General features: G+C 62.5%; 60 protein-coding genes, 2 tRNA genes and 1 pseudogene (1 of these 63 running past the window's edge). 43 read left to right on the forward strand and 20 right to left on the reverse strand.

All coding sequences use genetic code 11. The annotated features are described in order from the left end of the window. The 11 genes and pseudogenes from CJZ78_RS14395 to CJZ78_RS05940 form a co-directional block, all read left to right on the forward strand. Positions 1 to 196, forward strand: a pseudogene (locus CJZ78_RS14395) (IS3 family transposase); the annotation flags it as partial. Positions 197 to 527: 331 nt separating this feature from the next. Further along, a complete protein-coding gene (locus tag CJZ78_RS05900) occupies positions 528 to 1046 on the forward strand; it encodes a phycocyanin subunit beta (protein WP_094559988.1) in 519 nt (172 codons plus the stop codon). Positions 1047 to 1088: 42 nt separating this feature from the next. After that, entirely contained in the window at positions 1089 to 1577 is a 489-nt protein-coding gene (gene cpcA / locus CJZ78_RS05905; protein ID WP_094559989.1) for a phycocyanin subunit alpha, read from the forward strand. A gap of 197 nt (positions 1578 to 1774) precedes the next feature. Further along, the gene (locus CJZ78_RS13690) at positions 1775 to 2191 is read left to right on the forward strand and encodes a hypothetical protein (RefSeq protein ID WP_158217042.1); all 417 of its coding nucleotides are present in this window, start codon (positions 1775 to 1777) and stop codon (positions 2189 to 2191) included. A 26-nt stretch (positions 2192 to 2217) separates the two neighbouring features. Next, positions 2218 to 2784, forward strand: coding sequence for a hypothetical protein (locus CJZ78_RS05910; protein WP_158217043.1), 567 nt, complete (start codon positions 2218 to 2220; stop codon positions 2782 to 2784). A 56-nt stretch (positions 2785 to 2840) separates the two neighbouring features. Then, positions 2841 to 3572 (forward strand): pentapeptide repeat-containing protein, encoded by a 732-nt coding sequence (locus CJZ78_RS05915; RefSeq protein WP_094559991.1) that lies wholly within the window; start codon positions 2841 to 2843, stop codon positions 3570 to 3572. A 116-nt stretch (positions 3573 to 3688) separates the two neighbouring features. After that, positions 3689 to 4573 (forward strand): phycobilisome linker polypeptide, encoded by an 885-nt coding sequence (locus CJZ78_RS05920; protein ID WP_094559992.1) that lies wholly within the window; start codon positions 3689 to 3691, stop codon positions 4571 to 4573. A gap of 64 nt (positions 4574 to 4637) precedes the next feature. Further along, positions 4638 to 6338 (forward strand): phycobilisome rod-core linker polypeptide, encoded by a 1701-nt coding sequence (locus CJZ78_RS05925; RefSeq protein ID WP_233128539.1) that lies wholly within the window; start codon positions 4638 to 4640, stop codon positions 6336 to 6338. 66 nt (positions 6339 to 6404) lie between these two features. Then, a complete protein-coding gene (locus CJZ78_RS05930) occupies positions 6405 to 7145 on the forward strand; it encodes a phycobilisome rod-core linker polypeptide (protein WP_094559993.1) in 741 nt (246 codons plus the stop codon). Between the two features lie 279 nt (positions 7146 to 7424). Further along, positions 7425 to 7967 carry a phycobiliprotein lyase gene (locus tag CJZ78_RS05935; RefSeq protein WP_094560106.1) on the forward strand — a complete coding sequence of 181 codons (543 nt, stop codon included), beginning with the start codon at positions 7425 to 7427 and terminating at the stop codon, positions 7965 to 7967. A gap of 8 nt (positions 7968 to 7975) precedes the next feature. Beyond that, complete coding sequence (locus tag CJZ78_RS05940; protein ID WP_094559994.1) at positions 7976 to 8605, forward strand: chromophore lyase CpcT/CpeT; 630 nt, start codon at positions 7976 to 7978, stop codon at positions 8603 to 8605. A gap of 303 nt (positions 8606 to 8908) precedes the next feature. Here the strand turns inward: CJZ78_RS05940 and CJZ78_RS13695 are convergent, their stop codons facing one another. Together CJZ78_RS13695 and CJZ78_RS05950 are read right to left on the reverse strand one after the other, a co-directional pair. Beyond that, the gene (locus tag CJZ78_RS13695) at positions 8909 to 10270 is read right to left on the reverse strand and encodes a HEAT repeat domain-containing protein (RefSeq protein ID WP_143592859.1); all 1362 of its coding nucleotides are present in this window, start codon (positions 10268 to 10270) and stop codon (positions 8909 to 8911) included. A 414-nt stretch (positions 10271 to 10684) separates the two neighbouring features. Beyond that, a complete protein-coding gene (locus tag CJZ78_RS05950) occupies positions 10685 to 11113 on the reverse strand; it encodes a DUF2656 family protein (protein WP_094559995.1) in 429 nt (142 codons plus the stop codon). A gap of 72 nt (positions 11114 to 11185) precedes the next feature. On the opposite strand from CJZ78_RS05950, the gene CJZ78_RS05955 reads away from it, so the two are divergent. After that, positions 11186 to 12076, forward strand: coding sequence for a HEAT repeat domain-containing protein (locus CJZ78_RS05955; RefSeq protein WP_094559996.1), 891 nt, complete (start codon positions 11186 to 11188; stop codon positions 12074 to 12076). A gap of 19 nt (positions 12077 to 12095) precedes the next feature. Here CJZ78_RS05955 and CJZ78_RS05960 read toward each other — a convergent pair whose 3' ends face one another. The 3 genes from CJZ78_RS05960 to cpeB all read right to left on the reverse strand — a co-directional run bounded on the left by CJZ78_RS05960 (position 12096) and on the right by cpeB (position 13929). Next, on the reverse strand, positions 12096 to 12740 hold the full coding sequence (locus tag CJZ78_RS05960) for a HEAT repeat domain-containing protein (RefSeq protein WP_233128540.1): 645 nt from the start codon (positions 12738 to 12740) through the stop codon (positions 12096 to 12098). 73 nt (positions 12741 to 12813) lie between these two features. Continuing rightward, positions 12814 to 13308, reverse strand: a complete 495-nt coding sequence (cpeA, locus tag CJZ78_RS05965; RefSeq protein WP_094559998.1) for a class 1 C-phycoerythrin subunit alpha — start codon at positions 13306 to 13308, stop codon at positions 12814 to 12816. Between the two features lie 60 nt (positions 13309 to 13368). Then, the gene (gene cpeB / locus CJZ78_RS05970; protein ID WP_094559999.1) at positions 13369 to 13929 is read right to left on the reverse strand and encodes a class 1 C-phycoerythrin subunit beta; all 561 of its coding nucleotides are present in this window, start codon (positions 13927 to 13929) and stop codon (positions 13369 to 13371) included. Between the two features lie 415 nt (positions 13930 to 14344). On the opposite strand from cpeB, the gene CJZ78_RS05975 reads away from it, so the two are divergent. The 5 genes from CJZ78_RS05975 (at position 14345) to CJZ78_RS05995 (ending at position 17191) form a co-directional block, all read left to right on the forward strand. After that, positions 14345 to 14698, forward strand: a complete 354-nt coding sequence (locus tag CJZ78_RS05975; RefSeq protein WP_094560000.1) for a hypothetical protein — start codon at positions 14345 to 14347, stop codon at positions 14696 to 14698. Between the two features lie 100 nt (positions 14699 to 14798). Next, a complete protein-coding gene (locus CJZ78_RS05980) occupies positions 14799 to 15053 on the forward strand; it encodes a hypothetical protein (protein WP_094560001.1) in 255 nt (84 codons plus the stop codon). A gap of 49 nt (positions 15054 to 15102) precedes the next feature. Next, positions 15103 to 15672, forward strand: a complete 570-nt coding sequence (locus CJZ78_RS05985; protein WP_094560002.1) for a phycobiliprotein lyase — start codon at positions 15103 to 15105, stop codon at positions 15670 to 15672. A gap of 26 nt (positions 15673 to 15698) precedes the next feature. Then, a complete protein-coding gene (locus tag CJZ78_RS05990; RefSeq protein WP_094560003.1) occupies positions 15699 to 16406 on the forward strand; it encodes a 15,16-dihydrobiliverdin:ferredoxin oxidoreductase in 708 nt (235 codons plus the stop codon). Then, positions 16403 to 17191, forward strand: coding sequence for a phycoerythrobilin:ferredoxin oxidoreductase (locus CJZ78_RS05995; protein ID WP_094560004.1), 789 nt, complete (start codon positions 16403 to 16405; stop codon positions 17189 to 17191). Before CJZ78_RS05990 ends, CJZ78_RS05995 begins: the two co-directional genes overlap by 4 nt. Before the next feature lie 11 nt (positions 17192 to 17202). On the opposite strand, the gene hemH is transcribed toward CJZ78_RS05995, so the two are convergent. After that, on the reverse strand, positions 17203 to 18378 hold the full coding sequence (gene hemH, locus CJZ78_RS06000; protein ID WP_094560108.1) for a ferrochelatase: 1176 nt from the start codon (positions 18376 to 18378) through the stop codon (positions 17203 to 17205). Between the two features lie 293 nt (positions 18379 to 18671). Here hemH and CJZ78_RS13700 point away from each other — a divergent pair, with 293 nt between their 5' ends. Next, positions 18672 to 19448, forward strand: coding sequence for a hypothetical protein (locus tag CJZ78_RS13700; protein WP_143592860.1), 777 nt, complete (start codon positions 18672 to 18674; stop codon positions 19446 to 19448). On the opposite strand, the gene CJZ78_RS06005 is transcribed toward CJZ78_RS13700, so the two are convergent. After that, positions 19427 to 20344 carry an NAD-dependent epimerase/dehydratase family protein gene (locus tag CJZ78_RS06005; protein ID WP_143592861.1) on the reverse strand — a complete coding sequence of 306 codons (918 nt, stop codon included), beginning with the start codon at positions 20342 to 20344 and terminating at the stop codon, positions 19427 to 19429. The two genes, CJZ78_RS13700 and CJZ78_RS06005, sit on opposite strands and share 22 nt — an antisense overlap. A gap of 207 nt (positions 20345 to 20551) precedes the next feature. Here CJZ78_RS06005 and CJZ78_RS14040 point away from each other — a divergent pair, with 207 nt between their 5' ends. Continuing rightward, the gene (locus tag CJZ78_RS14040; RefSeq protein ID WP_158217044.1) at positions 20552 to 20719 is read left to right on the forward strand and encodes a hypothetical protein; all 168 of its coding nucleotides are present in this window, start codon (positions 20552 to 20554) and stop codon (positions 20717 to 20719) included. Between the two features lie 27 nt (positions 20720 to 20746). Here CJZ78_RS14040 and CJZ78_RS06010 read toward each other — a convergent pair whose 3' ends face one another. Beyond that, on the reverse strand, positions 20747 to 21460 hold the full coding sequence (locus CJZ78_RS06010; RefSeq protein ID WP_094560006.1) for a heme oxygenase (biliverdin-producing): 714 nt from the start codon (positions 21458 to 21460) through the stop codon (positions 20747 to 20749). Between the two features lie 246 nt (positions 21461 to 21706). On the opposite strand from CJZ78_RS06010, the gene CJZ78_RS06015 reads away from it, so the two are divergent. From CJZ78_RS06015 to CJZ78_RS06025, 3 genes are read left to right on the forward strand one after another with little or no spacing between them, the layout of a single operon-like run. After that, positions 21707 to 22534, forward strand: a complete 828-nt coding sequence (locus tag CJZ78_RS06015; RefSeq protein WP_094560007.1) for a HEAT repeat domain-containing protein — start codon at positions 21707 to 21709, stop codon at positions 22532 to 22534. Continuing rightward, positions 22531 to 23175 carry a HEAT repeat domain-containing protein gene (locus CJZ78_RS06020; protein WP_094560008.1) on the forward strand — a complete coding sequence of 215 codons (645 nt, stop codon included), beginning with the start codon at positions 22531 to 22533 and terminating at the stop codon, positions 23173 to 23175. Before CJZ78_RS06015 ends, CJZ78_RS06020 begins: the two co-directional genes overlap by 4 nt. Further along, the gene (locus CJZ78_RS06025; protein ID WP_094560009.1) at positions 23172 to 23663 is read left to right on the forward strand and encodes a low molecular weight protein-tyrosine-phosphatase; all 492 of its coding nucleotides are present in this window, start codon (positions 23172 to 23174) and stop codon (positions 23661 to 23663) included. The genes CJZ78_RS06020 and CJZ78_RS06025 overlap by 4 nt, the downstream gene beginning before the upstream one ends. On the opposite strand, the gene CJZ78_RS06030 is transcribed toward CJZ78_RS06025, so the two are convergent. Beyond that, positions 23660 to 25246, reverse strand: coding sequence for a bifunctional pantoate--beta-alanine ligase/(d)CMP kinase (locus CJZ78_RS06030; protein WP_094560010.1), 1587 nt, complete (start codon positions 25244 to 25246; stop codon positions 23660 to 23662). The two genes, CJZ78_RS06025 and CJZ78_RS06030, sit on opposite strands and share 4 nt — an antisense overlap. Before the next feature lie 48 nt (positions 25247 to 25294). Further along, positions 25295 to 25846 carry a septal ring lytic transglycosylase RlpA family protein gene (locus tag CJZ78_RS06035; RefSeq protein WP_094560011.1) on the reverse strand — a complete coding sequence of 184 codons (552 nt, stop codon included), beginning with the start codon at positions 25844 to 25846 and terminating at the stop codon, positions 25295 to 25297. A gap of 436 nt (positions 25847 to 26282) precedes the next feature. Here CJZ78_RS06035 and purM point away from each other — a divergent pair, with 436 nt between their 5' ends. Then, a complete protein-coding gene (gene purM, locus CJZ78_RS06040; RefSeq protein WP_094560109.1) occupies positions 26283 to 27323 on the forward strand; it encodes a phosphoribosylformylglycinamidine cyclo-ligase in 1041 nt (346 codons plus the stop codon). A 291-nt stretch (positions 27324 to 27614) separates the two neighbouring features. After that, on the forward strand, positions 27615 to 28235 hold the full coding sequence (locus CJZ78_RS06045) for a hypothetical protein (protein WP_094560110.1): 621 nt from the start codon (positions 27615 to 27617) through the stop codon (positions 28233 to 28235). Here CJZ78_RS06045 and CJZ78_RS06050 read toward each other — a convergent pair. Then, positions 28232 to 29227, reverse strand: a complete 996-nt coding sequence (locus tag CJZ78_RS06050; RefSeq protein WP_094560012.1) for an aldo/keto reductase — start codon at positions 29225 to 29227, stop codon at positions 28232 to 28234. The genes CJZ78_RS06045 and CJZ78_RS06050 overlap by 4 nt on opposite strands. A 33-nt stretch (positions 29228 to 29260) precedes the next feature. Here CJZ78_RS06050 and CJZ78_RS14045 point away from each other — a divergent pair, with 33 nt between their 5' ends. Both CJZ78_RS14045 and CJZ78_RS06055 read left to right on the forward strand, forming a co-directional pair. Then, entirely contained in the window at positions 29261 to 29428 is a 168-nt protein-coding gene (locus tag CJZ78_RS14045) for a hypothetical protein (protein WP_158217045.1), read from the forward strand. A gap of 16 nt (positions 29429 to 29444) precedes the next feature. After that, on the forward strand, positions 29445 to 29966 hold the full coding sequence (locus CJZ78_RS06055; protein ID WP_094560013.1) for a hypothetical protein: 522 nt from the start codon (positions 29445 to 29447) through the stop codon (positions 29964 to 29966). Between the two features lie 330 nt (positions 29967 to 30296). Here CJZ78_RS06055 and CJZ78_RS14655 read toward each other — a convergent pair whose 3' ends face one another. Beyond that, a complete protein-coding gene (locus CJZ78_RS14655; protein WP_254987910.1) occupies positions 30297 to 30428 on the reverse strand; it encodes a hypothetical protein in 132 nt (43 codons plus the stop codon). Positions 30429 to 30543: 115 nt separating this feature from the next. After that, positions 30544 to 30614 (reverse strand) — tRNA-Cys (locus tag CJZ78_RS06060). A 44-nt stretch (positions 30615 to 30658) separates the two neighbouring features. On the opposite strand from CJZ78_RS06060, the gene CJZ78_RS06065 reads away from it, so the two are divergent. After that, the gene (locus CJZ78_RS06065) at positions 30659 to 31909 is read left to right on the forward strand and encodes a lipid-A-disaccharide synthase-related protein (protein ID WP_094560014.1); all 1251 of its coding nucleotides are present in this window, start codon (positions 30659 to 30661) and stop codon (positions 31907 to 31909) included. Positions 31910 to 31937: 28 nt separating this feature from the next. Beyond that, the gene (locus tag CJZ78_RS06070; RefSeq protein ID WP_094560015.1) at positions 31938 to 32195 is read left to right on the forward strand and encodes a hypothetical protein; all 258 of its coding nucleotides are present in this window, start codon (positions 31938 to 31940) and stop codon (positions 32193 to 32195) included. Positions 32196 to 32229: 34 nt separating this feature from the next. Here the strand turns inward: CJZ78_RS06070 and CJZ78_RS06075 are convergent, their stop codons facing one another. Beyond that, complete coding sequence (locus CJZ78_RS06075) at positions 32230 to 32907, reverse strand: ribonuclease D (protein WP_094560016.1); 678 nt, start codon at positions 32905 to 32907, stop codon at positions 32230 to 32232. Positions 32908 to 32975: 68 nt separating this feature from the next. Between CJZ78_RS06075 and CJZ78_RS06080 the strand changes: the two genes are divergently transcribed. Both CJZ78_RS06080 and CJZ78_RS06085 read left to right on the forward strand, forming a co-directional pair. Beyond that, positions 32976 to 33527, forward strand: a complete 552-nt coding sequence (locus CJZ78_RS06080; protein WP_094560017.1) for a cofactor assembly of complex C subunit B — start codon at positions 32976 to 32978, stop codon at positions 33525 to 33527. A gap of 19 nt (positions 33528 to 33546) precedes the next feature. Next, positions 33547 to 34371, forward strand: a complete 825-nt coding sequence (locus CJZ78_RS06085) for a dehydrogenase (RefSeq protein ID WP_094560018.1) — start codon at positions 33547 to 33549, stop codon at positions 34369 to 34371. Here CJZ78_RS06085 and hemF read toward each other — a convergent pair. Next, positions 34298 to 35365: an oxygen-dependent coproporphyrinogen oxidase gene (hemF, locus tag CJZ78_RS06090; RefSeq protein ID WP_094560019.1), complete on the reverse strand. Its 1068-nt coding sequence runs from the start codon at positions 35363 to 35365 to the stop codon at positions 34298 to 34300. The genes CJZ78_RS06085 and hemF overlap by 74 nt on opposite strands. A gap of 160 nt (positions 35366 to 35525) precedes the next feature. On the opposite strand from hemF, the gene CJZ78_RS06095 reads away from it, so the two are divergent. The 8 genes from CJZ78_RS06095 (at position 35526) to CJZ78_RS06130 (ending at position 46079) form a co-directional block, all read left to right on the forward strand. Beyond that, positions 35526 to 36617, forward strand: a complete 1092-nt coding sequence (locus CJZ78_RS06095) for an Mrp/NBP35 family ATP-binding protein (RefSeq protein WP_094560020.1) — start codon at positions 35526 to 35528, stop codon at positions 36615 to 36617. Between the two features lie 5 nt (positions 36618 to 36622). Further along, positions 36623 to 37900, forward strand: a complete 1278-nt coding sequence (gene rodA / locus CJZ78_RS06100; RefSeq protein WP_094560021.1) for a rod shape-determining protein RodA — start codon at positions 36623 to 36625, stop codon at positions 37898 to 37900. Further along, the gene (locus CJZ78_RS06105) at positions 37894 to 39264 is read left to right on the forward strand and encodes a histidine kinase dimerization/phospho-acceptor domain-containing protein (RefSeq protein WP_198953854.1); all 1371 of its coding nucleotides are present in this window, start codon (positions 37894 to 37896) and stop codon (positions 39262 to 39264) included. Before rodA ends, CJZ78_RS06105 begins: the two co-directional genes overlap by 7 nt. Positions 39265 to 39370: 106 nt before the next feature. Then, positions 39371 to 39802 (forward strand): photosystem I reaction center subunit II PsaD, encoded by a 432-nt coding sequence (locus tag CJZ78_RS06110; protein ID WP_094560023.1) that lies wholly within the window; start codon positions 39371 to 39373, stop codon positions 39800 to 39802. Between the two features lie 64 nt (positions 39803 to 39866). Beyond that, a complete protein-coding gene (locus CJZ78_RS06115; RefSeq protein WP_094560024.1) occupies positions 39867 to 41420 on the forward strand; it encodes an anthranilate synthase component I family protein in 1554 nt (517 codons plus the stop codon). Then, a complete protein-coding gene (gene gshA, locus CJZ78_RS06120; RefSeq protein ID WP_094560025.1) occupies positions 41417 to 42607 on the forward strand; it encodes a glutamate--cysteine ligase in 1191 nt (396 codons plus the stop codon). The genes CJZ78_RS06115 and gshA overlap by 4 nt, the downstream gene beginning before the upstream one ends. Next, complete coding sequence (gene ppc, locus CJZ78_RS06125) at positions 42604 to 45600, forward strand: phosphoenolpyruvate carboxylase (protein WP_094560026.1); 2997 nt, start codon at positions 42604 to 42606, stop codon at positions 45598 to 45600. The genes gshA and ppc overlap by 4 nt, the downstream gene beginning before the upstream one ends. Positions 45601 to 45620: 20 nt before the next feature. Beyond that, the gene (locus CJZ78_RS06130; protein ID WP_094560027.1) at positions 45621 to 46079 is read left to right on the forward strand and encodes a GNAT family acetyltransferase; all 459 of its coding nucleotides are present in this window, start codon (positions 45621 to 45623) and stop codon (positions 46077 to 46079) included. A gap of 7 nt (positions 46080 to 46086) precedes the next feature. Here CJZ78_RS06130 and CJZ78_RS06135 read toward each other — a convergent pair. After that, positions 46087 to 46160: transfer RNA gene (locus CJZ78_RS06135), tRNA-Arg, on the reverse strand. A 49-nt stretch (positions 46161 to 46209) separates the two neighbouring features. Here CJZ78_RS06135 and recF point away from each other — a divergent pair. Together recF and speD are read left to right on the forward strand one after the other, a co-directional pair. Next, entirely contained in the window at positions 46210 to 47337 is a 1128-nt protein-coding gene (gene recF, locus CJZ78_RS06140) for a DNA replication/repair protein RecF (protein ID WP_094560028.1), read from the forward strand. A 53-nt stretch (positions 47338 to 47390) separates the two neighbouring features. Beyond that, on the forward strand, positions 47391 to 47897 hold the full coding sequence (speD, locus tag CJZ78_RS06145) for an adenosylmethionine decarboxylase (protein ID WP_094560029.1): 507 nt from the start codon (positions 47391 to 47393) through the stop codon (positions 47895 to 47897). Here the strand turns inward: speD and larE are convergent. After that, positions 47875 to 48762, reverse strand: coding sequence for an ATP-dependent sacrificial sulfur transferase LarE (larE, locus tag CJZ78_RS06150; protein ID WP_094560030.1), 888 nt, complete (start codon positions 48760 to 48762; stop codon positions 47875 to 47877). The two genes, speD and larE, sit on opposite strands and share 23 nt — an antisense overlap. Before the next feature lie 63 nt (positions 48763 to 48825). Between larE and CJZ78_RS06155 the strand changes: the two genes are divergently transcribed. Then, positions 48826 to 49974, forward strand: a complete 1149-nt coding sequence (locus CJZ78_RS06155) for a cob(I)yrinic acid a,c-diamide adenosyltransferase (RefSeq protein ID WP_094560031.1) — start codon at positions 48826 to 48828, stop codon at positions 49972 to 49974. A 9-nt stretch (positions 49975 to 49983) separates the two neighbouring features. On the opposite strand, the gene moeB is transcribed toward CJZ78_RS06155, so the two are convergent. Next, entirely contained in the window at positions 49984 to 51156 is a 1173-nt protein-coding gene (moeB, locus tag CJZ78_RS06160; RefSeq protein ID WP_094560111.1) for a molybdopterin-synthase adenylyltransferase MoeB, read from the reverse strand. Between the two features lie 11 nt (positions 51157 to 51167). After that, positions 51168 to 51635: a M67 family metallopeptidase gene (locus tag CJZ78_RS06165; protein ID WP_233128541.1), complete on the reverse strand. Its 468-nt coding sequence runs from the start codon at positions 51633 to 51635 to the stop codon at positions 51168 to 51170. Between the two features lie 48 nt (positions 51636 to 51683). On the opposite strand from CJZ78_RS06165, the gene CJZ78_RS06170 reads away from it, so the two are divergent. Next, positions 51684 to 52082, forward strand: coding sequence for a CAAD domain-containing protein (locus CJZ78_RS06170; protein WP_369802029.1), 399 nt, complete (start codon positions 51684 to 51686; stop codon positions 52080 to 52082). Here CJZ78_RS06170 and CJZ78_RS06175 read toward each other — a convergent pair. Further along, positions 52079 to 52984 carry a fructosamine kinase family protein gene (locus tag CJZ78_RS06175; protein ID WP_233128542.1) on the reverse strand — a complete coding sequence of 302 codons (906 nt, stop codon included), beginning with the start codon at positions 52982 to 52984 and terminating at the stop codon, positions 52079 to 52081. The genes CJZ78_RS06170 and CJZ78_RS06175 overlap by 4 nt on opposite strands. Before the next feature lie 37 nt (positions 52985 to 53021). Here CJZ78_RS06175 and crtD point away from each other — a divergent pair, with 37 nt between their 5' ends. After that, on the forward strand, positions 53022 to 53525 hold the beginning of the coding sequence (gene crtD / locus CJZ78_RS06180) for a C-3',4' desaturase CrtD (protein WP_094560034.1). It continues 1011 nt past the right edge of the window; 504 of the gene's 1515 nt are visible here — the first part of the coding sequence; it begins with the start codon at positions 53022 to 53024; the stop codon falls past the right edge of the window.

The following is a 53525-nucleotide window of genomic DNA, read 5'->3' on the forward strand; positions in this document are numbered from 1 at the left end:
GCCCCATCAGCGCCACAACGGTGAGGCTGTGGAGATCTGCCGCCACCGTGCTGTCGTCTACGAACAAGCACGCCAACGGCATCCCCGCCGGTGGTCACGATCGACGCGTTGCTGGCGTCAGCCGGAAGAGGTCTGGATCAACCCACCGCCACCAGAAATCGAGCCAGATCCAGCTACGTTGATGTTGGTTGCCTGAATGGCAGCAGAGGCGTCATCTTTTCTGGCAGCTACCGGCTGTGGATAGCCAAGCTTTTTGAGAACCACACCACCAACAGCATTGTCGAGCTAAAAATGAGGCACCTGCCATGGCCACCTGCAACGAGAAGAGCCCTCCAGGCCTTGGGGCAGTGACCGTTTGTTAAGGGAGCAGTAGGCAGGCAGGCATCTTGATGAGAATGGGCGCACCAAGTTGAAACAGCCAGGCTGCTGCTCTCTGCCCACAAGAGGCACTGCGCTCGCCTGGGCCCTGACCAGCCTGGAACCCCTATCCACCCTTCCGACTATTCGTCGCGACTAGGAGCCTCCCAATGTTCGACGCCTTCACCAAGGTTGTAGCCCAGGCTGATGCCCGTGGCGAATTCATCAACGCCGGTCAAATCGACGCGCTTGCAGCGATGGTTTCCGAGAGCAACAAGCGGATGGATGCTGTGAACCGCATCACCTCCAATGCATCCAAGATCGTCACCAATGCGGCCCGCGATCTTTTTGAAGCTCAGCCGGCGCTAACAGCTCCTGGGGGGAACGCCTACACCAGCCGCCGCATGGCTGCGTGCCTACGCGATATGGACATCATCCTCCGTTACATCACCTACGCCATTTTCAACGGCGATGCATCCGTGCTGGAAGACCGCTGCCTCAACGGCCTGCGGGAGACCTACCTGGCCCTCGGCGTTCCTGGCGCTTCGGTTGCTGAAGGTGTTCGCAAGATGAAAGACGCCGCCATTGCAATTGCCAACGACCGTAACGGCATCACCCAGGGAGATTGCTCAGCTCTAATCAGCGAAATCGGGACCTACTTCGACCGCGCTGCAGCAGCCGTCGGCTGATCAGCTCACTAAAAAGCCAAACCAACTTATTTCCCCTTTCCAATGAAGACTCCCCTTACCGAAGCCGTCGCAACCGCTGATTCCCAGGGACGGTTCCTCTCAAACACTGAGCTCAACTCAGCTTTTGGTCGCTTTGACCGCGCCAAAAATGCTCTCGCAGCTGCTAAGGGCCTAACAGCCAACGCAGACAACTTGGTCAACGGCGCTGCCCAGGCCGTTTACAACAAGTTCCCCTACACCACCCAGATGCAGGGTGCAAACTATGCCGCTGATGCCCGTGGTAAGGCTAAGTGCTCCCGCGACATCGGCTACTACCTCCGCATGGTCACCTACTGCCTCGTGGCTGGTGGCACCGGACCCATGGATGAGTACCTGATTGCCGGTATTGATGAAATCAATCGCGCTTTTGAGCTCTCCCCCTCCTGGTATGTTGAAGCTCTTAGCTACATCAAAGCCAACCATGGCCTTACAGGCGAAGCAGCAACAGAAGCAAACAATTACCTCGATTACGCAATCAACGCGCTTGTTTGATCAGGCTTCCTGCTAAAAGTGATTAATAGCCTCCCCTAAGCAGGGGGGGCTATTTTTATTTAAAAAATAAAAGAAATAAAGAGTTGCGCACAGAATCAGCATCAAGGCAATAGGCGTGTTGCATTAAGCGCGCGCTAAGATTGGAGAAAGACTCTAGACAGCCCGCTAAAACAATCCTACTGCCAAAACAAAACACCATGTCACCCAATGAAACTTTTAGCATTAAAGACCTAATAAACCAAGCTGGAGGAGAACAGGAGATTCAGTACGGTACCGACGAGGCTCGCTTGCGCATAGACCTAAGAATTGACGACATTGGGATTTGGAAGGCCTATCACAAGAAACATGCTGGCAACCAAAATCTTTTACTTGCCTGCGAAAGGAACAGCGGAAAACTGTCAGACACTAATCTGACCTGGGTTGTCGGAGCAGCAATCCGTTCAGCCGTGGCTGAAGGAACGTCCGGAGCAAGGGATCTACTTAAAAACCTCGGTGTGTCAGAAGAGCTAGTGGATCTGGCATCTGAACACTGTCCAGAACTTGGCGGGACAGCAGTCTGGGCATTCCATTTGGAACGACATGGCTGGCTAACCGCTACTCCTGTAGAATGGTGAAACTGACTAGGGAAGCTCAACAGAAAATGGAGATCAGCCAACTTGCCAAGGATGCAAAAGTATGCGGCATAAGCAATCGCAACAGCATCCCCGAAGCGGCAAGGGTGTTGATAGCTAAAGCCGATACTTCAAAACGGTTCCTCAGCGCAGAGGAATCAAAAGCAATATGTAACTATTGCAATACTTCAGAGGATGCCATTGGGCTACTAGTAGCGGGGTCAAACCAGGTAATTGATGAAGCAAGGCGAGATTTACTAACCCAACAACCACAGCTCACAATGCCTGGCGGAGGACTATTCCCGGAGCCACGAGCAGAAGCCTGCTGGCACGATTGCCAACAGTTTTTGCGGGTGATAATTTATGGGGTTGCATGCGATTGCACAGATATAGCAGACATAGAGGGCATGATTGCATTGCGTCATTTATACAAGAAAATGGAAATACCTATCACTGCGATGATGTATGTCCTAGCTCGGATGCGTGCACTAACCACACGAGTCCTAGAAACTTCAGGGCATGCTCATGAGGCAACCTGCCTCAACAAAGCTTTTGATAACCTGACCAACGCTCTGCTACCAACCGAGCAAAGCTAGCGCTAGCACGGAACGTAAATGTGTCTAATTACTAGAAAATCAAATCCTGCCTGAAAATGTACCAAAAGCATCAAGCATTTTTGTTACCGGAAGATCCAAGCCAATGGAGTGCTCCTGAGAAATGCGAACCAACTGCGACGCAGCATCAACACGTAGACGCGCGCGGTGCAAGCTGGAACAAACGTGTTCTACAACCACTTGACCTGCGTCAGGCAAACCTTTGTCGAATGGATATAAGGGGAACAGACCTCAGCGCCTGCCTACTAGAAGGATGCAATTTAACACTTGCTCGATATGACAAAAAGACTCGTGTACCCGCTGGCTTTGATCTTGAAAAGTCAGGAGCGGTAGGCCCTGGTGCAGCTCTTAATGGGGCTTTTTTGAATGGTGCAGATCTCAGGGGTATGGACCTACGTAGCACCAACTTCATGGGTGCGTACCTAAGCGGATGTGACCTCAGTGGTGCAGTATTAGACGGAGCACGCTTTGTAGGAGCAGACTTAAGATTTGCAAAAATGCAAGGTAGTCGTTGCATAGGCGCACGCTTTAACGGTAGTCAGTTGCAACAGGCAGACTTTAGAGCCGCTAATTTGGCAGATGCAATCCTAGATGAGGCTGAAAGTATCAAGGGCGCTGACTTCAGTCAAGCCACGGGTTTGAACAAGATGCAGCTAGCCAACCTCCTAACTCGCTCTCATATCGAACTTGATTGCTGGAACCCACTCACTAGGCAAGCGACTCGGACGACACTGGAGTCGCTGCTGGAATCGACAACAAAACCCGCATAGGGTACTCGCAGTGGCAGACAAAGCGAAGCGGTTAAAGCAACATCTTGAGATTCGTGAAGTCGAAGTAGAGGGTTGTGAGGGATCAGAGATAATGGCCAGGTATCGCCAAGAAAGTCATGCCGTTTGGTCCAGCCTCGATCCTGGGTGTGGAGAGCTTCTCCCAAGAGTGCGAAGCACCACGTGAGCTAGTGCCAAGAGACGACGACCAAGCGAAGGAGTCAGTAATCCGGGCTGTCTACAGACAGGTTCTTGGAAATGCCTACGTGATGGAGAGCGAACGACAAATTGTTGCAGAATCGCAGTTCAAGCTAGGGGAAATCAGCGTTAGAGAACTGGTAAGACGTATCGCAAAAAGCGATCTTTATAGCACGCGCTTTTTTGACTCATGCGCGCGCTACCGCTATATCGAACTAGCTTTTCGCCACCTACTCGGACGTGCTCCAGCAGATTTTGAAGAAATGCGGGGGCATGCCGAAAGACTAGATACAAGTGGTTACGAAGCAGACATCGACAGCTTCTTAGATTCTGACGAATATCAGAACAACTTTGGTGAGTGGACAGTGCCATATCAACGTGGGTGGAAAACAGAATCCTGTGCAACGCTTCAAGAGTTCACCTGGTCATTCCAGTTGCTACGTGGCAACAGCAGCAGCAGCCTAAAAGGCAACTTGGCTGGAATCAGGAGCCGTCTTGGCGGTGCTGCCTATCAGAACCGCCCCCTTCCTGTGGTGGCTCCCTCATCACAAGATACCCAAGGCTGGAGCTACCGCCCAGCTGCCAACCTGACAGATCCCGTTACACGGATTGGTGTACTCGCAGGCGAAACAGGCAAAGTCTATCGGGTAGAAGTCACCGGCTATCGGGCCAATAACGTGCGACCCACATCACGCTATAGGAAAGCAAACAGGGTATTCTTCGTTCCCTTCAATAAGCTTTCAGAGCAATATCAACTTATCCACCGCGAGGGGGGCAAGATCGCAAGCATCACACCATTAGACTGATCCATTGCTCCAACTAGCTCTGTTTGACAATAGAGCTTCCGATTCAGCAGTCAAAATTAGTTGGATGCCGAAAGACATCCAAGCAATTATATTCCAAAAAGCAAAGCAAGTCTTTTACCTGCCACCCCCACTTCTCCCCCACCCGCCCGTGACAGCAAATCAAAGCAATTCACTTGATTTCGGAGCCACTCAGCTACTTGAGGCACCAGCAAGGTTTTCTCGACAAAGGACTGATGCCGTAGAAACTGCCACAAGCGATGATCAATTTCGCAACCAGCAGCTACTAAATACACCATCAGCATTCACCGCAAACGACAATGCTGCTTTTCACAACGCAGTAAGAGCTGCATACCGGCAGGTATTCGGCAATGTTCAGCCGATGGAAAGCGAGCGCCTGCTGAGCGCCGAATCAAAATTACGCAATGGGGACATAAACGTACGCGAGTTCGTACGCAGATTGGCCCAATCCGATTTTTATCGCTCGCGCTTCTTTGATGCTGTGTCTCCGCATCGAGCAGTTGAGCTTAATTTCAAGCATCTGCTGGGCCGCCCCCCCCAGAATCAAACAGAGGTGGCTAGCCATGTGGCATTAATCGCCACAAGTGGCTTCACAGAAGAAATCAATAGCTATCTTGATTCCGATGAGTATCTAAAGTCCTTTGGCGAGGAAACAGTTCCATACCAAACAAGTTGGAACTCACCAGTAGGCCAGCCTCAAGCAGCGTTCAACAGGATCGCAGCACTTGAGCAGAATTTCGCTGGCAGCGACACAGCCGTAGGAACCAAAAGTCAACTGCTAGGCAATCTAGTTAGCGGCTACAGGCTCTCAATAAGAGTGCCTGCACAGGTTTACCGATCTGCTTCCCTTAGTCAAACGGGAGGAACAGCGGCTGGTTCGGGCGGTATGTTAGTGCCTGTCAAGCGGAACAGTGCCGATGGAGGCGACTCGACACCTATGCGTGGTGATCTATACGTTGGCTTTGGGCTTGGCCAGCGCCAGCAGGAAGTATTCGAGCGCTGCAACGGTGATTCAGCAGATCAGATTACTGCGCTGATCCGCTCGGTATACCGCCAAGTGCTGGGCAATCCCCATGTAATGGACAGCGAACGCAACTTAACAGCAGAAAGCCAGTTTGCTGAGGGAAGGCTCAGCACTCGCGAATTCATAAGAGCTATTGGACTTTCTTCAGACTATCGCCGGCGCTTCTTCGAAACAAATGCTCCCTACCGTTTTGTTGAGCTGAATTTCAAACATATTTTGGGGCGTGCACCCGCATCTCAGGCCGAGATGAGTGAGCATCTACAAAGGCTAGCCATTCACGGCTATGAAGCAGAAATCAACAGCTACGTTGATAGCGAAGAGTATCAGAACACCTTCGGCGAAAATACTGTTCCATATCTGCGTGTAGCCACGGAAAACGGTCGCGAACAGGTTTCCTTTAATCGGCACATAGCCCTAGTGCAAGGCTATGCAGCCAGTGACACCATTCAATGTGCCTCAAGCCTGCAGAATTCAGTAGCAACAAGATCTACCCCTACAAACTGGACAAATACAACCGTACGGATTAACAGGCTTGGTGCAGCCTCTGGATCAGCTGATCCCACATCCAAGCGCTTCCGTATTGTCGTCAATGCCCAGCCAGCAGGCGGCCGCCAACGCAACCCGAACGCCAGTTACGTAGTAAGCGGCAATGACATTACCAGCCAACTAGGCTACATCCATAGACGCGGTGGTCGGATCATTTCTGTGACCGAAATCACCTAGAAAACACTGGATCATTTATTCGGGACAACTGCTGTTTCTAAACTACCCCCTACCATCCTAAAAACCATGCAAATGGAAACTCTTGACAGGCCCAATTCGGGTTTACGCCAATCAGAAGCCCAAGCCCAGCTGAAAGCCGCCTACCGCCAGGTATTTGGCAATGCACACCTCTTTGACGAAGAGCTCTCAGTCTCTGCAGAGAGTTTGTTCATCAACGGCGACCTCACTGTGCAGGGGCTGATCAATGCTCTAGCCCTGTCCGACAGCTATCGGCGTCTCTTTTTTGATGCAAATGGTCCCTATCGGTTTGTTGAACTCAACTTCAAGCATCTCTTAGGCCGCGCCCCACGAAATCAGGCTGAACTGAGCAAGCATGTTCAGCTCCTGGCCGCAGAAGGCTACGAAGCAGAAATCAACAGCTATATATACGGAGCCGAGTATCTAGAGGTCTTTGGCTTTGATACAGTTCCTTATGACAGGGGAGTGGAAAGCCAGAAAGGTGAATCCAATCTTACGTACAACAGAACACGTGCATTAACATCGGGCTTTGCAACTTTTGACGGTGACGAACAATCACAATTATTAGTGAGCCTGGCGACCACTTCGCCCCCCGGAGGCAGTCAAAAAACACCCGGGCCAGGTGGTCGCAACAACCAGCGCTACGCTATTCGCTGGACAAGTGCTAATCCTGTTGGCCTAAATCGAAGCGTAACGCAAACGACAACAGTTCCCTTCAGCTCGCTATCATCAGCGATCCAATCAATTCATCGACGTAGGGGTCGTATCGTGTCAGTACGAGAGTCCTAATTTAAATGAAATTGGAAGCGGCTCAAGGCTGCATTTAGTATATAATGCTGCAACAATTGAGCCGCCTCCCAAAAGCATCAGCAACAAGCACCCTGGCTACAAACCATTGATTTAATGGACAATCACCATCTCAAAGCAGAGTGCTCCCGGAATGATCAGAGCACTACAAAGACACGGCCTGCGATCAACATGATGATCGATACATGGGTACACATGGTTCAGGCAGGTCGTCTGCCATCTGCACGGACAACTCACAGAAACAAGGCCTGAGCAGCGTTGATGCAGCTGGAATCTTTTGTAGCTCGTAGCCTAGGCCGCTGGCGATCAATGAGAAGCGGTCATTCTCTTGCTTTTCAGCAATTTGAGGATCTTCGCAGTTCAGTATTGATTGAACCAGTTGGACTCCAAGATCCGTTGGTTCTTCAGTTAATTAGAGAGTGCAAAATACACGACGCCGACCCCCTTCTGCCATTCCGAATGGAATGGAAAGCAGAAAGTGACTGGGAGCCAGAGGGGCCCAGTGAAGTATCAGCAGGATCATGCATCCTCGTTCCAATCCCACTTGATAATCAAAAAGGAATCTTACTGCGAAGTGCTGGATATGCAGAGGCGGAGCAAGCAGTATCAAACTATGCCTTTTTAGAAGATGATACTTTTATACTCACTACGCAATATGGTCAATCGATTGCAGAGGAAAGAATCTGGTTCGTATCTGAGAATGTTCGCTGCCGCTCATCAGTGCTGCGAACCTCGGCCGGCTCAGGAATACTGCAAACATCCTTCGCATCTGAAATCAGACGGTTAGATTCCTTCAGCCAATAGAGTTCACGATGATAGGTATTACCCTAAAATTCGCTAAAATTCTAGCTGGGCACTACAGTAATTTCTCCCAGGCACAGCAAGACCCCGTAAATTTCGCCCATATCAATATCTATTTTCGCCCGCTGCCTTGGGAAGTATTTCAGGGCCCTGGCTTTTACTCCGAGCAAAGCTATGGGCATGATCCTTGGCGACCTTATAGGCAAGGCGTACATCGACTGATTTCAACCGAGAAGGTGCAGATTGTTGAGAATTTTGGATTCGACCAACCAATTCGCTTAGCTGGAGCAGGCTTCACGCCTAAACTGCTTAAGCTTATTCATATTGATCGCCTTAAACAGCGCTGCGGTTGCGCGATGCATTTCCAAGAGACGACACCGGGTTGCTTCAGCGGAAAGGTAGAGCCTGGGAATAAATGCCTAGTGCCACGCGACGGGCAGCCTACCTATCTAGTGAGTGAGGTGTTGGTTGATCATGAAAACTGGATTAGTAGAGATCAGGGTTTTGATCCAGCTACTAATACCTTGCAATGGGGCTCAGAACATGGGCCACTACGTTTTGAACGCGTGGCTAGCTTTGAGAATGAGGTGACAGCTGAGTGGGCACGTCTAATTAAACATAAGGGAGAAGAACCTAAATAAGTTGGATAAAACTGAAACACTGCAAACTGACGGAGAAGCTATCCGCCAATTCCGTAGCTGGATTCGCTCGCAGCACCTGGTTTGCCAAGGCCAAGACTTTATTTTTGAAACAATCGATCATAGTCAGCTTGAGCGTTTTGAAGCCTGCCTAAATATGATTGGTGGGCAAGTGCGGTCTGTAAGAGCAATTGGAAACTGGCCCATGGGGCCCCGTCGAACATTCAAGATCCTGAGAGCTGACGCAGCTGTGCCGAGGCCCAAAGGCCTGGAAATCCAACGCTACTGGGCTGAGCGTGGCTCCTTTCAGACCCGGTTTTCTGAAATAAGCAGTTGACGCCTACGATCTACTAAAACATCAGGATCCTGCACGGCAAAAGCATTCTGTAAAAGCTGAATTATTTCATGGTTATTCCCAACATCAATTGAATCAAGACCTATCAATGCCGCATAACGTAGCTCCCAGCTTGGCGTGAAATCGGAGGACAAGAGCTGCCGCACACTTTTGCACCATATATCAGGGAAATGCTTATTCAAAGCCAAGCAAGCAGCCGGTCTTGATTTGCCGAATTGTGGGCGCTTGCTATTCATAGCTTCCAGCAGCAATGCCTCAATCTCAGAAGTAGCAGCGCAAGGCCAGATTTCCACACTACCAAGAAGCTGAATGAAGAAGTAATGAGCGCCGTAGTCATTAAAAGCATCCTCCTGCCATCGCTTCCAGAAAACAGGCCAGAGCTCCTCTGCTGGCCTATGCTTCAATGTGGACAATGCTAGGTAGCAACGGCTAAAGTCAGTACCAAAAAACTCATCAAATAAAAATAATATGGTGGGTTCAGCGTCGTAGCAGTGCGCCAAGACCAAATCCTCTGGCTGATCCAACATCAGCGAATCTAAACAAGTAAGCAGGTCAAGGCCTGCATATGCTTTTTCTTGGCCCGGCCAGAGTGTCCGCAGAGCGCGCAACCTGAACACAGGGGACACGGGCGCCTTGAGGATCGAAGGCAGTAGATATGTAGCTCGACAGTCAATTAAATCCTGAATCGCCGACTGCCGGTCCATTTGATTAGGCAGGGTCAGGTGGTCTTCCAACTCTTGAAGGCGACCGCTATCACCACTGAGCTGTGCAACCCCGGACAAAGCAGCGCCGCGAACCCCTGGATTCGCATCATCTTGCAGCGATTGAAGTACGGGCAAGGCCCCATGCACTTCTAACCCAACAAGAGCCTGGATAAGAACCCTGCGGCTCTGGCCTGGATCATTAAGTAACAGCAGCATCGCCTGATGGAGTTCAACATCCTGGCAATTGAGCTGAAGAAGGGCCCAGGCGGCATTTTCAATGAGATAGTGATCGTTACTCCTTAGGCAACGCCCAATACTGGGTATGGCCCGTTGAACCCCAAGCCTGCCCAAAACTTCGACCGCTTTTCGGCGCGCAAGATTAACCGCCTGTTCGCCCGAAGAATTATCAATGAGCCGCAATAATGCCTCCTCCGTTTTATCGCCGGGGAAATTCACGAGATGGGCGGCCGCCATGTAGTAGTCGCTGGCAGAATCAAGCGAGTCAAGAGATTGTTCAAGAATCGCTAGCGCATCATGATGGCTGAGCCCGGGATGAATATTGTCATAACTGTTGCTGGAGCTTGCCAAAATACTGTCCTCAAAAGTCAAAGGGGGCGAAGCTGTGTAGCTCAACATTGGCCTGATCCCAACTCTGATGGCCGGCAGGGCAAGCGCGCTGAAAGTTTAAGAATTATGTGTCTTGACGCAACCCGGCCCGGTCACGTTCAATATGAAACCATCTAAAATAGACGCTCGATGGGACCCCATCAATGTGGTGCACTTCTGGTTGTTACAAGCATCAATTCTGAAACTCCCCAGAGAGTTGCTCAGAAGCTGCTAGTTCCGCGCCATATGCTGAGCCATGCCATGCAGCAACTACACCAGAACGGAATCCCTGTTACGAAGGTGGAACCGCTTGAGGCTTCCAACTCGGCTTCCGCAGTGGTGACCAAATTGGCTGCCGACCCAGGCGAATCACCCAAAGCTGGACGGCAATCCCCTCGCCGCCGCAAATAGCCCAGCTCAGCCCTGAAGCTCGAACACGCCATCAGGAGCACGCCCCTGTTTGAGCAATTCCCAGTTAATCGACTGAAGAAAAGCGGCGGTGTTCAGAGTCTCCACCACATCGACCCCCCAGTCGCCCCTCTGCAGCAACGCTCCAGAGGCTCCTTGATCGTCCTTACGACCACCCAAGGCCAAAAGCTGGCACGCATCATCTGTAGCGCCTGTAGAGCAGCGCAGCTGACGCCAGGCTTGGAGCATGGCCTTGGCCAGATCAATGGGCAGCAGATCCGCTTCCACCTGAACCAACCAGTGGGGGTGGCTCAGTGCCTGAACATGGAAATCGGTGGATAGGTGCGCGACAAGCCCCGCCGCCAGATCGGCGGAATTGAGGGCTTTCAGGCTTTCGGAAGCCACCTGAAGGTTGTGGGAGAGCAAAAAGCGTGTCATGTCCTGATCTTGTTAAGCCCACCATAGGATCGCAGCGGCTATCCCTGATAATTTGTCCAATAGGAGGGAACCTTGTCTGCCGAGCTGTCCGCTACCCCCGCATCTGGGATCCAGCAACTGAGCGTCGAAGAAGCCAACATTCTGGCTACAGAGCTGCGTTCCCAACTTCGTCAGGGGTTAGTTCCTTCATCCGACACCCCAGCAATTGAGCGCATGGTGGCTGGTCTCGGCGATACCAGGGGCTTGATGCGGCTCACCTTTGCCGAAAGCCTTGGAGCAGTGGGTGCTGCAGCGGTGCCAACACTCTGCAGTGCATTGCAGTCTCACGACAACGTCACCGTTCGACGTGCTGCAGCTAAGACTCTGACCCTGATTGCAGATCCAGCTGCCTTGCCCGTCTTACTCGAAACTCTGCTCTCAGATTCGGATCCCGTTGTGCAGGGATCAGCGGTCGGAGCGATGGCTGCAGTCGGCGAGCAGGCTCTCGATCCACTCCTCTCAGTGCTGGTTCATCCAAAAGCTTCGGCCATGCAGCAGGGGCTGGCCAGCTGGGGGATTGCTTTTATCGGCGCCAAGGCGCCCGAAGCGCTTCGCCAAGCAGCCAGCTCTCCTGATGCCAGGATAAGAGCGGCAGCAATAGCAGCTCTCGGCGAACAGATCCAGGCTCTGGGGGATGACGAGGCGAGGCAGCTGCTGCTAACCGCGCTGGGTGACCTGGACTCCGAAGTGCGGGCAGAAGCTGCAACGCTGATGGGGAAGTTGCAGGAGCCAGAATGGGCCTGTCCGCGCCTGCTCCCCCTGCTCACCGACTCGGAAGAACAGGTTCGCAAAAACGCTGCTCTATCGCTGATGAAGCTAGGAGCCAGGGATGCATTACCTACATTACAAGCAAGTGTGGAACAGGAAGTACAACCTGGAGTCAGATTAGTGCTCGAACTAGCAATCAGTCAGCTGAGCAAGTGAGGATGCTTATCGTCTCGCGTCAGCCCGGCTGAGGTTGACGCGCTTGCAGGTCACTTATTCGAGCTAGGGCTGATTCAAGGGTCTCTCGCACATAACTATCTACCTGTGGTTGATGCTGCAGATCCTTAAGAATCGGTTCGATTGCAGGATCATCAATTTGGGCGAGTGCATTGACAGCAGCTACCGCCTGGGCTGGATTATCTCCACCCACCACTCTTAGCAACAGCGGCACCGCCTGCCCACCAACCTGCCCAAGGGCCATCACCGAAGCAACAGCCACAACGGGTGAGTCGTCGCTGAGTGCCTCCTCGAGAGCCCGCATCGCTGTCTCGGGGAAATGGATCCCAGGCTGGTTTGAAGCCACCTGGGCATAGGCCTTCACGCAGCTGGCGCGGATAGTGCTGTCCGTGCTAGCCATAAGAAGATCCGCTAAGGGCAGCAAGGCTGCCGCACCAAAGGCGCCAATACCACGAACAGAAGCCCTGCGTAAAGCTATATCCGGTTGGGCCAACAGACCAAGCAGGCGAGGAAGAGCTTGCTGAGGCCAATCCCTGACCATAGCCATAAAAGCCTGGCTTTGAATATAAGGATTAGGGTGGGCGAGATCATCAAATAAGATATCTAATGCTTCCATTTCCATCGAGAAGAGGGGGAGGGTAGGCAACGCCTGATTTTCACATAAAAAAGGAGGCCCGAAGGCCTCCCTGGGTTGTCCTCAACAATTAATCAGAAACTGATCAGGAGAGGGCGTTGATGGCGTAATCAAGGTACGACTTCAACTCGTTGAGAGCCTGGGGGCTCATGTCCCGAGGGGCGCAAGCCCGATCGCGGGTGAAGGTGAGCGCTTCTACGTAAGCAGCGGTAGGCAGGCGCAGGGTGCGGTACACCTCACGGGCTCCGGCAATGCCCCACTCATCGAGAGGGCCGGTGCCGCCCACAACCAGGCAGTAGTTGATCAGACGCAGATAGTGAGCGATGTCGCGGTAGCACTTGTCCACCTTGACCTGGTTCTCACCAGCTTCGCCGGCTTGCTTGAGGTAGGGGTACTTGCTGAAGCAAGCGTCACCAGCCTCCTTCGTCACTTTGTCCAGACCGGCAGCCAGCTTTTCAGCAGCTTCAAGACGAGCAGTAGCTCGCTGAATGTTGCCCTGAACAGCTTCCAGGTCGTTCTGGGAGGGGAAGCGACCAGCGGCATCAGCGGCGGTCACAACAGTGGTCACAACAGACTTCATCGTGAAGATCCTCGTTTAATTGAGTTGTAGTGGTTTAAAAAAGCAATCTCTTCGGATGAATCAGCTGAGGCCGCTGATCACACGGTCAAAGTAGGTAGCAGCTTCTGCCACTAGAGCGGAGCAGTCGCCCTGAACGGTTTCCATCTTGCGGAAACGGGTTTCCACAGGGTTGGTGCCGCTGGTGTTTGTCTCGTTAATGTGAGCTGTGGAAGAAGCCTTCATGATGGCCACAGCGCGGGCGGCAGACTGAAGGGGAACGCCCAAAGCGATGTAGGTCTCCTTGAGGCCGTTCAGGCAGCGGTCGTCCAAAACCGAGGCATCGCCTGCCAGCAGCGCGTAGCTGACGTAGCGAAGCACAATTTCGCCATCGCGCAGGCAGGCGGCCATGCGGCGGTTGGGATAGCAGTTGCCACCAGCCTGGATCAGGCCAGTGTTTTCACAGATCATGCCGGTGACTGCATCTGAAACGATGCAGGAGGCATTACTGGTGATGGCGTTAACAGCGTCTAGACGCTTATTACCCTCAGCAACATAGTTACGGAGAGCAGCAAGCTCACCGCCTCCAATTGGGGCAGTCTTCGAATCTGCGCTGACGACAGCGCGTGAAAAGGCGTCGAGCATGGGAAAGGGGCCAGGGGTTCTAGTGCTCAGCCAGTTGACAGCCAGGGAAGATCATTAGATCTGCTTGGAGCTGCATGGCTTAGCTGCCTCCCGGGGAAGGCGTAAGGGGAAACTACGGCTATCTCCAGCCTCAGGACCCCGATCAAAGCAATCATGCAAACTTTCGTCACCCATCGCTGTCGACCTTAAAAGGGCAGCGCTGGCAAAGGGTTTTGGCAAAAGGAAGGACGCACTCCCACCCAATTGCGCCACAAAGCGCCGGGAGATTTATCTTTTCTTCCATTTTCACCAGGAATGCAGCCGTTTGCAGCTGCTCTTGCCCTGATGGATGGCCTGGTGGACCTCAGCGGGTATCAGCGCAAATCGGGGCTGCGGCTGCGGCTGCTGCCGGCCGGAGACGCTGTGGCCCCGAGTGATGCGACTCCTGGAGACCCTGTGGGAGGCCAGCGACCATCGCTGCGGCAAACGCCTGGCGGCGGTGTTGAACACGCTTGTGGTGGCAATTGAAACCATGGTCACCTGGAGGTTCGACCGGTTCTCAAGGCATTGCTGCTGCAGTGGAGCCCGGGTGCAGCGCATGTTGGGGCGCCGCCGGCTACAAAGAGCCCAGCCGCTGAAGCGGCTTTGCCAGCTTGATGCCGCTCTGCGCCTGTTCACCAACATCGTCCAAACATCGGCCAAGCGAATCCCATTTGAGGAGGCTGACCTTTGGAATGCCGGTGCCCACGACGCCGCCATGACGAACCACTCACCCCGGCCGCCCTGCTGAGGACGATCCGCCACAACCAAGCAGCCCTGGTGAACGGCGCAGCCGGTTTGGTGAATCGCAGCGGTCGACTGCGTATGCTGACCTTCGCGCTACGCAACCCATGTCCGACGGCACCACCGCTCGCGCCGACACGTCTGCACTCAACGCATCCGATCCGAGTCGGCAGGAGTTGCAGGAGTCGATTGATCAGCTGGCGGCCTACCGCGATCGACTGATCAAAGATGTGATCGGCATGGGGCAAAGACTGAAGCTCCCTCAGAAGCAAGTGGAATTCACCCTGGCTCAGCATCCCGAGCTGCAGAAGCTAGAAGCAATTCTGGCTCAACTTGAGTCCCAGAAGTCCGAGCAGGACTAACCCCCATCCCCCTCACACCCCCGTGGCACCCGTGGACCCAGCCCGAACGATGGACCAGTTCTTGGCGGCCAGTCGAGGGTCCTGGCTGACGCGACGGGCTGTGCACCACCTCGACCACCAAGATGATGAATTCGGCGATTCCAATCTTGTTATCGAGCCCTTCTCCGCTGAGGATCCAGCCGTCACACAGATATGCCTAGCTCTCAATATCAACCCTCATTTAGCAGCAGGAGGGGCTCGTTTCTGGTGGGAAAGCAATCTAAAGCCCCTAGCCAGAACAGAAGATCAAGCGGCAGTATTAATAGATATCCCTCTCGCAGCAGATCCCTCTCAGGGTTTCCTAGTCCGTGACAAGGGCTACGTGGAGAAGCAGCCCGTCCTCAGTCAATACACCTTTTCCACCGATGGCGTCATGACCGTTACCACGCGCTACGACAGCAATGTCGGCACGGAGCGCTGCTGGTTCGTCACGGATCAGGTGCGAATGCGGGTGAGCTCAGTGCAGTGTCTCGATGGTGTGTCGATGACCACCTACTGCACGGAGCTTCGTTGCCCCTCCGACGCAACTCTGCAGTCGCTTCGGGAAAGCGCCGATTCCATGGCCGCCGGTTTCCGTTAACCCACCCTGCTCCTGAGCGCTCCGAGATGTTTGACCCTTTTTTGCAAGAGCTCAATAGCAGGCTGGAAAGGTCTGGAGCGCAGCCCATTGCCCCACCCGATGGGCTAGCTGAATGTCGCTCCCCGAAGAGGCAGAGCGTGATCCAAAGCTGGCTCTGGCAGGTGCCTGGGTTCCGACGCTGGCGGGTGACCAGGATGGACGCGGGGGACAGCCTGCAAGTGTTGAATTCGGTGGCCTATCCCGAATACAACAACGATCAGCCCCTGATGGGAATCGATCTCCTTTGGTTCGGCACCCGCGGCAAGCTGGTCGCAGTGCTTGATTTTCAGCCACTACTGCAGGATCAAAATTATCTTGACACCTATTATCGAGGCCTAAAAGAACTTATTTCTCGCCACCCGGATCTTCACGGTGCTGAGGCCATGCGCTCATTTGATCCAAACCAATATTTCTCGCCATGGCTGCTGTTCTGCCGTGGAGGAGCTGAGGAGGCGCAGGAATCGTTGCCCAGAGCTTTCACTGCCTTTCTCGACTGCTACTGGCAGCTCAGCGCCGAAGCCGGCCAACGCACTTCCATTGTTACAGCAGAAAAGGTGAAAACCCTGCAGGAGGCATACGATGTCTATAGCGCCGAAAGAGATCCGGCTCACGGCCTGTTTAGCAGCCACTTCGGCAAGGCTTGGTCGGATCGCTTTCTGCACGAGTTCCTCTTCCCATCTAGCCCGCAGCAATGACAGCACCGCAAAGCTGCAGCCTTAACCAGGTCAGAATCCCCGGTTGGCGTTGGCAGCCCTTTCTTGATCATGCAGTCAAAATGCTTCAGGCATTGGAGCCAGCCGCCTACCCCGTGCCGGAGCAGTTTCTGCAAAAAACCGGATCCACCGGTTCGAAGGCACAGCCGGTAGTTGTGCAAACTGCAACCTGGGCCTGTCAAACCAACAAGCTTCGCCAGGTGAGGGCCGCTTGCGTGGAGGCGGGGCCAGCAGCGTCCGTGCTGAACCTAGTCATCAATCCCAACTGCCGCTTTGATCTGCCTTTCTTCGGAGCCGATTTGGTCACGCTGCCCTCAGGCCATCTGCTAGCCCTTGACCTGCAGCCGGTTGACCGCAGCGATTCCCTCCATACCCAACCTGTCTGGGATCGCTTGCTCCCAATTTTTAACAGCTGGAAACCTCACTTACCCGATGGCGGGCCCATTCCTGCTGAGGCAGAACCTTACTTTTCGCCTGCATTTCTCTGGACCCGTCTGCCTTTGGGCGTAGCCTCCGATGAGCTGATCAGCACCGTTATATTTCAAGCCTTTGCTGAGTATTTAAAGCTTTATTTACAGCTCGTGGATGAAGCACCCCCCGTAGCAGACGATCGCTCAGCGATATTGCTCAATGGCCAAAGGCGCTACACCAGCTACCGGGCAGAGAAAGATCCAGCAAGGGGGATGCTCAGCCGCTTTCACGGTGCAGAGTGGACCGAGACATATATTCATGAGGTGTTGTTTGATCTGGACAGACACTATCCCTAGCAAAAAGGAGATCAAAGCAGACCTATGGCATGAAGAGGCCCACTTCCACTGATCAGCTCCACTAGAAAAGCGGAGAATCCGACCATAGCTAAGCGGCCATTCCACACTTCTGAGCTGTTGTTCCAGCCCCAAGCCCACTTGTCTTGGGGGTAGAGCTTCACAGTGCTGGGCAAAGCCGCCGCCTGGTCAAGATTCACTTCGGGTCCATCCAGGGCCTGCTGGACGAGTCGCGCAAGCCCCTGGATGAACGCAGGGTTGGTGTCAAGCGCCGGCACACGCCGAAAGTTGGTGATGCCCGATTCGAAAGCCAGCTTGCGATACTCGATGTCGATCTCTTCGAGGGTCTCGATGTGCTCGCTCACAAAACTGATCGGCACAACTACCAGATCCTTCACACCCTGCCGTCCTAGCTCCTCCAATGCCTCGTCGGTGTAGGGCTGGAGCCACTCCACAGGGCCCACCCGGCTCTGGTAAGCGAGGGTGAAAGAGTTGCTGTGGCCCAATGTGGCCTCCAACTTCTCAATGATCAACCGGGCGCAGGTTTCGATCTCCCCTTGGTAGGGATCGCCCGCTTCCTCCACGTAGCTTTTAGGAACACCGTGGGCACTGAAGAACACGTGGGCGGTATCTGGATCTGGGCAGGCCTGGATCTCGCGGGCGATCAGCCCGGCCATGGCGTCGATATAGCCCAGGTCATCGTGGTAGCTGCGGATGCATCGAATCGGCAACGCTGCGAAGACAGGATCAGCCTGACGAAGACGCTGAAGCTCCCTGAAACTGGAACCGCTGGTGCTAATCGAGAAATGGGGATAAAGAGGCAGCACCACCACCTCATCCACAGCGTCGGCTTTAATATCTGCCACCGCCGATTCGGTGAAGGGGTGCCAGTAGCGCATCGCCACGTAGCTGGTGGCCTCGATCCCAAGCAGACGCAGGGCACTCTGCAGCTCCCGCGCCTGCTGCTCAGTGATTCGCCGCAGTGGCGAGCCCCCGCCGATAGAGCGATAAGCCTCCTGCGACTTTCTCGCCCGCAGACTGCTGATCAGCCAAGCCAGAGGTTTCTGCAGAGCTGGGTTGGGTAGCCGGATGATCTCGGGGTCCGAGAACAGGTTGTAGAGAAAAGGGCCGACATCCTGGATGCGCTCCGGACCCCCGAGGTTCAGCAGGAGAACACCTACCTTGGACATGGCTTGGCGATCATGAGGCAGCACATCACCATAGGCCAACAAACGCTTGCAGCTGCACTCGCTCGATTGATTAAGAAATATTTAGGGTCGGCCTTGGCAGCGAAGTGGATTAAGGCACACCCCAGCCCCAAGGATCTTTCGCCAGCGGATAATGGCCTGAGAGCCCCATAAACTTTTCGCCTCGGACCTCTGATCACGAAACAACGATTCTGGAAAACCCGACTACCGAACTAAAGACAAAGGAAGATTTAGACATCCACGCCAAAGCCGCAGCTGATCGCCAATGGAACCTCATGCGCGCCAGCTTTGATGGCGACTGGCAAGGAACAACCACCTGGTACGGCCGCAACAGCGACGGCATGAATATGAAGCAGGGCACCGTCAACCCGGAGGCCTCGCATTACGCCATCCGCTTCTCGGATGCGCATACGGGTGAATGGCATGGAACAGGCCTTCGATTCGCACCGGGTGGAGAACGCCGCTTCCCCCTATATCGGCACAACTACAACCTCAGCCACAACTGCTGGCATTTTCCGCAGACTGCAGGTCAGTCGAGCCTGCAAATGGCAGGCAGTTGCACGCGTGCTGGGCATGAAGTGAACTTCTTCAGCGGCCGCAGTCGTTCGATGCTGGTTGCGCTTTACCAGCAACAACCGGATGGAGAGATGCTGCTGGACTCAATCGCCGCCACACCCTTCCGCTGCCAACGCACTAGTCCTGACCCGGAACGCGCTCAGTTTCAATCGTTGGAGGCGGTATTCGAGACCGTCTTTGGCTGGCAAGGAGTGGAATCAGTGATCAGACCCGGATTCAGTTCTAGAATTGCGATTTCAAAACAGCGGTTGGCGCCATTCTGTAGCGAATGGTTTATTAAGAATGAAGCAAATGGGCTATTTGAAGATAATTTAATCTGCAGCCTTCCTGAGAGTTTGCCAAAGCAATCATTTGACCTCCACTTCGGCTGCGTACTAGATCGTCAAAACTTTGTGCATCTGACAATGGAGTTCGATGCCAATTACAATCTACTGGCCTGGATAGAACGTCGCTATCAGCCCACCATGCATGGATGAGAAAGGCTGAAGCCAAGCTGCTTAAGCTTCTCATTACTCACCCGCGCATTAAGGATTCGATCGCTGGTGTCTCTGGTCAACCACTTTGCCAGTGGCAGGCCAGCGCGCTCACACAACCGATCTGTGAGCTCCTGACCGTTGTACTGGGTGTCATTGACCAGGTTATATGTGTCATTCAGGCCTTGGTCAAAGGCGAATTTGATACCTCGAACGATGTCATCGCGGTGAATCCAGCACGGCACATTCAAGCCATTACGCTGCACTAAGCTGCCAGCTGCACTAAGCAACATGCCCGGAATATCGCGTCCAGGCCCATATATGCCACCGAGGCGCAACACGCAGACCTTGATCGATTCGGTGCGGACCGACGCAATCATCTGCTCTGCCCTCACGAGCACGGAGTTCACTGGATGATTTGAATCAGTTGGATCGCTCTCACGTGTGAGCGCTCCCTGCCGGTTGCCATACACGCCACAGCTGCTCAGGTGAACAAGTTGCAGTGGCGAGCTGACAGGCCGACGGCTAAGCGTTTCGATCAGCCGTTGCAGGCCGCCAAGAAAGGTCTGCTCGTATTGGTTCAGCTCAACACTGGAACTCTTTGACGGAGCGAAGGACACCAAGATGCCGTCGAGATCTGCCGCGAAGTCCAGGCTGCTGGAGGGATCCGTTGAATCAAAAACCAACGGATTCTCGACTAGGTCAGCCAGCTCTGCCAAGCGTTCACGCCGGGTTGTGGTGCCCCAGAGTGCATGCCCTTCCTGCTTCCAGGATTTGGCAACCGCTTCGCCTACGTAGCCACAACCCAGGATTGCGCGACGCTCGCCCGAGGGCAGGATCGGGCGCTCTTGGAGAGACAGCAACTGATAAAGCGAGGCCAGATCAGGGGTAGAAGTCATCCCGCGAAGCCAAATCGTGAAGTTTTGCAACCCTAGGCCTGCCGGATGGGGGGTTGCGTTGTCATCGCTACGGATGACGCTCCCTGAGCCCTACTCGGTTCCTATGGCAACCTGAGCTGTCGCCGTAAGCCCATGCCCGTCTATTGCGTTGAAGTGCCTGGGCTACCGCCACTTTCCGTCACTTGCGCCGGCTGCAGCGGAGATGCTTTGCAACTGGCACTGCGGGAGCAGGGACTGGACAACTTCCGTGTGGAGCGGCGCAGCAAGGATGGTCGCCAGTGGTGGTTTCAGGCCAACTTCAAGCCAGGCACCATCGACCCGGCCACCACTGGAGGCCTCACCCGGCTGGTGAGCGTTGATTTAATCGAGGACTGATGGGTCCGGTCCAACCGCCGCCAAGCCTCAGGCCGCCGCCACTTCCGTGCTGCCAGCGCGCTGACGGCGGGTGAGGAAGCCGAACAACACCTTGCCGATGGCGGCGATCAGGTTGCCCTCCAGCTCCTGGAACATCGTCATGTTGAGGTGGAAGGCGTGGTTCGCCTCCTCAACAATGCGATCGGCCATGGCCTGATCGATCGGCAGGGCATCCAGGGTGGCGCGGTAGTTGGTCTTGAAGGCCTTCTCGTCGGGGATCGCGTCGAATTCGTAGAAGCGCAGGCCGTCGTGTTCACCCAGGTTCATCGCCTTCTGGGCGATGTTCTTGAGGATCTGGCCGCCGGAGAGATCGCCGATGTAGCGGGTGTAGTGGTGGCCCACCAGCAGCTCCGGACACTCCCGCGCCACCTGGTGCAGGCGCTCGACGTACTGCTGGGCTCCAGGGGTGGGCTTGACTGCGCTGCGCCAATCCGGGCCGAAATAGAAGGCCAGGTCCTGCTCGAGGCTCTCGCGACGGTTGAGCTCGACAAAAGCCACCGGACCCACCACCGGGTGGTCCTTGAGCTTGCCGAACTCCTCCTCCATCGCTGAATACACGAAATAGAGGTCGGCCACCAAGGTGCGGTAGCTGGCTTTGTCCACCACCCCCTTGAGGAAGCAGCTCACGAAGCCGGTGTTCTCCGCCATCGTGTGGGCTTTTTTGGTGCCTTCACGCAGTTGGGAGGCGAGCGCAACAGCCATAGGTGCCAGTCTGAGGAACAGGTCTATGGGCAGCAACTTAGAGGGGGCGCCCTGGATTGGTTTGCCCCTTTGCGAAGAGTTCACGACCTTAGTAATTGGCCCGCCATGAGCATTAGTACTGCGGCTAGCTCTCACTCATTCAGAGCCAGCCCTCAGCGGACCTGCCGGAATCATGCCCAAGCTGAATTTTGGAACCAGCCCTGGGCTGGCAACATCACTAGGTGTCCGCGTCACGCAACAGCACCCATGGCCGAAGCCGACGCCAGGCCCCCCCAAGCAGGCGAACCCATCAGTGAGCAGGAAGCCCTGCGCCGGCTCCGCCAGAGCGAAGACTCCTCCCAGCAGTACTACGGAGCCTGGTGGCTAGGCCGGATGCGCAGCCAGCACCCGGAGGCGGTGCCCCTGTTGCAACAAGCCCTACGCCAGCGCCGGCCCAGGGATAGCGGGGCCGGCGTTGAGGAGAACGCAGTAGCCCGCAATGCCGCCCGCGCCCTCGGCAAACTGGCTCCAGCAGCGCAAGCGGCCATCCCAGACCTACTCGACACCCTGCAGGATGCCGACGACAAATTGCGAGAAGCAGCAGCCCGGGCCCTAGGCGAACTCGCTGCGAGCGAGGCCATTGAGGCTCTCTGCCAGAGGCTAGCCAGCGGCCCCACCGTGGCCGGCGCCCAGCAGGCCAACAGCACCCGTCTAGTGGAACCCTGTGAAGCCCTCCTGAAAGCCCTGGGCGACATCGGTGTCAACGAGCCGCGGGTGCTGGCCGTGGTGAAACCCTTTCTTGCCCACGAGCGCCCCGTGATCCGCAGCGCTGCGGCGCGCACCCTGCTGCAATTGAGCGGTGAGGCGTGCTGGGGGGAACTGCTTGTGGACCTACTTGACCATCCCCAGCTGCCGGTGCGTCGTGCAGCCCTGATGGATCTAGGCACCGCCGGCTGGCGGCCCGGATTCAAAGCCATTGCCGCCACCCGGGCAGAGAACAGTCTGAAATTGATGGCCCTGCGGGGGCTGGTGGAACAGGGCAATGGCGACCCCGGCGACGAAGCCCTGCTGGCCTGCATGGACCTTTTGCTATGAGCCAGGTTTCACCGGTGGCAGCCCGAATTGCAGCCCTGCAACAGGCCGGCAGCGCCCTGGCCCTACTGCAAGCCACCCAGGAACTGGCCAGCTGCGCCGATGCCAGCGCAGCCCCAGTCCTGGTGGAGGTGTTGGGCTTCAACAACCCCGGCGCGGCAGTAGCCGCCGTGAACGGGCTGATCAGCCTGGGGACAGCAGCCGTGGAGGCCCTGTTGCAGCTCGACCCTGACAACTACGGAGCCCGGGCCTGGGCAGTGCGCGCCCTCGCCGGCATCGGCGATGTGCGCGGGCTAGAGCTGCTGCTAGATGCCCTCGGCAGCGATGTGGCCGCCAGTGTGCGCCGAGCCGCGGCCAAAGGTCTGGGCCAGCTGCAGCTGGGCGCCCTGGCTGAGGCAGAGCAGCACCAGGTGCGCCAGCGCTGCCTGGCGGCCCTGCTGGCCGCCACGGCCGATGGTGAATGGGTCGTGCGCTACGCGGTGGCCGTAGGACTGGAGTCCCTCGCCGAGGGGCTTTCCCCAGACGCCACAGAGTTGCAGCAGGCCCGCAATGGGTTGGTCACACTCAGCGAAGCAACCGAAGACACCCCCCCGGTGGTTCAGCGGCGCGCGAAGTTGGCACTGTCGCGCCTGGAGCCCCAATGAAGCGAGTGCTGTTCGTCTGCCTGGGGAACATCTGCCGCTCCCCCGCCGCTGAGGGGGTGTTCCTACACCAACTAACCCAGGCGGGAGCAGCAGACCGCTTCCTAGTGGATTCAGCCGGAACGGGGGGCTGGCATGTGGGCAAGGCCGCTGATCCACGCATGCGCGCAGCCGCCAGCCAGCGCGGAATAGCCCTCACCAGCCGGGCCCGCCAGCTGGAGCTCAGCGACCTGGACCGCTTTGATCACATCCTCACCATGGATGCCGCCAACCTTGCCCACGTGCAGGCCCTGGCACGGGAGGGCCGCTCCTGCGCTGCAGCGGGCGCTCACGGGCAGCAGGCCCGCATCGAGCCCCTGGTGGGCTACTGCAGCCGCTTTGACGCCCACGAGGTGCCCGACCCCTATTACGGCGGCGAAGAGGGGTTTGAGCAGGTGCTCGATCTGCTGGAGGATGCCTGCACTGGATTGCTGCAGGCCCTAGACCGCTAAGCCGCCGGCGTTGGCCAGGCCTCTTCCGGCACCCGCTCCCGGAAACGATCCACCAGGGCCTGGATCACCGCCTCGATGGCCAGGCTGTCGGTCACCAGCTCCACCGCATCGTCGGCCTGCCGCAGCGGGGCCACCTCCCGGCTGGAATCGAGCTGGTCGCGCTCGGCGATCTGGGCTTCGAGCTCGGCCAGGGGAGGCACCGCAAAGCCCCGCTGCTCCAGATCCAGGGCACGACGACGGGCTCGCTCGGCCACCGTGGCCGTCAGAAAGACCTTGAGTTCCGCATCGGGGAACACGGCCGTACCGATGTCCCGGCCCTCGGCCACCAGCCCCCCCTGGCGCCCCATCGCCTGCTGCTGGGCGGTGAGCGCCTGGCGCACGCAACCATGGGCTGCCACCACCGATACCTGAGCGGTGACCTCAGGGCTGCGAATGGCCGCGGTGACGTCGTGACCGTTGATGCTCACCTGCTGCTCGCCACCGGAACCGGAGCGCAGCTGCAGATTGAGATCCACCAGCAGCGGCTCCACCGCTGCCGCATCAGCCGGGTCGGCGCCCTGGTGCTGCACCCACCAGGTGAGGGCCCGGTACATCGCGCCGGTATCGAGGTAGATCAACCCCAGCCGCTTGGCGAAGGCCCGGGTGACGGTGCTCTTGCCCGCCCCCGCCGGACCATCAATGGCAACGATCGGCTGGCGAGACATCAGAAACACGTGATCGATCAGGCGGCTCGGGCCGCAGTGCACCGCCGCGGCCAGCAGAGCCATGCCCTGTACCTGCGGCAACGGCTCCAGGCTATGGGGAGCCACCAACTCCACATAATCCACCAGCAGCCCCGCCGCCTCCAACTGGCGAGACAAGCGGGCAGTCACCTCCCCGGCCTGACACTGCCCGGCCGCCACCTCGTCGGCGATAGCGGACAAGCTGGCGGGCAGGGCCGCAGCCTGCTGACGCTGGGGGGGGGAGAGGCGACGGTTGCGGGAGCTGCAGGCCAGCCCGTCGGCCTCCCGCACGGTGGCGCAGCCCTGAATCCGCAGCGGTAGGCCCAGATCCGCCACCACCCGGCGCAGGATCACCAGCTGCTGCCAGTCCTTCTCGCCAAGCCACAACCGGTCCGGTCGCACCAGGGTCAGCAGCCGCACCACCACGGTGGCCACCCCCTCGAAATGCTCCGGACGGCTGCGGCCACACAACACCTGGCGCAGGGCCAGGGGCGGGCTGATCCGGGTCAAGCCAGCCTCTCCCTGGGGATAAACCTCAGCCACGCTCGGCGCAAATAGGGCTGTGGCGCCGGCTGCAGCGGCCAACGCGATATCGGAGCTGAGGTCGCGCGGATAGGCGTCGAGATCTTCGCCAAGGCCGAACTGGAGCGGATTGACAAACACGCTCACCAGCACGGGGGAGATGGCACCACCGCAAGGCTCCGCCGCCCGCCGGATCAGCTGCTGGTGCCCCGCGTGCAGGGCCCCCATCGTGGGAACGAACTGCACCGATCCGGGCTGCTCATGCCGCCAGGCGCGCAAATCGTCTCGGGTGTGGAGCAACTGCACGGGCAGACAGCGGGCCGGCAACACAAAGCCCATCCGCCAGGTTGGCGGATGGGCTGGAGGAGAGCTGCCGAGCAGCTCAGATCACTGGAGCACTTCCAGTCGCACTGGAGCAAGTCCACTGGAGACCAGACCCACTTCCTGGGCAGCGCCATGGCCCAGGTCGATCACCCGATTGCCCACAAAAGGCCCTCGATCGTTGATGCGCACCACCGTGTTGCGCCCGTTGTTGAGGTTGGTGACCCGAACCCGGGTGCCGAAGGGCAAGGTGCGATGGGCCGCGGTGAGGGTGCCAGGGCGATAGGTTTCGCCGTTGGCGGTGCGGTTGCCAAAGAAGCCAGGGCCATACCAGCTGGCGGTGCCCTGGCTCACCTGCACAACCCGGGGTGCTGGCTTCGGGGCCGGAGCAATAGGGGTGGAGGGAGCCTGCTTGATCAGGGTCTCCGGAGGGACGGATTCGCTGTCGGCCTCACGAATGGCGACGTCATTGCTGGGTCCTTGGACCTCTGAGCTCGGCGTAGCCACGGCAACGGCATCGTTGGTGGTGGCTGCGCGGCTGGATTCGGCGATGGCGGGAACCAAGGCACTACCAGAGAGAAGCAGGGCAAGGGCCCCAAGGGAGAAAGTGCGACGCATAACAAACGAAACCCGCTGCAGGAGCAGCAATCACCAGCCGAAAGCGAAAGCTTCACGGCCAATCGATGATTCGTCAGCGTTGGATTCGAACTCAAACTGAATGGAGTTGAGATGCGAATTCGCGTTCGGAGTTCCTATCGGGAATTGACAACGACGCAAAGTTAACGGCCGTCGCGGGCGGTTTCGGTCAAAAACGACACCCCAAGAACCGATCAGAATTTGTCATCAAATCCCCGAGCGCCGGCCCTAACAGGGCTGAGCCACCGTCAGCAAGCCACCCCGGCATCAGCGACCCAAATGACGGTCATCAGCGCAGCTAATAGCCGTATGTGCCAATCTGCCAATCGTCCATCGACTGGGCGTGACCGGTCGCCCGCTGAGGGCGGACGGCTGGCGTTGGAGGATCAGGAGACAGCACCTGATGGACTTCGACGGGATGGACTACCGCACTGCCGGCGTGGACGTGGTCGCAGGCCGGGCGTTTGTGGATCGGATCCGCGCCAGCGTGGAAGCCACCCATCGCCCAGAGGTCGTGGGTGGTCTTGGCGGGTTCGGTGGCTTCTGCCGACTGCCGGCAGGCCTGCGGGAGCCGCTGCTGGTGGCGGGCACCGACGGGGTCGGCACCAAGCTCGAGCTGGCCCAAGCCCACGGCCGTCACCACGACGTGGGCATCGACCTGGTGGCGATGTGCGTCAACGACGTGATCACCAGTGGGGCAGAACCCCTGTTCTTCCTCGACTACATCGCCACCGGCAAACTCAGCCCTGAGGCCATGGCCGAGGTGGTGCAAGGCATCGCTGAGGGCTGCCGGCAGAGCGGCTGCGCCCTCCTGGGCGGGGAAACCGCAGAGATGCCCGGCTTCTATGGTCCAGGCCGCTACGACCTGGCGGGCTTCTGCGTGGCCGTGGTGGAGGCCAGCGCAGTGATCGATGGCCGCGCCGTGGTTGCCGGCGACCGCATCGTGGCGGTGGCGAGCAGTGGTGTGCACAGCAATGGATTCAGCCTGGTGCGTCGGATCCTCGACACCCAGGCGGTGGACGAACGCACCCCGTTGCCAGGTAGCGATCAGCCCCTGATTCAAGCCCTGCTCACCCCCACCCGCCTCTACGGAGCCCTTGTGAAAGCCCTCCTGACCAACGGCGTGCCGATCCACGGCATGGCCCACATCACCGGGGGCGGCCTGCCGGAAAACCTGCCCCGCTGCCTCCCTGCTGGCGTGCATGGCGTGATCGACCCCAACAGCTGGCAGCGCCCCCCCCTGTTCAGCTGGCTGCAGGAGGCCGGCGAGGTGCCGGAGGCGGATCTCTGGAACACCTTCAATCTGGGGGTGGGCTTCTGCCTGGTGCTGCCTGCCTCCGCCGTATCCGAGGCCCTCGCCGTCTGCCAGCAAGCCGGCTACACCGCCTGGGAACTGGGTGAGGTGGCCAGCGGCAGTGCTGGCGCCCAACCCCTGGCGGGCTTGCCTTACGGAGATTGAGCGGCGCCCAAGCCGCTGCTGGCAAATTGCTTCACGTTGGAGGCCAAGGGCCGGCCAGGTCAACGCTGCTGCCTAGGGTACTGACCTCGAACCGTCACCATCCCTGATATGCAGGTTGGTGGCCGAGCAGAACGAAGACAAATCAGGAGAGGCGTCATGACGCAATCAGTAGGTTCACCATTTGGTTCACCGCTTGGTTCACCAGGTTCACCACAACGCCTAACCGGACAACGTTTAACCGGATCTGGCCCTGCCGGCCCGGGAGTTTCAAGCGGGCTAGGCCAGGGATCCCTGGGCTCCGGCCAGCGCCTCACCCGCCGCCGCAGTTCCGCTGGCCCCGTTCCGCCCAGCCGCCCCCTGCGACCGCGCGATCCAGTGCCTGCCCCCCAGCGCGGAGGCATACGGCCCACCTTCCTCACCCTGAGGGATCACGGCAAGGTGTACGTGGCCGACCTGCCCCGGCTCTCCGACGGCCAACTGGCCCACGTGGCCAAAGAGGCGCGTGAGGTGCTCGAAAGCCTCGGTCGCCGGCTGGAGGAGCTCGATGCCCAGCCCTTCCTCTCCCAGGCCGAGCAGGACACCCGCATCCGGGCCTCCACCAAGCGGGAAGTGACCGAGCGCTTCATTCGCTCGATCGAGGACGAGCTGCAGCTCCGGCGCAACAACCCGGCCCTGCGGGCCGCCGCCGGCGAGTCCCTGGCCCGGGCATTTCTGGAGCTGGCCCGCCATCAGCTGCCCGGCGCCACCTTCGACTCCCTGCTGCAGGAGGCGCTCGCCGCCTGTGGACCGGAAGCGGCTGCGGCCGAAGCCGAATCCCAAGGCGACCCAGGCGCCAATCCTGTGGTGCCGCTGGTGCGCCGCCAGGCGATGCCCGTGGTGCTCACCCTCGATCCAACCGCCCAAGCCTGCTAAGCGCTCTGGAAGGGGTTGGCTGGCATGCCGACCTCCAGCCCCAGGGCCAGGTCGTCGAGGCGTTCACGCTCCTCGGCAGACAGCGACCAGGTGAGCGCAGCTGCCGCATCGTCCACCTGGTCGGGGCGGCGCAGGCCGGGGATCGGCATGGCGCCGTGGGCCCGACACCAGTTGAGGGCCACGGCAGACAAGCTGGCAGCATGGCTGGCGGCGATTCGGCCCATTTCTGCCTGGAGCTCCACCAGGGCCGGGCCGAGACGGCGAAACAGGGCGCCCCGGGGGCCCATCGGCCAGCTCTGGGCCTGCAGCGGCCGGGCCAACAACCCCAAGGCCAGGGGGCTATAGGCGATCAGGCGGATGCCCAGCTCGCGGCACAGCTCGGCCACGCCGCCGGGCCGGATCGGATCAGGGGCCAGCAACGACAGCTGCACCTGCAGGCTGCTCAGCGCCACGCCCCGCTCGGCGAGCCGGCGGTGCACAGCCCGCAGCCGCAGCGGACCCATGTTGGACACCCCCAGGGCTCCCGCCTCACCCTGCTCCACCAGATCGGCCAAGCCCTCGAGCAGGGGGGCCTCCTGCCAGGGCGCATAGCGGGCGGTGCTCCAGTGGAGCTGCACCAGGTCGATGCGACCGCCAAGGCGCTGCTTCGAGGCGGCGAAACCCCGCTGGTAGCCGCGCCGCCCGAGCCGCCAGGGGAAGGGGGCCAACTTGGTGGCCAGGCACAGCCTGTCCCGCTGCTGGGGAGGCAGGGCGGCGCTGAAGCGGCCCAACAAAGCCTCGCTGCGACCGTTGAAACGGCCAGTGCCGTAGGAGTCGGCGGTGTCGAACACCTGCAGACCGCAGGCCACGGCCCGCTGGAATGTGGCCTCCAGAACGGGATCCTGGCTGGGGTCGTATCCCCAGAGCAACTGGTTCCCCCAGGCCCAGGTGCCCACACCAATCCCGGGCGCCGAGCCCTCCGCTCCGCCAACATCAGCCCACGGATGCGCCATGGTGGACTGCAGTGCCTGCGGTGCTGCCCCACGATGCCTGATGTTCCCAACCCTGGCACCACCAACCCAGGCGCCACCGACAACCGGGCCCCGGCCACAAGCGATCCAGCACCCGAGCCCATTCTTTGCCAACACTGCGGGCGCACCGCCAGCAACGGCATCAGCTGCCAGGGCAGCTGCGTGGCTGACTCGGGCTACTGAGCCACCCCCTGGGCTGATGCCTCTCCTGCTGCCGATTCACCGCCTGCCGGCCCGCCTGGCCGTGGTGCTGGTCCTGAGCCTGGACGGCGCCGTGCAGGCGGAAGGGTTCGGGCGCTGGGACACCAAACTGCGCGATTGCTCCCTGCTCCAAGGGCGGATGGAGTTGCCCCTGCAGGCCCAACAGCAAACCTGCCAACGGCTGCGGCTCGAGCAAAACATGGAGGGTCTGCTGAGCGTGCGGCTGATCCAACCGTCGGCCCACCAGCGCTTCGGCAGCCAGACCCTGGTCTTCGGTGGTGTGCTGGCCGAAGGGCAGCAGACGATGCGCTGCAACACCAATGGCGAATGCCAACCCCGCTGGCCGATCCGCCTGGAGGTGGCCACCGTGGCCAGCAGCCTGGCCGATGACCAAGGGGTGGCACCGACCCTGCCGACGGCCCAACTGGCCCGGGGGAGCTGCCTGCTGGAGCGCCGCGCCCTGCAGTGTCAGGCCCGCGACCAGAACGGCCACTTCTGGGAGGCCAAGGCCCGGCACTGATCCGTCGTGCTGGGTGTGCGCGCATGAACACCCAGCACGACAACGACCGTTTCTAGGCAGAAATACTCAGTATCTTTATCTTGTCGTGATGAGCGACGGGAGACCTGTCCCTGGCGGAGTCGAACACGCTAGGGATTTTTTTGTGACTAATTCTTGCGCCTGCTCACGTCAGACCCGCTGTCCTGACTTGGATTCACACGGTGGAGGAGTTCGACCCTTCATCGCTTGAGGAAGCGGGCGGAAGGTTGGTTCCCGTCGCCGCCGCCCTGTTCCTCCCTCTTGCCTAGAACCTCATTCCAATCGGCACTGGGGCGGTGTTCGCCGGATCTCCTACTTCCTGCTGCCTTCCAGATCCGTGTCGGATCCGTTCTGGTGGCCGTTCAGGTGCTTCTCGCAAGCGTTGACGGTTGTGCCGATCAGCAGGGTCGCAGCGGTGAGAGCAAGGAGCAGCAGGCGCTTCATCGGTTCTGGGGGAGTGCCCTCAGGATATGGGCGGTTGTGCTGGGGTGCCTGGAGTGTTGCAGGGCGCTCACCGATCAAGCCAGCAAAAAATGACCAGCTCTCGCGGTCAATAAAGAGGCGGCACCCAGATTCGAACTGGGGGTAAAGGATTTGCAATCCTCTGCCTTACCACTTGGCCATGCCGCCGCACAGGGAGCAAACTCCCTGCAGCGGATCGTATCAGCCATGGCATGTCCTCCCGTCTGCTGGTTCTGAGCAACGGCCACGGGGAGGATCTGATCGCCCAGCGCGTGCTGCAGGCCCTGCGGCAGCGGCGGCCCGATCTGATCGTGCGGGTGCTGCCCCTGGTCGGGCTGGGGGAGGCCTTCGCCGCCGACGAAGCCGCTGGCCATCTGCAGCGGCTCGGCCCCCAGCTGCAGCTCCCCAGCGGCGGCTTCAGCAACCAGAGCCTGCGGGGCCTGGCTCGCGACCTGGCCGCCGGCCTGCCCCTGCTGAGCTGGCGGCAGCTACGCCTGGTGCGCGCCTGGGCCCGCCAGGGCGATCCGGTGCTGGCCGTCGGCGACCTGCTGCCCCTGCTGCTGGCCTGGAGCAGCGGCGGCCGTTTCGGCTTCATCGGCACCCCCAAGAGCGACTGCACCTGGGCCTCGCCAGGGCCACCCGGCTGGCGCCCCTCGCCCCTGGCGGATGCCTACCACCGCTGCAAAGGCAGCGAATGGGATCCGTGGGAATGGGCCGTGATGGGCAGCCGGCGCTGCCGGCTCGTGGCCGTGCGCGACCGGCTCACCGCCCGGGGGCTGCGCCGCCATGGGGTGGCAGCCCTGGCTCCAGGAAACCCAATGATGGATGGCTTCCCCCACGCCCCTCTGCCGGCCTGGCTGCAGAGCCAACGGCGCCTGATCCTGCTGGCCGGCAGCCGCCTGCCCGAAGCCCTCGGCAATGCCCGCCGGCTGCTGGGCTGCCTGGCGCTGTGGCAGCCGTTGCAGCACACCGTGGTGCTGGTGGCCTCAGGCTCGATCCCCAGCGCGGAAGCCTGGGCCCAGCTCCTAGAGAGTGGGGGCTTCACCGCGATGCCCCTGAGCGCGGAAGCGGCCGCCATCGGCGCCAGCGCCAGCTGGGGAAGGGGCCGCTGGCAGCTGCTGCTGGGCCAGCACAGCTTCAGCCGCTGGGCGAGCTGGGCCGAACTGGGCCTGGCTACCGCCGGCACCGCCACCGAACAACTGGCGGGGCTGGGGGTGCCGTCGCTGTCGCTGCCGGGCCCAGGTCCGCAGTTCAAGGCGGGCTTTGCCCGCCGCCAGAGCCGGCTGCTCGGCGGTGCCGTGCAGCCCTGCCAGAGCCCGGAGCAACTGGTCCGGCGGCTGCAGGAGTTGCTCGAGGATCCCCACGAACGGGCGCGGCGCGCAGCCTGGGGCCGCCGCCGCATGGGGCCAGCCGGCGGCAGCGCTCGGCTGGCTGCGTTGGTGGAGCAGCGCCTGCTGGGATGATGCGGCCATCCTCTGCCTTTGCGCTGCCATGGCCGGCATTCCTGATCGGGCCTACAACGCCTCCTGCGGCAAGCTCGCCAGCCAGTTGGGCATCAGCCTGGCGGCCGCCCGCCGCAAGGTGGATGTGAAGGCCTCCCAGCAGGGGCTGCGGGAGACAGCCGCCAAGCTGACCCTGGCCGAGCAGATGCTGGCAGAAGCCCAATCCAGCGGCACCAACAACCACGACCTGCTCACCTCCCTGCTCGAAGCGGTGGGCAACGACGAGAACTTCATGGTTGAAGACTGAATCGTCGAAGACTGACGCGCCGCCCAGGCGTGGCTCAGCGGTTGCCGCCGGTGGAGTGCTCGAACAGCAGGTGGAAGCGCTGGCGATCGAGATCGGCGAACACCGGAAGACAGCCGAAGCAGCGCTGAGCCAACTCCCAGCGCTCCTCGCGCTTGAGCATGGTTTCCAGCCGGTCCCGGGCCGGCAGCAGGTAGCGCACATCCCCGGCGGCATAGGCCAACTGGGCATCGGAGAGATCTTCAACCCGGCCCCAGTCGGAGCTCTGGGCCTGCTTGTCGAGCTCAACGCCCACCAACTCCTGCACCACCTCCTTGAGACCGTGGCGAGGGCTGTAGGTGCGGCCCAGGCGGCTGGCCACCTTGGTGCAGAAGATCGGGTTCACCGTGATGCCGAGGTTTTCGGCCAGGGCGGCCACATCGAAGCGGGCGAAGTGGAACACCTTCTCGATCGCCGGGTTTTCCATCAGCGCCTGGAGCCGGGGCGCCTCGCTCTGGCCCCGGGCCAGACGGATGCAGCACACGTTGTCGTGGTCGTCGCAGATCTGCACCAGGCAGAGGCGATCGCGGCCGTGGATCAGGCCCATGGCTTCGGTGTCCACCGCGAGGGCCCGCGCACCGGCAAACAGGGCGGCCCACTCCGCGTCGAGGTCAGCATCGAACACGGCGAAGCGTGCAAGGGCCGGCAGGTTGCTGGGGGCGGACGGGGCGGCCATGCGGAGGGAACAAGTGCGCCCCCATGCTGGCAAGCCACGGCCCCCCGGCTGGCGGCACAATGGGGGGGATGGCCAACCTCGGCTCCACCCTGCTGCTCACCCTGCTCCTGGCCATTGGCCTGGTGTTCTTTTTGCGGGCTGCCAGCAAAGACCGCACCACCGTGGTGGACGTGCGCTCGTCGCGGCCGCCTCTGGAGGTGCTGACCCGGCTCACCGAGTGGCTGCAGCAGCGCGGCTGGCAGACCGAATCGAGTGATCCAGAGCGGCGTCACCTGCGCTTCCGCGCCGAAGTCGCCGCCAGCCCCTGGCTGGCTGTTCTGCTGTCGGTGCTCGGGGCCGTGGGGGCCGCCTGCCTCGGGCTGGTTCTGCGGCAATTGCTGCCCCAACTGGGCTGGTGGCCGCTGCTGCTGGCGCTGCTGGGCCCGGCGGCGGGCCTGATCTACCGCAACCGGGCGATGCGGGCCGAAACCCTGGAGCTGCGCCTGATCAGCCACGACAGCGCCACCGGCAGTGCCCTGCGGCTGCGGGCCCACCGCGACGAGCTGATCGCCCTTGAGCTGGAACTGGGCCCCCAGCTGGGTCTGTTCAGCGACGGCAAGCTGCTCAGCTCCCCCATCTAGCCCTTCCACCAGCCCAGCCATGGATCGACGTCGGTGGGTTGGTGCCGTGTTGCTTGGGGCCCTCACCCTGGGCTCCGCCGCCGCCGCCCAGGCCCCGCTGCTGGCCAACCTGGATCCCCTGACGGGCCCCCGCAGCCGGCTGAGCAAAGACTGGGTGGGCCAGGTTCCCGTGCCCAGCCGCACCGAAATCCTCGTGCTGGCCGGCCATGCCGACTCCCAGGGGATCGGCGGAGCCGGCACGGCGGGCGCCGCGGTCGATCTTGCCGGGGCCGCCCCGATGCAGCCCGGCATCCGCGATGAGCTCTACTGGAACCTGCTCACCGCCAAGGCGGTGGTGGCCCTGGGGCAGCAGCGCGGCCTGGCGATCCGCTTCTACGAACCACCCCTGCGCACGATCGCCAACGCCGACGATCCCCGCACCAACTGGAGCGTGGGCAAGGCCCATGCGGAGGCCGGTGGCTATGCCCTCGAGATCCACTACGACGCCTACGGCCCCGACGGGGTGGGGTCGGGCCTGATCCCACCGCTGCATCGCGCGCCCAGCCGCCTCGACGAAAGCCTTGCGCTCGCCTTTGGCCCCTACCCCCTGCTTTACCGCAACGGCCTCGGGGCCCCCAGACGTGGAATTGCCATCCTGGAGATCGGCAAGCTGGAGGGCAGCCTGGAGGCGGCCCTACGCAATCCCCGCAGCCGCGATGCAGCGATCGCCGCGATTGCCGAGCGGGTGGTGAGTGCGCTGCAGCAGGGCCTTGAGCCAGCAGGTGTGGCGATCAGTCCACCGCCTGATGGGGGGCGCAGCGCCCCACAAGCGAGCCGTCCTTCAACCAATCCTGGGGGCGAGTGAACAGGTCGGTGAGCAGGGCCTCGCGGCTGCCAGGTTCTGGCTGGTAGCCGTATTCCCAGCGCACCAGCGGGGGTAGCGACATCAAAATCGACTCAGTGCGGCCATTGGTCTGCAAGCCGAAGATCGTGCCCCGATCGAACACCAGGTTGAACTCCACATAGCGGCCGCGCCGGTAGAGCTGGAAGTCGCGCTCGCGGGTGCTGAAGGGGGTGAACTGGCGCTTCTCGGCGATGGGCACATAGCTCGGCAGGAAGGCATTGCCGCAGGCGGAGGCCAGCTGGAACAACTGCTCCCAGCTCTGGTTCACCGCACCAACGGCCTGGCTGGCGGCCGCGGCCGGGCCACTCGGGTTCTGGCCCTTGTAGAGGACGCCGCGTGGATCCTGGTAGTCGTAAAAGATGCCGCCCACACCACGGGTTTCGCCGCGGTGCTTGAGGAAGAAGTATTCATCGCACCAGGGCTTGAACACCTCGTAATAGGCGGGGTTCACGCTGTCGCAGGCCCCCTTGAGGGTGCGGTGGAAATGCTTGGCGTCTTCCAGGAAGGGGTAGTAGGGGGTGAGGTCGGCGCCGCCACCAAACCACCACACCGGGCCCGCCTCGAAGTAGCGGTAGTTGAGGTGAACGGTGGGGATGTAGGGGTTGCGGGGGTGCAGCACCATCGAGGTGCCGGTGGCAAACCAGCGGTGGCCCTTGGCCTCGGGCCGCTGGCTCAGGATCGAGGGGGGCAGCTCGGAGCCTTCCACCTCGGAGAAATTGACGCCGCCCTGCTCAAACACGCGGCCCTGCTTGATCACCCGCGAGCGGCCGCCGCCGCCCTCGGGGCGCACCCAGCTCTCCTCTTCAAAACGGCCGACGCCATCGAATTGCTCCAGGCCGGCGCAGATGGAGTCCTGCAGGCCCATCAGCAGAGCCTTGGCCCGCTGGCGCGAATCGGCCGGCGGGGCCTCCAGGGCCAGCTTGTTTTTGCCACGCGCCAGCAGGGCCTTGAGCATCGACAGTGCGCCGAAAGAGCGCCGGAAAGGTCTCACCATTTCAGGCCACCCTCCATCCACACAAGTGTTCGAGAGGGTCTGTCACGGCGAGGCCACAGCGCGGTCACGGTCATGGCTTCGGCCGTGGCCCCTAGGATCGCGGGCCTTGTTCACCTCCCCGATGGCTTCTGTGGAGCAGGCCCTTGCCGCCCTCAACGCCGTCCAGGATGCAGGCAGCGGGCGCAGCCTGATGGAGCTGGGCTGGATTCATGAGCCCCGGCTGGACGGCGATCGAGCCGTGTTCCGGCTGGCCCTACCCGGCTTTGCCCAGAGCCAGCGCGACCGCATTGCCACCGAGGCCCGAGCCGCCCTGCTCTCCCTCGACGGCGTGAACGACGTACAGATCGAACTGGCCCAACCCGCCGGCTCCGCCCCGATCGGGGCCGCCGGCCATGGCGCGGGCGGCCAGGGACAACTACCAGAACGCCAGGCCATCCCGGGGGTCCGTCAGGTGATCGCCGTCAGCAGCGGCAAGGGGGGCGTGGGCAAGAGCACGGTGGCCGTCAACCTGGCCTGCGCCTTGGCCGCCTCCGGGCTGAAGGTCGGCCTGCTGGATGCCGACATCTACGGCCCCAACGCTCCCACCATGCTGGGGGTGGCTGACCGCACCCCCGAAGTGCGCGGCGAAGGCGCCCACCAGGTGCTCACCCCAATCGAGACCTGTGGCATCGCCATGGTGTCGATGGGGCTGCTGATCCAGGAGAACCAACCGGTGATCTGGCGGGGGCCGATGCTCAACGGCATCATCCGCCAGTTTCTCTATCAAGTGGATTGGGGCGAGCGGGATGTGCTGATCGTGGATCTGCCGCCCGGCACCGGTGACGCCCAGCTCACCATCGCCCAGGCCGTGCCGATGGCCGGGGCGATCATCGTCACCACCCCGCAACAGGTGTCCCTTGCCGATGCCCGCCGCGGCCTGGCGATGTTCCTGCAGATGGGGGTGACCGTGCTGGGCGTGGTCGAAAACATGAGCGTCTTCATTCCGCCGGATGCTCCCGACAAGCGCTATGCCCTGTTTGGCAGCGGCGGCGGCGCCCGCCTGGCAGATGAAGCCGGCGTCCCCCTGCTGGCCGAATTACCCCTGGAGATGCCGGTTCGGGAAGGCGGCGATAGCGGCCGTCCCGTGGTGCTGAGCCATCCCGATTCGGCCAGCGCCCAAACCTTCCTGGCCCTGGCTCAGCGCATCGGGACCGCCCACCTGGTGCCAGCCTGAATCCGATGCTGGGCCAGTGGGGACGGCGAAAAAATCGATTCTTCGCCGGCCGCGGCCGGAAGAAGAGCCCTCTGACCGACGTCGACCTCATCCTCTGGGGGATCCCCTGGGCCATGGTGGCGCTGGCAGGGATCCTGATCGCCAGCACCCAGCGCCAGGCGGATTACGCCGATTGGTACCAGCACTGGGTGACGGCTGCGGTGGGCATGGTGGTGGCCCTGCTGCTAGCGCGGATGCCGCTGGAGCGGCTGATCCCCTGGAAGTGGCCGATCTACGGCGCCATGGTGGCCAGCCTGATCGCCGTGCGGATCGTGGGCACCAGCGCTCTGGGCGCCCAGAGCTGGATCAACATCGGTGGCTTCTACGTGCAGCCTTCGGAATTCGCCAAGGTGGGCGCAATCCTCCTGCTGGCCGGCGTGCTGGCCCGGCATCCGGTGGATCGCCCGGTCGACCTGGTGCGTCCTGTGGGCCTGATCGCCCTCCCCTGGCTGCTGGTGTTCGTGCAGCCCGACCTGGGCAGCTCCCTGGTGTTTGGAGCCGTGCTGCTGGTGATGCTGTTCTGGGCGGGGATGCCTGGGGCATGGGTGCTGCTGCTGCTCTCTCCCCTAGTAGCGGCCATCGTGGCAGGCACCCTGCCCTGGCTGCTGCTGGGCTGGATTCCGCTGATGGGCTGGCTGGCCTGGACGAGCCTGCCCTGGAAACGGGTGGCCCTGGCCATCAGCCTGGCGGTGCAGGGGGTGTTCGCAGTGGCGGCCCCGTGGCTGTGGGAACACGGCCTACGGCCGCACCAGCGGGCTCGCCTCACCCTCCTTCTTGATCCTGCCCAGGATCCCCTCGGTGGCGGCTACCACCTGCTGCAGAGCACCGTGGGCATTGGCTCGGGCCAAATCTGGGGCACTGGGCTGATGCATGGCTCCCTCACCAAACTGCGCTTCATCCCTGAGCAGCACACGGATTTCATCTTCAGCGCCCTCGGCGAGGAAACGGGCTTTCTCGGCTCAGTGCTGGTGGTAGCCGGGTTTGTGCTGCTGATGTGGCGGCTGCTGCAGATCGCCGGACGGGCCCGCAGCGACTACGAAGCACTGGTGGTGGTAGGAATCGGCGCGATGCTGATGTTCCAGGTGGTGGTCAACATCAACATGACGATCGGACTGGGACCGATCACCGGCATCCCGTTGCCCTGGCTCAGCTACGGACGCTCCGCCATGCTCGTCAACTTCATCTCCCTTGGCCTGTGTGCCTCCGTGGCACGCCGGGGCCGCATCTCCCAGGGGCGCTGGTGAGCCTGGCCGACCTGCGACGCTGCCTGGCCGAGGGCGTGCCGGCCGGTGTCGGCAGCGAAGACACCGTGCGGCGCCAGTGGTGGGCAGCCCTGGCCACCCTGCAGGAGGACTTCCTGCTGCAGGGCCAGCCCCTCGACGGACTGTGGCTGGCCGCCCCCCTGCCCGCGCTCTACGAACCGGCCCTCTTGCAGCAGCTCCAGGGCTGGGTGTGGGCCCCGCGCGAGCTCGACGACTTGCTCCCCGGCTCCGCACCCCTGCTACCCGGAGCGGGTAGGGCCGCCAGCACCGGTGGGTTCCAACGGCTGGTGCTGGAGGACGACGACGGCACCGATCCGCTGCTGCTGGTGATCACCCCCCAGCTGCAGGTGGCGCTCTGCCTGGATGGCCCGCCTGAAGGCCGGCGCCTGATCGTTCGCTTCGACCCGGCAGCTCTTTCAGAAGCTCTGCGGCTGATCCACGAACGGCTGCTGGCCCGCGACCCGCAAGCCTCGTCAGCCCTTCGCAGCGCCCTACAACGGCTGGGCCCCCTGCGCAGCGACGACCAGCTGGGCCTGCGCTTCTGGCCGCGGATGGGCGAACGGCTGGCCGCGATGGCCCCCAGCCTCACCCTGCAACCCCTGGTGCACGGCGGCACAGCGCGGGATCGCCCCGGCGGCGACACCCCCCGGGCCATCAGCAGCGAACTGGCCCTGCTGGAGGCCCTCACCCATGAGGTGCGCACGCCGCTGGCCACGATTCGCACCCTGATCCGCTCTTTGCTGCGGCGCGATGATCTCTCGCCTGTGGTGCGCCAGCGCCTGGAGCAGATCGACGGCGAATGCAGCGAGCAGATTGACCGGTTTGGGTTGATCTTTCTGGCGGCTGAACTGCAGCGGCAACCAGGCGGCGAGGCCACCCTCGAGAATCACGCCCTCGCCCGCACCGACCTCAGCCAGGTGCTGCGCCAGCACCAGGAGCTGTGGCAACGGCAGCTAGCCCGCCGGGGCCTGGAGCTGGAGCTGGAGATCGCCGCAGGCCTATCGCCGGTGCTGAGTGATCCGGCCCGCCTGGAAACCACGCTGGGCGGCCTGATCGACCGGTTCAGCCGCGGCCTGCCCAGCGGCAGCCGCGTGACCGTGAGCCTGCTGCCAGCGGGGTCACGGCTGAAGCTGCAACTCAGCAGCGAGGGCCACCGCCTCGAGGACACCGCCTCCGCAGAGGACAGTGAACAGCGGGAGTTGGTGGGGCCGGTGCTGAGCTGGAATCCAGCCACCGGCAGCCTGCAGCTCAGCCGCCAAGCCACCCAGCGGCTGTTCCATCGCCTCGGCGGCCGCCTGACGGAACGCAGCGGCAGCGGCCTCACCGTGTTCTTTCCCGTGTGCTGAAGATCCGACGGGAGGAGCCGTTTGTTGACGGGTGTGAAGAGTGGAGCAGAAGCCCCGATCCGGTCAAAAACACGGTGCTAGTTTCCGGCTGAAACGTTCGAAAGCCATGGCAGCGACGGTGCTCAGCGGTCAACTCCCGAAGTACATCGGCAGCACCGGCGGCCTGCTGAACTCTGCTGAAACTGAGGAGAAATACGCCATCACCTGGAGCAGCCCGAAGGAGCAAGTCTTCGAGCTGCCCACCGGTGGCGCGGCCCACATGAATGAGGGCGAAAACCTGATGTATTTCGCCCGCAAGGAGCAGTGCCTGGCGCTCGGCACCCAACTGCGCACCAAGTTCAAGCCCCGGATCGAGGACTACAAGATTTACCGGATTTTCCCCGGCGGCGACACCGAGTTCCTGCACCCCAAAGACGGCGTCTTCCCTGAGAAGGTCAACGAAGGCCGCGCCATGGTGGGTCATAACCCCCGCCGGATCGGTGCCAACCCCAATCCCGCCAACCTCAAGTTCACGGGCAAGAACACCTTCGACGCCTGAGCAGCGTCGATCAACCCCCATAAAGGCGGGGCCAGGCGCCCCGTTTTTTTTGCCTGCCCGCCCGATGCCCAGCCCCGATCGCGATGGCCTTGCCCAGCAGGCGTTCCTCGAGGCGGTGGCGGCTGGCAACAGCTTCATTCCCCTCTGGAAGTGCTGGCCCGCCGACCTGGAAACACCGCTCACCACCTGGCTGAAGGTGGGCGCCCGCCACGACCACGGCGCACTGCTGGAGTCGGTGGAGGGCGGTGAGCGGATCGGCCGCTGGAGCTTCGTCGTCAGCGACCCCCTCTGGACCCTCACCAGCCGCGGGGAGCGCTCGGAGCGCCGCTGGCGCGACGGCCGCTGCGAGCCGTTGCAGGGCAACCCCTTTTCCTTGCTGCGCCAGTGCCTGGAGCCCCTGACCAGCGCCCCGATCCCCGGCCTGCCGCCGGTGGGGCAATTGTTTGGCTTCTGGGGCTATGAGCTGATCCGCTGGATCGAGCCGAGCGTGCCGGTGCACCAGGCCCCGGAGGGTGCTCCACCGGATGGCTGCTGGATGCTGGCCGACAGCTTGCTGGTGTTCGACCAGGTCAAGCGCCAGATCACCGCCGTGGCCTATGCCGACCTGAGCAGCGGCCAGGATCCCCAGGCCGCCTACGCCGCCGCCGCCGCCCGCATCGCCGCCCTGGAGGAGCGCATGCATGGGCCCCTGCCGGACTCCGTCACCCCCCTGCGCTGGCACGATGCCAGCGCCCGTGAAATCGCCAGCGCTCTCACCACCGGCAGCAACGTGGGCCAGGCAGCCTTCGAAGCCGCCGTGCGCCGTGGGGCAGAGCACATCGATGCGGGCGATGTGTTCCAGCTGGTGCTGAGCCAGCGGCTGGAAACCCGGATCGAGCGCGATCCCTTCGAGCTCTACCGCAGCCTGCGGATGGTGAATCCATCGCCCTACATGGCGTTCTTCAACTTCGGCGGCTGGTATCTGATCGGCTCGAGCCCGGAGGTGATGGTGAAGGCCGAACCCACCGCGAATGGGTCTGTGAAAGCCTCCCTGCGGCCAATCGCCGGCACCCGCCCCCGTGGCGCCGATGAGGCCGAAGATCTAGCCCTGGAGGCCGACCTGCTGGCCGATCCCAAGGAACGGGCCGAGCACGTGATGCTGGTGGATCTGGGCCGCAACGACCTGGGCCGGGTCTGCCAGCCCGGCACCGTCCAGGTGAGCGATCTGATGGTGATCGAGCGCTATTCCCACGTGATGCACATCGTCAGCCAGGTGGAGGGGCTCCTGGCGCAGGGGCAAACGGTGTGGGATCTGCTGATGGCCTCCTTCCCGGCCGGAACCGTCAGCGGCGCCCCCAAGATCCGCGCCATGCAGCTGATCCATGCTCTGGAGCCGGATGCCCGCGGCCCCTATTCAGGGGTGTATGGCGGCGTCGACCTGGCCGGCGCCCTCAACACCGCCATCACCATCCGCACCATGGTGGTTCTGCCCCATCCCGAGGGGGGCTGGCGCGTGCAAGTGCAAGCCGGCGCCGGCGTGGTGGCCGATTCCAAGCCCGAAGCCGAATACCAGGAAACCCTCAACAAGGCCCGGGGCATGCTGAAGGCCCTGGCCTGTCTGCTGCCGGCCCAGCCATGAGCTCGCCTCTTTTGCTGAAGGGTTTTGAAGTGGAGCTGTACACCGGCCGGGCCGACGGCACGGTGGTGGGCTGCTCGGCCGAGGCGGCGGCGGCCCTGGAGGGCTTCGTGACCGAGCCGGACCACCGCAACCTCGAATACATCACCCCCCCGGATGCCAGCTACACCCGCCAGCTGCAGCTGCTGCTCGAGCCGCGCCAACGGCTGCGCCACTGGCTGGCCAGCCGCCAGCTCACCCTGCTGCCCGGCAGCACCCTGAGCCTGGGCGACAGCCACCGCTTCGAGCGCTCCGACCCCTACAACCCTTACCACGGCTACATCGAAACCACCTACGGCACCAAGGTGGTGACCGCCAGCGTGCACATCAACCTGGGGCTGAGCAGCGCCCCCGAACAGATGGACAGCCTGTTTGCCGGGCTGCGGCTGATGCGCTGCGAGGCGGCCCTGCTGCTGGCCCTCAGTGCCAGCTCACCGTTTCTCGATGGGGCCGCCACCGGCGCTCACTCCCAGCGCTGGCTGCAGTTTCCGCTGACGCCCGCGGATGTGCCGCTGTTTGTGGACCACCAGCACTACATCCGCTGGATGGGGCAGCAACTGGAGCTGGGCACGATGCAGAACGTGCGCCACCTCTGGACGTCGGTGCGGCCCAATGGCGACAACCGGCCCCACGACCTCAACCGGCTGGAGATCCGCATCTGCGATCTGGTGACCGATCCGCTGGTGCTGCTGGCGATCACGGCCTACGCCGAACTGCGCTTGCAGCAGTTATTGCGCGACCCGAAGCGCAACGACCCACTGCAAACAAGCCGGCTGAGCCCCGCCCAACTGGCCAAGCTGGCGGATGCCAACGACCGCGCCGCAGCCCGTTCCAGCCTGGAGGCCACGCTGCATCACTGGCGCGACGGGGCGCCGGTGACCGCCCGCCACTGGCTGCGCGAACACCTGGCGGAGCTGACGCCCCTGGCCGATGAGCTTGGCCTGAGCGCCGTGCTGGCCCCCCTGCAGAACGTGCTCGACAACGGCAATCAAGCCATGCGCTGGCTGGCGGGTCTGGAGGCCGGCCTCTCCATCGAGGAGCTCCTCAGCCGGGAGATCCAGGCAATGGCCGACCAGGAAACAGCCCTGCAGGAGGCGACTGGACTGCTGGACGCAACTGGCACAGTCGGAGGGCCGAGTCCTTTGGGATGATCATGGATCTTCTTGCTGCCGATCCGGCTCCCATGCGGCAGTCCACGCCCACCCCGCCCGCCTCGCAACGGGTCACCCGCCTGCTGGGCGAGCGACTGGAGCTGGTCGAAGACCTGTGGGAAACCGTGCTGCGCAGCGAATGCCCCCCCGGGCAGGCGGAGCGGCTGCTGCGCCTGAAACACCTCAGCGACCCCAGTGAAGGGGAAGACAGCACCGGCGGCGATGCCAGCAGCGCGATCGTGCAGCTGATCCGGGAGATGGATCTGGCCGAAGCGATCGCTGCGGCCCGGGCGTTCTCCCTCTATTTCCAACTGGTCAACATTCTCGAGCAGCACATCGAGGAGGACAGCTACCTCGACAGCCTCAAAAACCAGGACAGCTGCCCCAGCGACCCCTTCCTGCCGGCCCTGGCGAACCAGACCGACCCCGCCACCTTCCGCCAGCTGTTCGAGCGGCTGCGCAGCCTGAATGTGCCTCCAGCCCAGCTGGAAAACCTGCTGCGCACCCTTGATCTGCGGCTGGTGTTCACGGCCCACCCCACCGAGATCGTGCGCCACACGGTGCGGCACAAACAGCGGCGGGTGGCCACCCTCATCCAGAAGCTGGAGCAGGGCAGCGGCCTCAACAGCCTGGAGCGCCAGAGCCTGCGGCTGCAGCTGGAGGAGGAGATCCGGCTGTGGTGGCGCACCGACGAACTGCACCAGTTCAAACCCACGGTGCTCGATGAGGTCGACTACGCCCTGCACTACTTCCAGCAGGTGCTCTTCGATGCCATGCCGCAGCTGCGCGACCGGATTCGCGCCGCCCTGAAGGTCAGCTACCCGGACGTGGAGCCGCCGCGGGATGCGTTCTGCACCTTCGGTTCCTGGGTCGGTTCCGACCGGGACGGCAACCCCTCGGTCACCCCCGACATCACCTGGCGGACCGCCTGCTATCAGCGACAGCTGATGCTGGAGCGCTACATCAAGGCGGTGACGGAGCTGCGCGACCAGCTCAGCATCTCGATGCAGTGGAGCCAGGTGAGCCCGGCCCTGCTCGAATCGCTGGAGATGGACCGGCTGCGCTTCCCCGAGATCTACGAGGAACGGGCGGCCCGCTACCGACTCGAGCCCTACCGGCTCAAGCTCAGTTACACCCTGGAGCGGCTGCGGCTGACCCACCAGCGCAACCAGCAGCTGGCCGATGCGGGCTGGGAATCACCCTGTGACGGCAGTGCCCCGCCGCCGCCGATGGGGGGCAGCTTGACGCCCCCAGCCTCCCAGGAGCTTCACTACAGCACAGTCGATGAGTTTCGCAACGACCTAGAGCTGATCCAGGACAGCCTCGAAGGCACCGGCCTCAGCTGCGAGTTGCTGCAGCACCTGATCAGCCAGGCCCAGATCTTCGCCTTCTGCCTGGCCAGCCTCGACATCCGCCAGGAGAGCACCCGCCACAGCGACGCCCTCGACGAACTCAGCCACTACCTGCAGCTGCCCGTGCCCTACGGGGAGATGGACGAGCAGCAGCGGGTGGAGTGGCTGCTGACGGAGCTGCAGACCCGCCGGCCCCTGCTGCCGCCCGCAGCCCAGTGGAGCGCTGCCGCGGCGGAAACCTTTGCCGTGTTCCGCATGCTGCAGCGGCTGCAGCAGGAATTCGGCTCCCGCATCTGCCGCACCTATGTGATCTCGATGAGTCACACGGTGTCCGACCTGCTGGAGGTGCTGCTGCTGGCCAAGGAGGCCGGCCTGGTCGACCCGATGGCCCAGAAAGCCGGCTTGCTGGTGGTGCCGCTGTTTGAAACGGTCGAAGATCTCCAGGGGGCCCCGGCGGTGATGGGCACCCTGTTCCGCCATCCCTTCTACCGGGCTTTGCTGGCCAGCGATGGCGGCCAGCCCCTGCAGGAAGTGATGCTGGGCTACTCCGACAGCAACAAGGATTCCGGCTTCCTCTCCAGCAACTGGGAGATCCACAAAGCCCAGATCGCCCTGCAGCGGCTGGCGATCGAGCACGGGATCGCCCTGCGCATCTTCCACGGCCGCGGCGGCTCGGTGGGCCGGGGCGGCGGTCCTGCCTACCAGGCGATCCTGGCCCAGCCCAGTGGCACCCTCAGCGGCCGGATCAAGATCACCGAGCAGGGAGAGGTGCTCGCCTCGAAATACTCCCTACCGGAGCTGGCGCTCTACAACCTGGAGACGGTTACCACCGCCGTGCTGCAGAACAGCCTGGTGAGCACCCCCGTCGACGACACCCCCAGCTGGAATGACCTGATGGGCCGGCTGGCGGCCCGTTCCCGCGACCACTACCGGGCCCTGGTGCATGACAATCCCGACCTGGTGGCCTTCTTCCAGCAGGTGACGCCGATCGAAGAGATCAGCAAACTGCAGATCTCCAGCCGCCCGGCCCGCCGCAAAGGTGGCGCCAAAGACCTCTCAAGCCTGCGGGCCATTCCCTGGGTGTTCGGCTGGACCCAGAGCCGCTTCCTGCTGCCCAGTTGGTTTGGGGTGGGGGCCGCCCTGCAGGAGGAGCTGCACCAGGACCCCGGCCAGATGGAGCTGCTGCGGTTGCTGTATCAGCGCTGGCCGTTCTTCCGCATGCTGGTCTCCAAGGTCGAGATGACCCTCTCCAAGGTTGATCTGGATCTAGCCCACCACTACGTCCAGGTGCTGGGCCGCAGCGAACACCGCGAAGCCTTTGAGCACATCTTCCAGGTGATTGCAGCCGAATTCGTGCTCACCAGGGATCTGGTGCTGGCGATCACCGGCCACAGCCGGCTCCTGGATGGCGATCCGGCGCTGCAGCTGTCGGTGGATCTGCGCAACCGCACGATCATTCCCCTGGGCTTCCTGCAGGTGGCCCTGCTGCGGCGGCTACGCGACCAAAACCGCCAACCACCGATGAGCGAAGCGGCCGCCGCCGCAAGCGACGATGGCCGCACCTACAGCCGCAGCGAACTGCTGAGGGGGGCCCTGCTCACCATCAACGGCATCGCGGCGGGCATGCGCAACACCGGCTAAACCCAGCTCTGGACTCCCTCTTGATCCCCTTCCGCAGCCAGCCCCCAGCCCCACGTCTGCGGGAGGGCTATCGCCTGCTGGCCGAAGGGGCGCCCAGCCCTGAATCCCTCAACCGACTCCTGGTGGCTAGTGGCGATCAGCCGCGCCCGGCCGAGCGCTGGCAGCGGGTGCTGGAGTGCAGCCTCTGGCACCTGGCCGTAGCCGCCCCCGATGGGCAGCTGGTGGGCTTCGTGCGGGCCACCAGTGATCTGGCCCTCAACGCCAACCTCTGGGACCTCTGTGCCGATCCAGCCGATCCTGGCCAGAGCGAGATCCTGGCGGTGCTGGTGCATGGCGCCCTAGGACGGCTGCGCCGGGAGCTGGCGGGGTGCAGCATTTCCCTCTCGGCACCACCGGAAGCCCTCACGGCACTGGAGCGCTATGGCTTTGCCGTGGATCCCGGAGGGATCCGGGCGATGGGCCTCATCTTGAAGGCCTGATTGCAAACGAGCATGGAGGGACTTGAACCCCCGACCCTCAGAACCGGAATCTGATGCTCTATCCAACTGAGCTACATGCCCAAGGCCGAACCTCGGTGGGCTTACCTTAACCGCTCACCGCGTCTGACCCATCCGGCTGCACCGCCTGGAGCTGCTGCGTTTTCGCAATATCAGTCGACTGGAGCTGGCCCTGGAAGCTCCCCGGCTGCTGGTGATTGGTGCCAACGGCGAGGGCAAATCCAATCTGCTCGAGGCTGTGGAGTTGCTGGGTTGCCTGCGCTCCCACCGCACCGGCAGCGACCGCGACCTGATCCAGCACGGGGAGTCGAGCAGCCAGGTGCGAGCCGCCACCGGCAACGGTGATCTGCTGCAGCTCCACCTGCGCCGCAGCGGCGGGCGCACCGCCCAGCGCAATGGCAAGGTGCTGGAGCGTCAGCTCGACCTGCTGGGCTCCCTGCGCTGCGTGGGCTTCAGTGCCCTCGACCTGGAGCTGGTGCGCGGTGAACCGGCCGGTCGCCGCCAGTGGCTGGACCGGGTGGTGCTGCAACTGGAGCCTGTCTATGGCGATCTGCTGAGCCGCTATGGCCGGCTGCTGCGCCAACGCAGCCAGCTGCTGCGGCGCAGCCTGGGCGGCGGCACGCTGCAGGCCCTGCTCGACACCTTCGATCTGCAGATGGCCGTGATCGGCACCCGCCTGCACCGGCGCCGCTTCAGGGCCATTCAGCGCCTGGAGCCCCTGGCCGCCGCCTGGCAGCAACGGCTGAGCGGCGGTCGCGAACAGCTGCAGCTGCACTACCAGAGCGGCACCGCGCTCAGCGGCGAGGACGCGGAAGAGCCCTGGCGCCAGGCCCTGCTCGAGCAATTGCAGCAGCAGCGCAGCGAGGAGCTGCGTCTGGGCCAGTGCACGGTGGGCCCCCACCGCGACGAACTGGGGCTGAGCCTGGCGGACCAGCCGGCGCGCCGCTACGGCTCGGCAGGCCAGCAGCGCACCCTGGTGCTGGCCCTCAAGCTGGCCGAACTAGAACTGGTGGGCACGGTGCTGGGGGAGCCCCCCCTGCTGCTGCTCGACGATGTGCTGGCCGAACTCGATCCGGTGCGGCAACAACTGCTGCTGGAGGCCGTGGGCGAGGGCCACCAGTGTCTGGTGAGCGCCACCCACCTGGGGGCCTTTAGCGGCGGCTGGCAGGCCCAGAGTCAGGTGGTGCAGATGCGCGCCGGGTTGCTCGAAGGGGGCGGAGAGATTGCAGCAGAGCCCTAGGCACTTTCACCGGTCCCACCACGTATGGTGGTCGACTTGTCCGGTCGGATTCGATGACCCAGACCCTGCCCTGCCTCCACCCGAACCCGGGATGGACCGAGGCCTCCGCAGCGACCAACCCAGCTGCCCCCCTCCCCCACCAGGTTTCCGATACGGTCGGGAAGCACTGCATTCTCGAGCTCTACGGCTGCGATAGCGCCCGGCTCGACGACGAAGCTTTCCTCAGGGACACCATCACCGCAGCAGCGAAGCGTGCCGGTGCCACCCTGCTCAACCTGATCACCCACCGTTTCGAACCCCAGGGCGTGACGGGGCTGGCCCTGCTGGCCGAGTCGCACATCTCGATCCACACCTGGCCCGAATCGGGCTATGCCGCGGTTGATGTGTTCACCTGCGGCGACCACACCATGCCCGAGAAGGCCTGCGCTGTGCTCGCCGAAGAGCTCGCCGCCAACGACCACAAGCTCACCAGCTTCCTTCGCGAAACGCCTACGGCCATCGCCGGCAGCCTGCGTGATCCGCTGCGGGATCAGGCCTTCACCGCTGCGGTGACGCTCTGAACCTGGACTGAGCCCCCGGGCTGAGGTCGCGGTTCAGCTTGCCGCTCACCAGCCCTTCGAGGTCGAGGCCCACGGCGCTGAAGCCCAAGGCCCGAAAGGCCGCCACCAGCGCCTGCCGCGGGGTGGCCTCGACCCAGAAACTCAGGGCTTCTGCCAGCTGATCGGCAGGCAGCTCAATACGGGCGGTCTGCCCCTGGGAGCGCACCCGCACCTGGGGCCAGCCGGCGGCTAGCAGCCAGGCTTCGGCTGCCGCCACCCGCTGCAACCGCTCCGCCGTGATCGGCTCGCCGTAGGGAAACCGCGACGCCAGACAGGGCTGAGCCGGCTTGTCCCACCAGGGCAGCCCCAGAGCCCGGGAGAGCTGGCGCACCCCTGCCTTATCGAGGCCCACTTCGGCCAGGGGGGAGCGCACGCCGAACTCCCGGGCGGCCTGGATGCCGGGCCGGTGGTCACCGAGGTCGTCGGCATTGACGCCATCGACCACGGTCGCGCCATCGGCCGCCGCCGCAATCGGCGCCAACAGGCGGTGCAACTCCCGCTTGCAGGCGTAGCAGCGCTGCTCGGGATTGCTGGCATAGGCGGGATCCTCCAGCTCCGCCGTGGCGATCTCGCGGTGGCGGATCCGCAACCAGCGGGCCTGCTCCTGAGCCTCGGCCCGCAGATGGGGGGCCAGGGCGGGCGACACCCCGGTGATGGCCAGAGCCGCCTCGCCCCGCTGCTCCACGGCTAGGGCCGCCACCAAGGCACTGTCGACGCCACCGGAATAGGCCACCACCACCTGATCGAGGGCCGCCAGCTGCTGACGCAGGGCGGTCAGAGCTGCGTCCAGCGGCGGCGCCAGCGGTTCAAGCAGGGAGAAGTGCATCAAGCCCGGAATCCAGCCCCGATCCTGGCAACCCCAACCCAACGGCGCCGGTAACATCGCCCCATGAGCAGCACCCAGACGCCGCAGCGGGGTACGGGCCGGGGCATCGGCATCCGCACGGCGGCCGGCAGCGATGAGCGGGCCCATGGCCAGCTGCACGTGTACGACGGCGACGGCAAAGGCAAGAGCCAGGCCGCCCTGGGGGTGGTGCTGCGCACGATTGGCCTAGGCATCTGCGAGCAGAAACGCACCCGGGTGTTGCTGCTGCGCTTCCTCAAAGGGCCCGGCCGGGCCTACGACGAAGATGCCGCCATCGAGGCCCTGCAGCAGGGTTTCCCCCATCTGATCGACCAGGTGCGCACCGGCCGCGGGGACTTCTTCAGCGCCGAGGAGGTGACCAAATTCGACCGGCAGGAGGCCCAGCGCGGCTGGGACATCGCCAAGGGCGCCATCGCCAGCGACCTCTACTCCGTGGTGGTGCTCGATGAGCTCAACCCGGTGCTGGACCTGGGGCTGCTGGACATCGACGATGTGGCCCGCACCCTGGCGGCCAAACCCGGGGGTATGGAAGTGATCTGCACCGGCCGTGGCGCCCCCCGCCCGCTGGTGCAGCTGGCCGACTTGCACTCCGAGATGCGGGCCCACCAGGGGCCCGGTGGCCTCGATGGCGTGGAGATCTACACCGGTGAGGGCAAGGGCAAATCCACCAGTGCCCTGGGCAAGGGGCTACAGGCCATCGGCCGGGGCATCTCCCAGGACAAAAGCCACCGGGTGCTGATCCTGCAGTGGCTCAAAGGCGGCGCCGGTTACACCGAAGATGCCGCCATCGCCGCCCTGCGCGAGAGCTATCCCCACCTGGTAGATCACCTGCGCTCGGGGCGCGACGCGATTGTGTGGCGCGGCCAGCAGCAGCCGATCGACTACATCGAAGCGGAGCGCGCCTGGGAGATCGCCCGGGCCGCGATCTCAAGCGGCCTCTACAAAACCGTGATCCTCGATGAGATCAACCCCACGGTGGATCTGGAGCTGCTGCCGGTGGAGCCGATCGTGCAGACCCTGCTGCGCAAGCCCGCCGAAACCGAAGTGATTCTCACCGGGCGCTGCAAAAACCGACCCGCCTACTTCGACCTGGCCTCTGTGCACTCCGAGATGGTGTGCCACAAGCACTACGCCGAGCGCGGCGTCGACCTCAAGCGCGGGGTGGATTACTGAAGGCGAGGCTTAATAGCGCGGCAGGCTCGGGTCCACCTCCTGGCTCCAGGCGTCGATGCCGCCGGACACATTGACGCCCTCAATGCCGTGGCGCCCCAGGGCGATGAGCGCTTTGGCGCTACGGCCGCCCAGCTTGCAGTGCACGTAAATCTTCTTGCCGGCCGCCAGGTTGCGGATCTGATCGATCGCCACGCCGCTTTCGATCTGGTCCAGCGGCACCAGCACTGATCCAGGAATCACGGCGATGTCGGCCTCGGGCGGATTGCGCACATCCACCAACAGGATGTCCTCCACCTGGCCATCGATGATGGTTTTGAGCTCGGCCACGGTAATGCTGGGAACCGAGCCCGCTTCTTCCTGGCCGGGGGCGCTGCCGCCCACGCCGCAGAACTCCTGATAATCAATGAGCTTGTCGATCACCGGCCGCTCGGGGTTGGGCCGCAGCTTCAGCTCCCGAAACTTCATGCCCAGAGCATCGAACAACAGCAGGCGGCCGCTGAGGGTGGTGCCGATGCCGGTGATGATCTTCACCGCTTCGGTGGCCTGGATCACGCCGATGATCCCGGGCAGCACGCCCACCACGCCGCCCTCGGCGCAGGAGGGCACCATGCCAGGCGGCGGCGGCTCCGGGAACAGGTCGCGGTAGTTGGGGCTTTCGGCATCCAGGTTGAACACCGTGGCCTGGCCCTCGAAGCGGAAGATCGAGCCGTACACATTGGGCTTGCCCAGCAGCACGCAGGCATCGTTCACCAGGTAGCGGGTGGGGAAGTTGTCCGTGCCATCGCAGACGATGTCGTACGGGCGGATGATCTCCAGGGCGTTGTCGCTGGTGAGGGCCGTTTCGTAGAGATCCACCTGGCAATGGGGGTTGATCTCGAGGATGCGGGCCTTGGCCGATTCGATCTTGGGCTTGCCCACCCAGCTGGTGCCGTGAATCACCTGGCGCTGCAGGTTGGAGTGATCCACCACGTCGAAATCGACGATGCCGATCCGGCCCACACCGGCCGCAGCTAGATACAGCAAAAGCGGCGAGCCGAGGCCACCCGTGCCCACGCACAGCACCGAAGAGGCCTTGAGCCGCTTCTGCCCTTCCATGCCCACCTCGGGCAGGATCAGGTGCCTGGCAAAACGGGCCACCTCATCGGGGCTGAGCTGAACGCCGCTGGTGTCGGGAGGAAGCATGGCCTCTTGGATCAGCTCTCCATTCTCCATGGCAAGCGCTGGGGCTGGGCGGGAGGCTCCGGCAACCACCAGGCCACCAGCTCCTGGTCCTGGTCCTGGTCCTGGTCCTGGTCCTGGTCGCGCCCCAGGATCAGCATGAGCGCCGGCTGCAGCGTGAGGTAGCGGTCGGTGCTGGAAGGCACCGCAGGACTGCAGGGATGGCTGTGGGCCGCCCCCAGCACCTCCAGCCCCCGCGGTCGCCCCCACTTCTGCGCCAACAGCTGCTCGCGGGGATCGATCGCGAAGCGACGGCAGCGCTCGCCAGGCACCGGCCAGACGTTGCAGCAGGGCCAGATCCAGTCCAGCTCCCAGCCATCATCCAGCCGCTTGCCGAGCAGCAGGGCACATCCCTCCTGGGGTGCAGCGGACACCAGGATCTGGCGCAGAACGGTGAGCAGGCCCAGACCCGAGCTGAGCTGCGCTGGCGCTTGGGAGGTCACACCGATACCTTATGGAGCATTCCACACATCAGCCCCTCCACCTGGTCCATGAGCGATATGACCCCCGATGCGACTGAGCAGGGCACGGCCACTGGGACTGCCACTGACGTGGAGACAGGAGCACCCTCCAGCTCCACCGAGGTGAGCTTCAGCGAGCGCTATAGCGAAATCCTGACGAAGGTGAACAGCACCCTCGACCAGGTGGACTGGAATCAGATGGGCCGGATCGGCAAGGCCACCGGCGTGATCCTGGCTGTGATCGTGGCCCAGATCCTGATCAAAGGCGTGCTCGACACCATCAACCTGCTGCCCGTGGTGCCCGGCCTGCTCGAACTGCTCGGCTTGGTGGTGGTGGGCCAATGGAGCTGGCACAACCTCACCACCAGCGAAAAGCGCAATGCTGTGGTGGCCAAGGTTCAGAACCTCCGCAAGGAGTATCTGGGCTAATCCAGCAGAGCATCGATGCAAGCCTGGGCGCGGTGGCCGTAGCCGCCGCCAAACAGGTTGGCGTGGTTCAGCAGGTGGTACAGGTTGTAGAGGGAGATTCGCCCCCCGGCACAGGGCTCCAGCGGCCAGCCATCGGCATAGCCGTTGAAAAAGGCGGGCGGGAAGCCCCCGAACAGCTGCGCCATCGCCAGGTCCACCTCCCGATCCCCCCAGTAGCAGGCCGGATCAAAGATCGCCCCGCGCCCATCGGCCAGCAGGGCCGCATTGCCGCCCCACAGATCACCGTGCACCAGCACCGGCCTACAGCCATGGCTGTTCAACCCATGCGGCACCCGTTCCAGCAGCGCCTGGGCTCCGCGTAGGGGCTGCCCGCGGCGAGCCGCCCAGGCCAGCTGGGGCGCCAGACGGCATTCGGCAAAAAACAGCCCCCAATCGCTCCGCCAACCATTGGGCTGGGGGGCTGAACCCAGGAAGTTGTCGGCCGGCCAGCCATAGCCCAGGGCAGGGGCGCAGCTGGCGCTGGAGCGATGCAATCCGGCCAACCCCTGGCCGAGCGCGAACCAGGCCTTCTCTTGAGCCGCGGCGCCAACCGGTCCGCCGAGCTCCAGCCAGCCCAACACCAATACGGCCTGCTCACCCTCCACGCCCCAGGCCAGGGGCTCGGGGATCACCAGGCCCGTTGAGGCATGCCGAGCCAGCTGCTGCAGCCCCTCGGCTTCCGCCTCCAGCAGGGGCAGACAGGCGGCCGTGTTGGTTTTGGCAAACACAGTGCCACCGCCCGCGAGCTCGAGGCGCCAGGCGCTGTGGATGCAGCCACCGCCCACCGGCGTGCGGCCCACCACAACCTGCCCCAGCTGGCGGTGCAGCCACAGGTTGAGGGGATCTGGGGGCTCAGCCGCCACAACTCGCTGCGGATCAGGCACCTGCCAGCATGCCGCCATGGAGGAACACAGCGATGTGGTGGTGGTGGGGGCCGGCATCGCCGGCCTCACCGCCGCGGCCCTGCTGGCCAAGGCCGGAATGCGGGTGCAGCTGCTGGAGGCCCACCACCAGAGCGGCGGCTGCGCCGGCACCTTCCGCCGCGGGCCCTACACCTTTGATGTGGGTGCCACCCAGGTGGCGGGGCTCGAGCCCGGGGGCATCCACGCACGGATCTTCCAGCACCTCGGCGTTCCCCTGCCCCAGGCCAGCCCGCTCGATCCCGGCTGTGTGGTGGATCTGGGCGATGGCCATCCGCCGGTGCAGCTCTGGCGCGACCCCGCGCGCTGGCAGGCCGAACGGCAGGCGCAGTTTCCCGGCAGCGAGCGGTTCTGGCAGCTGACTGCGGCCCTGCACCGCGCCAACTGGGGCTTCGCCACCCAGGATCCGGTGCTGCCCCCCCGCAACGCCTGGGATCTGGGCCAGCTGCTGGGGGCCCTGCGCCCGGCCAACCTGGCCAGTGGG

This window comes from Synechococcus sp. 8F6, from assembly GCF_002252665.1.
Classification (GTDB): domain Bacteria; phylum Cyanobacteriota; class Cyanobacteriia; order PCC-6307; family Cyanobiaceae; genus Cyanobium_A.

Coding starts and splice junctions, on each gene's coding strand:
- CJZ78_RS05950 (WP_094559995.1), bottom strand. CDS start 11,113: ATGACACGCTTTTTGCTCTCCCACAACCTTCAGGTGGCTTCCGAAAGC.
- CJZ78_RS06050 (WP_094560012.1), bottom strand. CDS start 29,227: ATGGCGCATCCGTGGGCTGATGTTGGCGGAGCGGAGGGCTCGGCGCCC.
- CJZ78_RS05975 (WP_094560000.1), top strand. CDS start 14,345: ATGCGACTCCTGGAGACCCTGTGGGAGGCCAGCGACCATCGCTGCGGC.
- cpeB (WP_094559999.1), bottom strand. CDS start 13,929: ATGCTCGACGCCTTTTCACGCGCTGTCGTCAGCGCAGATTCGAAGACT.
- hemF (WP_094560019.1), bottom strand. CDS start 35,365: ATGCTCAAGGCCCTGCTGGCGCGTGGCAAAAACAAGCTGGCCCTGGAG.
- CJZ78_RS06015 (WP_094560007.1), top strand. CDS start 21,707: ATGGCCGAAGCCGACGCCAGGCCCCCCCAAGCAGGCGAACCCATCAGT.
- CJZ78_RS05900 (WP_094559988.1), top strand. CDS start 528: ATGTTCGACGCCTTCACCAAGGTTGTAGCCCAGGCTGATGCCCGTGGC.
- larE (WP_094560030.1), bottom strand. CDS start 48,762: ATGCACTTCTCCCTGCTTGAACCGCTGGCGCCGCCGCTGGACGCAGCT.
- CJZ78_RS06110 (WP_094560023.1), top strand. CDS start 39,371: ATGGCAGCGACGGTGCTCAGCGGTCAACTCCCGAAGTACATCGGCAGC.
- CJZ78_RS05915 (WP_094559991.1), top strand. CDS start 2,841: ATGTACCAAAAGCATCAAGCATTTTTGTTACCGGAAGATCCAAGCCAA.
- cpcA (WP_094559989.1), top strand. CDS start 1,089: ATGAAGACTCCCCTTACCGAAGCCGTCGCAACCGCTGATTCCCAGGGA.
- CJZ78_RS05985 (WP_094560002.1), top strand. CDS start 15,103: ATGGACCAGTTCTTGGCGGCCAGTCGAGGGTCCTGGCTGACGCGACGG.
- CJZ78_RS06095 (WP_094560020.1), top strand. CDS start 35,526: ATGGCTTCTGTGGAGCAGGCCCTTGCCGCCCTCAACGCCGTCCAGGAT.
- ppc (WP_094560026.1), top strand. CDS start 42,604: ATGATCATGGATCTTCTTGCTGCCGATCCGGCTCCCATGCGGCAGTCC.
- CJZ78_RS06075 (WP_094560016.1), bottom strand. CDS start 32,907: ATGGCCGCCCCGTCCGCCCCCAGCAACCTGCCGGCCCTTGCACGCTTC.
- CJZ78_RS06005 (WP_143592861.1), bottom strand. CDS start 20,344: ATGACTTCTACCCCTGATCTGGCCTCGCTTTATCAGTTGCTGTCTCTC.
- CJZ78_RS06020 (WP_094560008.1), top strand. CDS start 22,531: ATGAGCCAGGTTTCACCGGTGGCAGCCCGAATTGCAGCCCTGCAACAG.
- CJZ78_RS05935 (WP_094560106.1), top strand. CDS start 7,425: ATGCAGCTGGAATCTTTTGTAGCTCGTAGCCTAGGCCGCTGGCGATCA.
- CJZ78_RS06025 (WP_094560009.1), top strand. CDS start 23,172: ATGAAGCGAGTGCTGTTCGTCTGCCTGGGGAACATCTGCCGCTCCCCC.
- gshA (WP_094560025.1), top strand. CDS start 41,417: ATGAGCTCGCCTCTTTTGCTGAAGGGTTTTGAAGTGGAGCTGTACACC.
- CJZ78_RS06085 (WP_094560018.1), top strand. CDS start 33,547: ATGGATCGACGTCGGTGGGTTGGTGCCGTGTTGCTTGGGGCCCTCACC.
- CJZ78_RS05910 (WP_158217043.1), top strand. CDS start 2,218: ATGGAGATCAGCCAACTTGCCAAGGATGCAAAAGTATGCGGCATAAGC.
- CJZ78_RS14655 (WP_254987910.1), bottom strand. CDS start 30,428: ATGAAGCGCCTGCTGCTCCTTGCTCTCACCGCTGCGACCCTGCTGATC.
- speD (WP_094560029.1), top strand. CDS start 47,391: ATGACCCAGACCCTGCCCTGCCTCCACCCGAACCCGGGATGGACCGAG.
- purM (WP_094560109.1), top strand. CDS start 26,283: ATGGACTACCGCACTGCCGGCGTGGACGTGGTCGCAGGCCGGGCGTTT.
- CJZ78_RS05940 (WP_094559994.1), top strand. CDS start 7,976: ATGATAGGTATTACCCTAAAATTCGCTAAAATTCTAGCTGGGCACTAC.
- CJZ78_RS06155 (WP_094560031.1), top strand. CDS start 48,826: ATGAGCAGCACCCAGACGCCGCAGCGGGGTACGGGCCGGGGCATCGGC.
- CJZ78_RS05995 (WP_094560004.1), top strand. CDS start 16,403: ATGACAGCACCGCAAAGCTGCAGCCTTAACCAGGTCAGAATCCCCGGT.
- CJZ78_RS14045 (WP_158217045.1), top strand. CDS start 29,261: ATGCCTGATGTTCCCAACCCTGGCACCACCAACCCAGGCGCCACCGAC.
- CJZ78_RS05990 (WP_094560003.1), top strand. CDS start 15,699: ATGTTTGACCCTTTTTTGCAAGAGCTCAATAGCAGGCTGGAAAGGTCT.
- CJZ78_RS06115 (WP_094560024.1), top strand. CDS start 39,867: ATGCCCAGCCCCGATCGCGATGGCCTTGCCCAGCAGGCGTTCCTCGAG.
- CJZ78_RS06055 (WP_094560013.1), top strand. CDS start 29,445: ATGCCTCTCCTGCTGCCGATTCACCGCCTGCCGGCCCGCCTGGCCGTG.
- CJZ78_RS06010 (WP_094560006.1), bottom strand. CDS start 21,460: ATGGCTGTTGCGCTCGCCTCCCAACTGCGTGAAGGCACCAAAAAAGCC.
- CJZ78_RS05980 (WP_094560001.1), top strand. CDS start 14,799: ATGTCCGACGGCACCACCGCTCGCGCCGACACGTCTGCACTCAACGCA.
- cpeA (WP_094559998.1), bottom strand. CDS start 13,308: ATGAAGTCTGTTGTGACCACTGTTGTGACCGCCGCTGATGCCGCTGGT.
- CJZ78_RS05930 (WP_094559993.1), top strand. CDS start 6,405: ATGCAAATGGAAACTCTTGACAGGCCCAATTCGGGTTTACGCCAATCA.
- CJZ78_RS05920 (WP_094559992.1), top strand. CDS start 3,689: ATGCCGTTTGGTCCAGCCTCGATCCTGGGTGTGGAGAGCTTCTCCCAA.
- CJZ78_RS06170 (WP_369802029.1), top strand. CDS start 51,684: ATGAGCGATATGACCCCCGATGCGACTGAGCAGGGCACGGCCACTGGG.
- CJZ78_RS13700 (WP_143592860.1), top strand. CDS start 18,672: ATGCGCGCCAGCTTTGATGGCGACTGGCAAGGAACAACCACCTGGTAC.
- CJZ78_RS05925 (WP_233128539.1), top strand. CDS start 4,638: ATGCCGAAAGACATCCAAGCAATTATATTCCAAAAAGCAAAGCAAGTC.
- CJZ78_RS06070 (WP_094560015.1), top strand. CDS start 31,938: ATGGCCGGCATTCCTGATCGGGCCTACAACGCCTCCTGCGGCAAGCTC.
- CJZ78_RS06035 (WP_094560011.1), bottom strand. CDS start 25,846: ATGCGTCGCACTTTCTCCCTTGGGGCCCTTGCCCTGCTTCTCTCTGGT.
- rodA (WP_094560021.1), top strand. CDS start 36,623: ATGCTGGGCCAGTGGGGACGGCGAAAAAATCGATTCTTCGCCGGCCGC.
- CJZ78_RS06030 (WP_094560010.1), bottom strand. CDS start 25,246: ATGGGCTTTGTGTTGCCGGCCCGCTGTCTGCCCGTGCAGTTGCTCCAC.
- CJZ78_RS06080 (WP_094560017.1), top strand. CDS start 32,976: ATGGCCAACCTCGGCTCCACCCTGCTGCTCACCCTGCTCCTGGCCATT.
- moeB (WP_094560111.1), bottom strand. CDS start 51,156: ATGCTTCCTCCCGACACCAGCGGCGTTCAGCTCAGCCCCGATGAGGTG.
- CJZ78_RS06065 (WP_094560014.1), top strand. CDS start 30,659: ATGTCCTCCCGTCTGCTGGTTCTGAGCAACGGCCACGGGGAGGATCTG.
- CJZ78_RS13690 (WP_158217042.1), top strand. CDS start 1,775: ATGTCACCCAATGAAACTTTTAGCATTAAAGACCTAATAAACCAAGCT.
- hemH (WP_094560108.1), bottom strand. CDS start 18,378: ATGTCCAAGGTAGGTGTTCTCCTGCTGAACCTCGGGGGTCCGGAGCGC.